This window comes from Collinsella sp. AF23-2, from assembly GCF_003459245.1.
Lineage (GTDB): Bacteria > Actinomycetota > Coriobacteriia > Coriobacteriales > Coriobacteriaceae > Collinsella.
This window is the reverse complement of the sequence record NZ_QRVG01000013.1, coordinates 1-44,612: the sequence shown is the minus strand read 5'-3', so window position 1 is coordinate 44,612 and position 44,612 is coordinate 1. Positions and strand designations below refer to the sequence as shown.

Below are 44,612 nucleotides of genomic sequence, written 5' to 3'. Positions count from 1 at the left end.
GGCCCGCTAGTTCGCGAACCGCACAACAGACAAGGGCGCCCCGCCGGCCACATGGTCCGGCGGGGCGCCCTTTTGCCTGTACGCGGCTGGCACGCAGCCCAAGGCTCACAGCCTCTTACTCGGCCACCTCGCGCAGGGCCGACATCGTAGCCGCATATTGCTGCTGCAACGCATGCATTCCCGCGCGAGCGCCGTCAACGGCATCGGCGCCGCGCAGCGCCTCGGTCACCACGACCGCCGGCTCGTACAGATTATCGAATCCCAGGTTCTGGCTCACGCCCTTGAGCGTGTGAGCTGCCATAAACGCTTCCTTGGCGTCTCCTGCCGCCATGGCGGCCTCCAGCTTGTCCATGCTCTCGTCATCCAAAAACTTGAGGGCAAAGCGGGCAAGCATCTCCTCGCCCATCAGCCGAGCGCACGCGTCATCATAATTGGCGCCAATCTTCTCATACGCCTCACGCATGGAAATCATGGGTTAAAACTCCTTTGGTCAAACTAAATCGTAGGAAGCGCAACGACCTCAGCAGGGCGCGCCAATGTTTCGGCAATACGGTCTTGCACCTCGAGCAGGCAGTCGAGCAGCAGCGGGTTAAAGGTACCGCACTTACCGTCCAAGATCATCTGGATCGCTTCCTCGTGCGGGATAGCATCCTTGTACACGCGCACGCTCGTCAGCGCATCGTACACGTCGGCCACCGAAACCACCTGCGCGGCGATGGGGATATCGTCGCCCTTAAGGCCGTCGGGATAACCCTTGCCGTCCCAACGCTCGTGGTGCCAGCGCGCAATCTGGTACGCATATTCCATAAGCGCATTGCCGGCGTGATGGCGGCCCAGTTCGAGCAGCATGTCGGCACCGATCGTGGTATGCGTCTTCATAATCTCGAATTCCTCGGACGTGAGGCGCCCGGGCTTGTTGAGAATCGCATCGTCAATCGACATCTTGCCGATATCGTGCAGCGCCGAAGCCAGGGCAATCGTGGAGCGCTCCTCGTTGTCGAGGGAGATGTTGTCGCTACGGTGGACCAGGCAGCCAAGCAGCAGCTCGGTCAGCTTCTCGATGTTCGTAACGTGCCTGCCGCTCTCGCCGTTGCGAAGCTCCATGACGCCGGCCATGATGTCGATGAGCATGCGACTGTTCTTGACGCGCTCGTTGTACTGCTGGGACAGCAGGCTCGTCAGGCGGCGCTGTTTGGCGTACAGGCGGATGGTGTTGCTTACGCGGCGGCGCACGATACGGGAGTCAAACGGGCGGTTGATATAGTCCGAGGCGCCCAGCTCGTACGCGCGCAGAACCATATCATCGGAATCTTCGCTCGAAATCATGATGACAGGCAGATTGTCGATACCCGTTCGGCGCGACAGATCGGCCAGCACCTCAAAGCCGCTTATGCCCGGCATGACAATGTCCAGCATCACGAGCGACAACTCATCGCCATAGCGGTCGACCATGTCGAGCACCGCGCGACCGTTATCGGCCTCGAGGATGCAATACTCGTCCTTGAGCATCTCGTTGAGAATGGCTCGGTTCATCTCGGAGTCATCGACAATAAGCACCGTAGGCTTTTCGCTTTGGAAGGCCTCGATGGATTCGGCATCGGTCACGACTGTACCGGCTTTTGCCTTAGCGCGGCTCAATAATTGGACAGCCTGGCTAACACCCTCATCGACCGTTTCGCCATTAATGCGAACGCCACCAACGCATGCCGTCAAGCTAACGCGCTCATGCCCCGGAATAATCGTGGAATGAATGGCATCGGATACTTGACGCAGGCGACGGGCAAAGTCATCAGAGGGAATATTGGGCATGACGGCCACAAACTTATCGCAGCCAAAACGCACAAGCTCGTCAGTCGAACGAACACCGCTGCGTATGGCCGTCGCCACGGCACCAAGCGCAAGGTCGCCGGCATGGCGGCCATACGTATCGTTGAAGGCCCTAAAATCATCAAGGTCGATCACGGCCACGCCGGCCTGCATACGGGCGCTACGAAGCTTTTCCTCGTAATATCGGCGATTGCGCACGCTCGTCAGCACGTCGGTGTAGACAAGGTCCTCTTCTGCGGCCTCTTGTTCATCAATCGGACGCACCATCAGCAGAACGTGAGGCTCGCCCTCAACCATCAAAGAGCGCAGGCGAGCGCGGTACTCAACGCCATCGTTGAGCAGCCGTTCCGACACCTCATCGGAACCCGCCGCCAAGGCTTCAAGACTTGACTGGCGCAGACAGGGACACCGTTCGCCGGCGAGCAGGCAGTTAGGATCGCCCTTAATCTGATCGACAGACAGCAAACGCACCACGGGGTAGGTCTTCGCGACACGGGCGACCTCGGCGGCAGCCTCCTCGTCGGTTAGATTGGCCTCGTGATTATTGAGCATAGGGGGCCCTTTCAGTAGTTTTGCTTGGTAGCAGTGGGTGCCAAATGTTACAAGGGTAGCACCTTGTCGATGCAGGTACGCACGTGAATACCGTTTCTTTTTCATGAGTTGGCAGACGGTAGGGCTGAAGCCGCAGCCGTAAGGTTCTGGGCGCATCTGTTAACACGGTCGAAATGTTTACGGGAAAAGCCCGTTTTGATTATTGCGGCTGCTAGAACCCTAGGACGCCACGGACGGCCTGGGCAGCCGCTACCGGTCGATCGCGCAGCCCGTTGTGCGCGCCGGGGACCGTTACGAGCGGACAGCCCAAAAGCTCAGCCGACGCTCTCGTGCCCGCTTCGCGGGGCGTGCCAATCGAGAGCTCGCCCAAAAACACGGCGGCCACTGTTTTCGATGCGCGGACGCGATCCCAATCGGGAACGCAGGTCATAATGATCCCGTATTCGTTTGCCATAAAGCTGCGGCCGTTGCGCAGGGCATGCTTGGCTTCCGCCTCGGTTGTCTTGGGAGCTTGAGGATCCGAATCACTGATGGCACTCAGGAAGGCTCTTAATGCCCTCGAGACCTTTCCCGCAGCAATCATCTCGAGCAAAACCGGGGCCGTGCCCAGGCCAGCGCCCTCGTTTTTCACGGCGGGTTCGTGCAGCATCGCGCGCGAGACAATGGCCGGGTTTGTACGGAGAAGCTCCAGGGTCACCAGCGTACCGGCGCTGTGCGCGAGGACATTTGCCGGGGCGCCGACATGCTCGATAACGGCCTGCAGGTCGGCGGCCTGGGCGGCGAGGTCGTAGCGCCCGTCCGCGGCATCGCCGCTCTCGCCGCAACCGCGGCGGTCGTAGGCAATTACGCGATAGCCGCAGGCGAGCTCGCGGGCGATCCCGTCAAAAAATGTGCCGTCGACGCAAGCGCCGTGCACGCACACCAAGGCAGGCGCATCCGACGGCACGCCCGGCTCGGCAAACTCGCGACAGGCAATCGTGGTGCCCGCATTCTCGACCGTAAAATCCATGTTGTGCCCCATCGCCTTGCACCTTGTTAACGCATTAACTGTACCCAACCGGGAACCTCTCATAGCGCGGACATCGAGGGCAGCGTGAAAAAACGAAATCTGAAAAGCACAAGCCCGAATCAGACTTTGGCACCGATGCTATGCTTAGGCACAACTGTCCCAAGGAGCATATGCCTATGTCTACGTTTTTAAATGCCAGCCCCATCTTTGGACCGGTGCGCAGTCGCCGCCTGGGCCTTTCGCTCGGTGTCAACATGATGCCGGCGTCGGGCAAGATCTGCACGTTCGACTGCATCTACTGCGAGAACGGCCTTAACGCCGAGCGCCCCTGCCATGAGCCGTATAACACGGCCGCCGGGGTGCTCGACGCACTCGAGGCCAAGCTGCGCGAGATGGCAGCCGAGGGCGAGCTGCCCGATGTAATCACCTTCGCCGGCAATGGCGAGCCCACCGCCGCACCGGAGTTTCCGCAGGCTATCGCCGGCGCCATCGCACTTCGCGACCAGCTGGCCCCGAACACCAAGATCGCCGTGCTCTCCAATGGCACGCGCGCTGACCAGCCCGCTGTGCACGATGCGCTCATGATGGTCGACGACAACATCCTCAAGCTCGATACGGTCGACCCGGCTTTTATCCAGCTGCTCGACCAGCCCGTTGGCCCCTACGACGTCGAGCACCAGATCGAGACGTTCGCGAGCTTTAACGGCCACGTTATTATCCAGACGATCTTTTTGAACGGCGAGTACCAGGGCAAGTCCCTCGATAACACTGGTGAAGCGTACGTCGGCCCTTGGCTCGCGGCGCTCGAGCGCATTCGCCCGCAGGAGGCGACCATCTACACGGTGGCGCGCGAGACACCGGTCGCCGGCCTTGCCAAAGCAGCGCCCGTGGTGCTCGACACAATCGCCGCACGCGTGCGCGCGCTCGGCATCCCCTGCCAGGCGAGCTACTAGCAGAACCGCACAGACTACCCGGTACTTGGCTGATGGGGTGGGCTATACTAGCTGCGAATGAAAGGAAGTTAGCCATGTTTGACAATGGACTCGTGCCCGGCCGCAACGACGCTTGCTGGTGCGGCAGCGGCAAAAAATATAAGAAATGCCACAGTGCCTTCGACGAGCGCCTCGAGCGCCTGTGGGAAGAGGGCTGGGAGGTTCTGCCCCGCACGCTCTACAAGACGCCCGCCGATATCGAGGGCATCAAGCGTTCGGCCGCCATCAACGTAGGCGTGCTCGACTACGTGGGCGAGCACATCGCCGCGGGCATGACCACCAACCAGATCGACCAGATGATCTACGACTACACCGTCGAGCATGGCGGCACGCCGGCCGATCTCAACTACGAAGGCTACCCCAAGAGCGTGTGCACCTCGATAAACGACGTGGTCTGCCACGGCATCCCCTGCGATACGGACGTGCTGCACGAGGGCGACATCATCAACGTGGACTGCTCTACGATCTTGGACGGATACTTTAGCGACTCGAGCCGCATGTTCTGTATCGGCGAGGTCTCGGCCGAGCGCCAGCGCCTGGTCGACGTCACCCGTGCCAGCGTGGAGGCGGGTCTGGCCGCCGTCAAGCCGTGGCTGCCGCTCTCCGTTATGGCCGAGGCCGTGCAAAAGACGGTCGAGGACGCTGGCTTTAGCGTGGTGCGCGAGTACGGCGGACACGGCATTGGCAAGGAGTTCCACGAGGACCCGTTTGTGGGCTTTACCACCGAGGCGCCCGATGTGGACACCATCATGGCCCCGGGCATGGTCTTTACCATCGAGCCCATGGTCAACGCCGGAGCGCCCGACATCAAGATTAGCAAGGGCGATGGTTGGTGCGTGCGCACCAAGGACGGCAGCGATTCGGCCCAGTGCGAGGTACAGCTCGTGGTGACCGAGGACGGCTACGAGCTGCTCAGCTGGTAGCCGCGGATGCGCCGGATGCTGACGGGCACGCTCGTCTTGCATCCGGCGTTTTTGTTTGAACGTTTTGTCTGATAAAACCTGCCAAAATAAACCTGTCCCTTTTTGGCAGGTTAAGCGGAGAGGAATTCTCTTGAACATCTTGGTTTTGCTGCCCGCCAACGATCGTCACCGCGCAATCCTCGAGTCGAGCGCTCCGGGCGAGGACTTTATCTACACGAGCGCCGACGCCGTCACGCGCGAGCAGGTTGCCGACGCCGACGTGATCCTGGGCAATATCGACCCTGCCCTGCTTACCGCATGCGAGCACCTCCAGCTGCTGCAACTGCAGACCGCGGGCTATGACGATTACTTGGCCGCCGGCACCGTGCCAGCCGACGCTAGGCTTTCCTGCTCGGTGGGCGCCTACGGCCAGGCCGTGAGCGAGCACATGTTTGCCATGGTCCTTTCCATGATGAAGCGCCTGCCCGGCTATCACGACTTGCAGCGCGAGCATCGCTGGGAGGATTTGGGGCCGGTCACCTCGCTCAAAAATGCCAACGTGCTGGTGCTGGGCGCGGGCGACATTGGCGGCCACTTTGCCACGCTCTGCCGCAGCATGGGCGCGCACGTCCGCGGCATCAAGCGTCATCCGCTCGTCTATCCCATTGTGTTTGAGGACATGGACGGTATGGACGCCCTGCCCGAGCGCCTTGCCGAGGCTGATATCGTCGCATCCTTTATGCCCAGCACACCCGAAACCCAAGGCCTGGCGAACGCCGAGTTCTTCGCCGCGATGAAGCCGGGCGCCTTCTTTGCCAACGGCGGCCGCGGCGATCTTGTGGTCGCCGACGACTTAGTTGCCGCCCTGGAGTCAGGACATCTCGCCGGCGCCGCGGTCGACGTCACCAACCCTGAGCCGCTGCCTGCGACAAGCCCCCTGTGGGATGCGCCCAACATGCTCATCACGCCGCACGTCTCCGGCTGGTTCCACCTGGCAGCCACGCTCAACAACGTCATAGACATCGCCGCGGAGAACCTGCGTCACCTGCAGGCCGGCGAAACCCTGCGCTGCTGGATCGAACACTAAGAATTACGCCGTTTTACAAACGGCGTAATGAGCCGACGCTGCGAGCCCGTCTGGACGGCAATCTGCCTTTCAACTTCGGCGGCATGACCAGAAGGTCAATGCCGCCTTGTTTCAAGGCACCTTGCTCGCCCAGACGGGCTCTCGCTGACTTTTGTTCAACCTGTAGGGACTGGCTGGCGCGGCCCTGCCTGGGGGCATTCGCTGACTATTATTCGGCCAGTGAGGTTTAGAGCTATTTGAGCGTTGTTAGATAGTTTCTTGCGTTTTCGACGTTCATTGCTGCGACGGGTGCGTGTGAACAGAGTTTGGCATCGTTGGTGACCAGGAGATCTGCCTTTGCGCGCATTGTCGCAGCGATGATTAAATCGTCTTCGTAATCGCTATGGAGATTGCGCTGCTTGTTCGCCATCCATATGTCACTCAGGTCGCAGGGTACCGGCGTGGCAAGTTGCGACAACACGTCGAGGCAATCCCATGCAAGTGATGTCGCCGCCACGGCGGCATCTTGGGATAGTGAGCCATGCTCGCGCCGATACCACGCCTTATGTTCGCTCGAAATCAAATAGAACATGTCTTTGGACGATGTCGCCGCATACAGCAAATCAACCTGAGCCGCGCATGCATCACGTAGAAACTCAATCGCCGCCGAACGACCGCGTCGCTGGGGAATGAAGTAATCGAGCCACACGTTGGTGTCAACCAAGATGCGCTTTGGATTCTCACTCACAGAGCCAGCTCATCTCCTCGTCGTAGCGATCTGCATAGGCGTTCCGTTTGAGTTCTTCATCGCCCGAGGGCTGAGCCTTGACCATATCGATTCCCGACTCACGACAAGCGGTAGCGAACAGCTTCGACCCCTGATCTATGAGCTCGAGCTTACGTTTGGCGGCCTTTTCGTGCTCGCGCTGTTCCGCCCGGGCACGACTGGGCAGCAGGATATCCTCGAGCGCACCGGGGCGATCGGCCAGCGACGCTGCAAGCTGCCAGAGCGCTCGCACCGCTTGGCTCGGCGTCATACCGGCCCTGGAGAGAGCGGCGTCCCCGCTCCTTTTAAGATCGGCATCGAGACGTACGTTGATCTGAGCGGCTGTTGTGGTCATGGCCCCTCCTTAATACTTCAAGACTATCATAAAACTCTATGGTAGATACGTAAAGCATGTATAGCATTTATAAGCAATAGCCGTACTCTGTACACAAAAAGCCGCCGAGGCACATTGCACCTCGGCGGCTACGCATCACCGATCTAGTTCGGTTTCACCCTTTGTTTTCACCCAGATAAAACCTGCCAAAATTAACATCCCTTTTTGGCAGGTTTTAGAGCTCCACACTTTCGGCGCCGTTGATGGTTAGGTTGCGCTCGTAGAAGGCGGTGAGGGCGTGGATGGCGTACATCACGTCGCGCACGCCGCCGGTCTCGTAGCTCGAGTGCATGGCCAGCTGCGGCAGGCCCACGTCCACGGCATGCATGCTCGCCTGCATGTTCGACAGGTTGCCCAGGGTAGAACCGCCGGCCATATCGCTCTTGTTGGCAAAGGCCTGCGTGGGCACGTCGGCATCATCGCAGATAGCCTGGAACACCGCGCGGCTAAAGGCGTCGGTGCAGTAGTGCTGGTTGGCGGCCTCCTTGATGACGATGCCGCCGTTGAGCACAACCTGGTTGCAAGCGTCGCACTTCTCGGCGTGGTTGGGGTGCACGGCATGCGCGTTGTCGCAGCTCACGAGCATCGAAGCGGCAAGCGCACGGTGGTACGACTCGTCGTCAAAGCCCAGCGATCCGTTGATGCGGCGCAGCGCGTCGGCCAAGAACGTCGACATGGCGCCCTGCTTGGTCTCGGAGCCAACCTCCTCGTTATCAAAGCAGCAAAAGACCGAAACGTCATGCACGTTCTCGGCACCCAAAAATGCCTGCAGCGAGGTGTAGGCGCAAGCCAGGTCGTCAAGTTTGGGCGTCGAGATAAACTCGTCGGCCCAGCCCCAAATGCGCGCATCCTGGCGGTTAACCAGGAACAGATCGCGGCCCAGGATCTGCTCAGGCTCAACATCCAGCTCTTCGGCGATCAGGGCGTCAAAGTCGCCCTGCTTAAGGCCACCAGCGCTGATGAGCGGGCACAGGTCAACGGCTCGGTTGGGAGCAAAGCTCTCGTTGACGCCACGGTTCATGTGGATGGCAAGGCTCGGAATAATGGCAACCTCGCGCTCGGTGGCAAGCAGGCGGCTCTCAATACGGTCGCCCTCGCGCACCAGTACGCGACCCGCAAGCGCCAGCGGGCGATCGAACCAGGTGTAGTCGATCATGCCGCCGTAGGCCTCGGTGTTCAGGCGCAGCGTCTCGCCCGCGCCGTCGAGCTCAGGCACGGCCTTGACCTTAAACGTCGGCGAGTCGCTGTGCGACGCCGTCAGCTGAAAATGGTAGTCGCCGGCAACGCCGTCCTCGCCCCACGTCGCAGCCAAGTCCTCGCCCACCTTAAAGGCGATAACACTCGAAGTATTGCGCTGCGTGTAGTAACGACCGCCCGGTTCGATATCCCATGCCGCGTTCTCGGGCAGATAGGTAAAGCCCGCCTCGTCGAGCTCGGCCATAATGGTCGCCGCCGTATGGAACATGCTGGGGCATGCCTCGATAAAGTCGATAAGGTCGTTGGCTGCCTCGATATCGTCGGCCGTCACGTGCACGCGCTCGGGCGCTTCCTGATCCGTCATGTTCTCCCCTTTCGCTGGGCTGATGATCCCCTCCAGCATACCCCGCCACGCCAGCGCCGCACTCTTCATTCCGTGCTTAATTCCGCGCCGCTCACCAAGTTGAGCCATCATGCCCGCGCTCCTTTTGCGACAATTGCGCTAACAGGACGAGAGGAGCCGTCATGAAGCCACGTAACATTGCTATCGCCTGCGGTGTCGCGGGAGTCGCCGTCGGCCTTGCCGCTGCCGCCGGCATCGTTTACCGCAAGCAAATCAAGTCCGTTGCGTCGCTCAAACGCTTGACCGACTATGCGGATGGCTATGACCTGTACGCAATCGACATCGCTTACGACTACGACCTTGACCGCATCATCGCAACCGATGTGCGCGATGACCAGGCCTACATTGATGCTGTGGTGGCGCAGGTGTTGCCCGGTGTGCCGGCACATGTCCAGGCGCCCCAGTTTGCCTGCAGCGCTTTTGTCGCCGTAGATGCCGAAGGCCGCGTGCGCACCGGTCGCAATTACGACTTTAAGGACGACACCTCGGCGCTGCTGGTGCGCAATCACCCACGCGGCGGCTATGCCTCCATCGGGTTTGCCGCCCTTAACAACCTGGGCGATAACACTCCGCTTGACTCCGTCGGCGGACGCGCTGCGGCGTTGATGGGCCCGTTTGCCCAGCTCGACGGTGTTAACGAATGCGGCGTGTCCATTGCCGTGCTCACCCTGGATTCCAAGCCCTGTGACCAGGACACAAAGCGCCCCGTCATCAATACCTCGCTCGCCATCCGTCTGGTGCTCGACCGCGCGGCTACCACGCAAGAGGCCGTCGACCTGCTTTCCGCCTACGACATGCACGCCATGGCCGGACGCGATTACCACTTCTTTATCAACGACGCCGCCGGTGACGCGCGCGTAGTAGAGTGGGATCCGCGCGATCCGGACCGTGCTTTCAAAGCGACTCCTGTACGCCAGGTTACGAACTTCTACGCCTGCTATGGCAACGAAGTGTTGCCCAACCAAAAGAATGGCGAGCTGGGCCATGGCAAGGAACGCGTCATCGCAATCGCCGATGTCCTCGACGCCCATGTCGGTGCCCAAGACGAGGCAGTCGCTTGGAAGGCCCTGCGCGCTGCGGCGCAAGAGCCCAATCCGGAAGACATCACCAGCAACACGCAGTGGTCGGTCGTCTTCGACAACACCGAGCCCGCTGCCGCCATCACGCTGCGCCGCCACTGGGGCAACGTCGATGCCTTCGCACTGTAAGGAGCCAGGCCCGTCGGCCTTACGTTCCCTGACGTTGCTTACATTTCTATACGCTTGAGCTAACACGTTTTACCCCCGTATCAACAGTGTGCGGGGTAAACTTATGCGCATGTTATAACTTGCCCGGAAGGATTCATCATGCTCAGGATCGGTCTTCTTACCAGTGGCGGCGACTGCCAGGCGCTCAACGCCACCATGCGCGGCATTGTCAAAACGCTCATGACCAATAGCGAAGAGCCTATCGAGATCTATGGTTTTGAGGACGGCTACCAGGGCCTTATCTACAGCAGGTTCCGCGTCATGTCGCCCGCCGATTTTAGCGGCATCCTCACCCGCGGCGGCACCATCCTGGGCACGAGCCGTACGCCGTTCAAGCGCCTGGATGTTCCCGAGGCCGATGGCGTCGAGAAGGTGCCCGCTATGGTCCACACCTATCATAAGCTGCAGCTCGACTGCCTGTTTATGCTGGGCGGCAACGGCTCCACCAAGACCGCTAACCGCCTGCGCGAAGAGGGCCTCAACGTTATCGCCCTGCCCAAGACCATCGATAACGACACCTGGGGCACCGAGCTGACGTTTGGCTTTACGAGCGCCATCGACGTCGCTACCAAGTGCATCGACGACATCCACACCACCGCCTCGAGTCACGGCCGCGTGTTCGTTATCGAGATCATGGGCCACAAGGTTGGCTGGATCCCGCTGTACGCCGGCGTCGCGGGCGGCGCGGACGTCATCCTGATTCCCGAGATCCCCTACGACATGGACAACGTCATCAAGACCATCGAGCATCGCATGGAGACCGGCAGCCGCTTTACCATCGTGGCCGTCGCCGAGGGCGCTATCTCCAAGGAGGACGCGGCGCTGTCCAAGAAGGAATACAAGAAGAAGCTTGCCGAGCGCACGAGCCCGTCGATCGTCTACGACATCGCCAAGGAGATTGAGGCCAAGACCGGTCGCGAGACCCGCGTCGCCATCCCCGGCCACACGCAGCGCGGCGGCCAGCCCGATGCCCAGGATCGCATCTTTGCGACCCAGTGCGGCGTCGAGGCCGCGCTCGGCTGCCTGCGCGGCGAGTTTGGCTACATGATCGCCCTGCGTGACGGCAAGATGTGCCACATACCGCTCGAGGAGGTCGCCGGCAAGCTCAAGTATGTCGACCCCCAGAGCGACCTGGTGCGCGAGGCCAAGGCGTTGGGCATCAGCTTCGGCGACGAATAGCCTCGGCTGGAATCCACCCCATCGGGCCCTCCGACCCCGCCCGACGTATTTCGATTTGGCTCCTCCCTTGACTCCGTCAAAGGTCGCCAATCGAAATCGTCGGGCGGGGTCGGAGGGCCCTGCGTTTACATACTCGCCGAGGCTATTCGTCTTCTTGCTGCGGGTGCCTGGTCTGAAATTCAGTTGCGGTGAAATAGTTCCTGCTTAGTCCGCAAATGGCTGAATCCAAAAACTATTCCACCGCAACTTACTGAGTGGGGGCTCTTGGCTGCTACTTGCACTGACATTTGTCCTGAAATGGCTGGTCGTTAGGGATTGCTACCGGTAGTTGCGGTAGGGTTGGGGCAGATTCTAACTAGAAATGGTGGTCGCTACCGGTTGTTCTCGGCATACTCGGCTCATTCGATTCGACCATCAAACGAAAGGAACCACCATGGATCTTGCGATGGCACAGCGCCTCGTCGATCGCCGCAAGGCTGCCGGGCTTTCTCAGGAGGCGCTTGCCGCCCAGCTGGGTGTGAGTCGTCAGGCTGTCAGTAAATGGGAGCGCAGCGAGTCCTCACCCGATACCGATAACCTCATTGCGCTCGCCGCGCTGTATGACGTGTCGTTGGACGAGCTGTTATATGGGGAGGCGGCCAACGATGCCGACGACCTGGAGGACGGTAGCGCCGACACCGGGACGGCGGATGTGGCTGACGAGGCCGAGGATTCTGCCGAGCACGCCGATTGCGGCGACAAACCACTTGTCGATATTTCCCTCGCGCGCGGTATCCACGTCATTGATCCCAATAAAGGCGAGGAAGTCCATATTGGTTGGAGCGGCATCCATGTGACCAACGAGCGCAAGGGCGAAGAGGTGCATGTGGGGCCGGACGGCGTGCATATCGATACGCTTGAGGACGATGGACATAGCGTACGCACCAATGACGACGGCACCGTCACCATCGACGGCGAGACGTTTTCCAGCTGGAAGGAAGCACACGACAAGCTCGACCATCATGGCAAGCATTTCCACACCAAGGTCGGACGTGCATGGAACAAATTCCCCTTCCCCGCACTTGTCACTCTCGCCTATCTGGTGCTCGGCATTGTCTACGGCACATGGGGCATGGGGCTTTTCCTCGTCTTTCTGGTTCCCGTCTACTACGCGATTGGTGACTTCATCGATCGGCGCCACCTGTCTAAGCTGATCGAGGCCATCTACCCGGCAGCCGCCATCGCTTGGTTCCTCTACATGTGGCTCTGTTTGGGACAGCCCCATCCTGCATGGATCATCCTCATCACGATTCCCGTCATAAAGGCGCTCATGCGCTGGTGCCGCAAACAATGGAAGCACCGCAAACAGGCCTAACACGCTCCGACCCACCAGCACCCAACCACCCCCGCCCTTCTCCTAAGTTGCGGTGAGATAGGGACTGTTTTGAAGCTCCAAAGCGCCAAACAGTCCGTATATCACCGCAACTTACAAACAACTGGGTCAGTTCCGGCACGGAGATTAGCATTGAGCTGACCGCGCGCCAAGAAAAGGGCCTATTTACTACGTTTAACTCGAGAGGGCCGACCATACCCGCCTTTTCCGAAAACTGGCAAGCCATCTACCTGCGGTTTTAATTTCATAATCTTTGTCACGGTCGAGGGTGTGGTAGCAAACGTAGTAGATAGGCCCATTTTGTGGCATACGACCCATACAAGCCCAATCTCGAAGGCCAAAGAGAGCCTCTCATCCACGCCTGCGAGCGAAAACCAAATAGAATGAAAGGCAAATGGAAAGCCCGTTTGACGGGGCAAACGCCGGGCCACCTAATGGTTGTCCGGCGTTTGCCCCGATAAAACCTGCCAAAATAAACCTGTCCCTTTTTGGCAGGCTACTCGGCGCTCTTGAGGGCGCCGACCATGTCGATCTTATTGAGGGTGCGATTGGTAGCGAGGTTGACGATGATCGTAAAGCCGAAGGAAAGCACCACGGCAAGCACGTAGCTCAGCGGCTCGACTTCGACGTCAAAGTACAATGACGGCATCTGCAAGATGTACGTAAAGCTCTCGGCCAGCGCACCACCCAGCGGTACGCCCAGCGCGGCACCAATCGCCGTGAGGATCAACGTCTCCTTGTTGACGTAGTGGTGCACCTCGCCACGGCGGAAGCCCAGCACCTTAATGGTCGCCAGCTCGCGCTCGCGCTCGGAGATATTCGTGTTGGACAGCGTAAACACCACCACAAACGACAGGCACGCCGCCATAAAGGTCACGAGCACCACGACCGAATTGATAATCGTAAAGTTCGCCTCATAGTTTTCCCAATGCTCGGCCGTACTCGAAATCGTAAGCCAACCGTCACTCTTAAGATTCTTACTAAACGCAATCTGGTCGGCCGACGAACCCTTAAGCAGCACAAAGACGCCGTTAAGGCGTGCACTTCGACCGAACGCGCGCTCATAGGTGCCCTGCGTCATGTAAAGCGTGTTCCCCAGATAGTTGAGCGAGATGTCGCTGACTTTGACCTTGGCAACATTGAGCGACGAATCCTGGACGTGTGCCGTATCGCCCGGCTTGATCCCCAGCACCAGCTGAGAGCTCTTGCTCAAATACACATCCCCGTCACGCAGGGCGAGCGGTTCTTTGGACTCGTCCTCTAGGCGCACGTAGTCATCCAGGTCGTTCGTGCGGTCATCGGGCACCACGATCAGCTGCACGGTCTCGCTCTTTCCGCCGAATGTAAAGGTAACGTTGTCGGTCATAATCGGCAGCGTCGAAGTCACGGTCACGTCGGAATCCTTGGCTGCACTGCGCTCATCCAACGCCGCGCACGTCTGCGAAAAATCATCGGGATTGGCGACCGCCAGCAAATCGTAGCGTGTGATGTGCCCGTACTGCTTGGGCGACAGCGCGACCGACGTATCACGGATGCCCATACCGCAAATCACAAGCGCCGTGCAGCCCGCAATGCCAAAGATGGTCATAAAGGCGCGCTTTTTGTAGCGGAACAGGTTGCGTGCAGCGACCTTGTTCAAAAAGCCCATGCGGTGCCAGATAAAGCCAATGCGCTCGAGCAGAATGCGCGAGCCGGCGCGCGGGGCCTTGGGGCGCATGAGCGAGGCTGGGGTCTCAGCCATCTCGTGGCGGCAGGCGATAATCGTGGCGCCCACCACGCCCACGGCAAACAGCGCTACCGACACGAGTGATGACACGATGTCGTACGAAAGCAACATCTGGGGCAGCGAGTACATGTCGTCGAACACCGTAAACAAGAACAGCGGCAGACCCACAAATCCGATGATATTGCCGAGCACGCCACCGATCAGACACGCCCACAGCGAGTAGTCCACATATTTGGACAGGATACGCCCGCGCGAATAGCCGAGCGCCTTGTACAGGCCAATGAGCGTGCGCTCCTCCTCGACCATGCGCGTGGCGGTGGTGAGGCTGATGAGCACGGCGACGATAAAGAAGATGAACGGGAACACCGTGGCAATGGCCTCAATTGACGAGCTATCGCTCTCCACGCTCGAGTAGCTTGCGATGTTATCGCGGTCCTGGATGTACCAGGTGCATTCGCCCAGGTCAGAGAGCTCGGCGCGGGCATCGGCAAACTGCTGGTCGGCGGCGGCACGGCGCTGGTCCAGGTCGGCTTGCGCCTGCGCACGCTCGTCGCTGCCCTCGGCCATGCGATTGATGTTGTCCTGCTCAATCCCAAAGAGCATATTCGCCTGGCGCTCGGCCGCATCCAAGCTTGCCGGCGTGTCGACCGTCAGTTCCTGAGCGCGCGCTTTCTCACGCTCCTCGCGGATCTTCTCGATATTGCCCTTGACCTCATTGATCTTTGCCGCGTAGGAATCCGAATAGGAGTTGAGGCTCTTGGCTCCCTCGACGATCACGTGGACCGCGGAGTAGGAAGAAGATGTCGCGGCGTCCTCGCTCACATAGAACTTATAGTCCGCCGCCGAAGCAGCGCGAAAGGCGTTGACTGTCGAGTCAGAACTTACATCAGTGGGGTCGAGGACCTCAGCCGTAATGGTGTAATCGCCCGCGGCAAACTGGTCCTTGGCGCTTTGATTGGACGAGCTCGCGTCATTGGCGGCAAAACTCACCGTATCGCCGATTTTCTTGCCCGATGCCTTCAGGAACTTCGAAGTCACCGCGACTTCATCGGCGCTCTCGGGCAAATCGCCGTTCACGAGCACCGGCTGATCGATGTTCTCCTTGGAGAGACTCTGCACGACCACGCGCTCTCGCGTTGTACCCACGGCGGTGTAGGCGGTCTCGGTGTAGATGCCCTCGGCCGTCTCGACACCATCGACCTCTTGGATGGCGGCGAGATCATCGTCGGTCAGGCCATAGGTCGACTGGACGTTGATATCGTAGACATTCTGCTGGTCAAAGTAGGCGTCGACCGAATCGCACAGATCCTCGCAGCCCGCCTTAAGGCCGCACATCACACTCACGCCGAGCGCGGTGATGACCACAATGGACAGGAAGCGCTTAAGGCTGCCTCGGATTGTGCGGTAGATGCCACGGCGAAAAACCGTCGGCACCATATCGTTTGAGCTTTGAGCGGTACGGTAGGTCGTAAACTCCCGGTCGCGCTCCGTGTGCTTAGCATCGCCGGTTTGGCTGTTTTGGCGGTCTTGGTCCATGGGCGCTACCACTCGATCGTCTCGATAGGCACGGGATTTTGCTGAACCGTCTCGCTCTCCACGCGGCCGCTCTTAAAGCGGATCAGGCGATCGGCCATGGGCGCCAGCGCGGAGTTGTGGGTGATGATAATGACCGTAATGCCCTGTTTGCGACAGGTGTCCTGCAACAGTTGCAAGATCTGCTTGCCGGTTTTGTAGTCGAGTGCACCCGTGGGCTCGTCGCACAAAAGTAGCTTGGGGTTCTTGGCCAGCGCGCGGGCGATGGACACGCGCTGTTGCTCGCCGCCCGAAAGCTGCGCCGGGAAGTTGGCGAGGCGCTCACCCAAGCCAACCTGGCAAAGCGTTTGCTCGGCATCGAGCGAATCGGGGCAGATTTGCGCCGCAAGCTCAACATTTTCGAGCGCCGTCAGGTTGGGGACCAGATTGTAGAACTGAAAGACAAAACCCACGTCGGCGCGGCGGTATTCCACGAGCTGTGCCTCGTTGGCGGAGCTCACGTCGCGCCCGTCCACCGTCACGGTGCCGGAGGTTACCGTATCCATACCGCCCAGGATGTTGAGCGCCGTGGTCTTACCGGCACCCGAAGCACCCAGAATGATGGCGAGCTCACCGCGCTCGACCGTAAAACTCGCGCCGTCGAGCGCATGAATGCGGGCGTCGCCCTCGCCGTATGCTTTGATGACGTCTTTGAATTCGATATAGGCCATCGATCGGTTCCCATCTGGTCGGATAACTCTTTAGTATTACCCATTTCGCACCGACCAAAAAGGGACAGGTTTATTTTGGCAGGTTTTATATGGGGAAACGGCAGCTATAGATGAGGCGCCGGGGAGGCAGAGAAATCATCGACGGGGTCAGGCCGACCGCCAAACACAACGTACGCATCTCTATCTGTCAGACAAATCATTCGAACAGCTGTTCGTTTCTATGATATGATTCCGTTATCTAAGCAGGCCAATACGCAGAAAGGCGGCCAACATGGCGTTCGACTTTAAGAAGGAATGCAAGGAGCTCTACAAACCTGCAAGCAAGCCGAGTATCGTAACTGTCCCGCCCATGAGCTACGTTGCCGTTCGCGGCAAGGGCGACCCAAATACCGAAGGTGGCGAGTATCAAAACGCCCTGCCGCTGCTTTACGGAATCGCCTATACCGTCAAGATGTCGAAGAAAGGCTCAAGGAGTATCGAGGGCTATTTCGACTTTGTGGTACCGCCGCTCGAGGGTTTCTGGTGGCAAGACTCCCCGAGCGGCGACATCGATTATGTACGCAAGGACGATTTCAACTTTATCTCGTGTATCCGCCTGCCCGATTTCGTCACCCGAGATGACTTTGACTGGGCAGTCGCGGAAGCCACGGCCAAAAAGAAACTGGACTTTTCCGCCGTCGAGCTGCTTAAAGTTGACGAGGGTCTCTGCGTTCAATGCATGCACACCGGGCCCTACGACAACGAACCGGCGACCGTAGACGCTATGCATGAATACGCGACCGAGCTGGGCTATGTCCCCGACCTCTCAGACACCCGTTTACATCACGAAATCTATCTCTCCGATCCACGCAAATGTGCACCGGAGAAACTTAAGACTGTGGTTCGTCATCCTATCAAGCGCGCTGAATAGCGTGGAGCGTCATTTCACGCGCTAGGTTTTAAGCCAGCCAACCAGCCGCCTCCTGGGCCGTCCGGTAATTATCTTGACGCGGCCCGTCGCATCTTATAAGTTTGTTTTGCTAAAGCTGGAAAGCCTCTCAACGATGCGCAACTCCAGCTCTTTTTCTATCAAGAGGCTTAATGAAATACCAGAAGTCGCGGATATCCATCAACGAACAAATAGCACTATTGACAGAAAACAAGGGTCTTAAGTGCTCTGATCAAAGCGAACTCGAGCGAGCTTTGGTCGAAGCCAACCACTACAGACTGTCGGCCTACTGGTTTCCCTACAAAACCAAATGCAAGTCCGGGATTACCATCTTTCGCGAAGGCACAACATTCGAAACCATCATCTACACGTATGAATTTGACCGAGCCCTCCGGCAGTTAATGTTTGATGCGGTCGGCAGTGCGGTCGGCAGAATTGAGATCTACCTCAGAAGCAGAATTGCCTATCTTGCCTCTGAGGAACGCGGGCCTTTCTGTTACCCAGATGTCGCCATAACGAGGCTCAACTCGGCATGCCCGTCGAGCTCTGCGCCGCACTGGGCTACGCAGCCGTCTTTGGCAGCGCCACCAATACGCTGCTCGCACCCATCCTTATTGGCTGCGAAGTCTTCGGCTTTGGTAACTTGCCGATGTTCATTATTGTCTGCGTTGTGGCTTACCTGTTCAACATGGATAAGTCCATCTACGCCCTGCAGGAGCGGGCGTAGATCGATGTCCAGGCAGGTGGTCTCAGCCGGAAACGGTGTCCCACTCTGAGGCTGTATTCCGGGACACGGTTTCCGCTTGGAACGCCATTCGGAAAGCGCATCCCGCTTTAAAACGGAATTCCGGGACGTAGTTTCCGTCTGAGCCTCCATTCGGAAAGCATGTCCCGTTCTTTCACGGCATCTTGGCTATGCAAAGCGCTCGAGTGTTACTCCTCGTACGCGCCCTCAAGCCGAAGCAGCCACTCCTTGCGATCAAGCCCGCCGGCATATCCGTTAAGCGAGCCGTCGGCCGCCACCACGCGATGGCATGGCACAATAATCGAAACAGGGTTGCGAGCGACCGCGGCCCCCACGGCACGGGGAGACACAACGGGATCCTCGTTCCCCGGCACCCGATGGCGGGCGGCAACACGCTGGGCGATCTCACCATACGTGGCGACCTCGCCACGCGGAATAGAAAGCAGTTCGTACCAGACTTCACGCTGAAACGCCGTACCAATCATATGCAACGGCGGCGTAAACCGAGGTTCCTGCCCTGCAAAATAAGCATTCAGCCAAGCCCAGGAACGCTCAAGCACCGAAGAGGCCGCGCCATTTGTCGGACTCACCGACGACATGCCACCAATACCTGAAACCGCATCGGCACCTTCGATATGCTCGACATCTTCTTTGAGAAGCGTGGAGCCAAAATGCTCCTGCCCCTCAAACCAAAGCCCTGTCAAACCGCGGCCATCAGCGGCAAGCAAGATTTCGCCCAAAGGCGAAGGAAACGTCGTCGTGACCACCAGCGGCTCCTTTCAAAACTCCGCAACATAATACCGCGAATTGTGCAGACAACCCCAATCGACCCCAGAGTCACCCAAGGCAGCAGGCGCGCAGCGCCGCAGCTGCCGCACGACCCCAAAGTCCCCGCAGGCAGCAGGCGCAACGCGCCGCAGCTGCCGGCCGCGCCCCACAGTCCCCCAAGGCGGCAGGCGCAAAGCGCCGAGGCCGCCGCCGGGACCAGAGCTCGCAACAGCCACGCGCCCCCACATCAGCCCAGCGGCCCCAACCAACAACGGCCCCATCGCTGGCCGCTCGCAGCCGAGTCACCGCAGGCGGGGGCCGGGCTTAGTTTTCAGAACACTCCGCAGACCAGTGTGGCGCCTTGTCCGCGGCTCCGAAGGAGCAGGACAAGGCGCCACACATGGTCGAGGACGTTCTGAAAACTAAGCCCGGCCCCCGCCGGACAGGTCGCACTACTCGCAGAGCAGCTTAGCGATTTGGACGGCGTTGGTTGCCGCGCCCTTACGGATTTGGTCGCCGCAGCACCAGAAGGTAATACCGCGCGTGGCCTCGGGGTTCGAGATGTCGCGACGCACGCGACCGACCCAGATCAGGTCCTGGTCGGACGTATCCATCGGCATGGGGAAGCGATCGTGCGCATCCTCGGCGCTCATGTCGTCAACCAGCTTCACGCCCGGAGCGGCAGCCAGCGCAACACGGGCCTCGTCAACCGTAATGTCACGCTCGAACTCGAGCGTAATGCTCTCGGAGTGCGAGCGCAGCACAGGCACGCGCACGCAGGTGCAGTTCACGCGCAGCTCGGGCAGGTGCATGATCTTACGGCCCTCGTTTTGTAGCTTCATCTCCTCAGAGGTAAAGCCCTCCTCCTTGACGCCGCCAATCTGCGGAATCAGGTTGCTCGCCAGCTGGGCGGCAAATGCGCGCGGCTCGGGAATCTCCTCGCCACGGCCCAGGGCAGCAAGCTGCGCTTCGAGCTCGGCCATACCGGGAGCGCCAGCGCCCGAAGCCGCCTGGTACGTCGAGACGATCATGCGCTTCACGCCGGCGAGCTGATGCAGCGGCCACGTGGGAACCAGGCCGATGATGGTCGCGCAGTTGGGGTTGGCGATAAGGCCGTGATGCCACTTGATGTCGTCGGCATTGATCTCGGGCACGACCAGCGGCACCTCGGGATCCATGCGGAAGGCATGGCTGTTGTCGACCACGACGGCGCCGCGCTTTACGGCCTCGGGCAGCAATTCCTTGGCGATATCGTCGCCGGCAGCGCCAAGCACAATGTCACAGCCCTCAAAGGCCTCGGGGCAAGCCTCTTCGATCACGATTTGCTCGCCGCGGAACTCGACGGTCTTGCCCGCGGAGCGTGCGCTTGCCAACAGCTTGAGCTTGCCGACCGGGAACTCCTGCTCGTTGAGGCACTCGAGCATCTGGGTGCCCACGGCTCCCGTCGCGCCCAAAATAGCAACCGTGTACTGTTTCATGCTTCCCCCTTTAAAGGTTGTGGCTTTTGCCCGCACGCCGAGCAGGCCGATTATTGTTGCCAGTTTATACAAGAACAGGGCGGGCATGAAACCCGCCCCGTCGAAACGAAACCGAAACGAAACGCCCCGCCGTAGATTTTTGAGACATGACCCAAAAATCTACCGAGCAGTCGCTACTTTTTGAGCGCGGCCAGGGTGGGATCGGCCGGCGCGGGAGCCTCCAGATCGGAGACCTTCACAATGCCGTTCTCATCGGAGAAGGCACGGTAAATGGTCCGAATCGCAAGGTCGAAGTCCTTCTCCTCGACACCGATAATGATATTGATCTCGTCGCAGCTCTGCGAAATCATGCGCACGCTCACGCCGGCCTGGCCAAGCATGCCAAACAGGTGGCCCGAGATGCCTGCACGACCGCGCAGGTTACGGCCGACGGTCGCGATGAGCGCCAGACCCTCGACAACCTCGATCTCGAGCGGCTCGACCTCCTGCTGAATGTCACCAACGAGCGAGTACAGCGAATCGTGCACGTCCTGCTCCTGCACCACGGCGCCAAAACGGTCGACACCGGTGGGCATGTGCTCGACGGAAACGTCATAGCGTTCGAACACCGAAAGCGCACGGCGCATAAAGCCAACGCGGGGCTTGGTGCGGTCGCGGGCAACGTTGATGGCGACAAAGCCGCGCTTGCCGGTCACGCCGGTAATGATGGGCTCCGCCTCGCCCTCATCAGCCGTCTCGCTAATGATGGTACCGGGGTCCTGCGGCGCATTGGTGTTCTTGATGACCAGCGGAATACCCGCCTCGCGCACGGGGAACACGGCCTCCTCGTGCAGGACGCTTGCGCCCATGTACGAAAGCTCGCGCAGCTCCTCGTAGGTAACGCGCGCAATGGGCTGAGCCTCGGGAACAATACGCGGATCGGCAGAATAGAAGCCCGAGACGTCGGTCCAGTTCTCGTACAGGTCGGCGCCCAGGCACTTGGCCAAGATCGAGCCCGAGATATCGCCACCGCCTCGATCGAGCAGCTTGATCTGGCCCTCGCGCGTCGCGCCGTAGAAGCCAGGCATAACGAAGCCGCCCTGCTGGCCATACTCCTGCACCAGCTCGGAGGTGCGATTCATGCTGAGCGTACCGTCGTGATGGAACGCCACAACCGTCGCGGCGTCCAGGAACGGTAGGCCCAGGTACTCAGCCATCAGGCGAGCGGTAAAGTACTCGCCACGGCTCACAAGCTCCTCGGTGGAGTAGCCGCCCGAGCGGGCGCGCTCGGCAAAGGCCGCGAACTCCTCACGGATGGGATAGGTGAGCTCCAACTCATCAGCGATATCAAAATAGCGCTGGCCGATGTCCTCGAGCAGCTCCTCACACGACACGTGGTACTTAACGTGCGCATTGACCAGATAGAGCAGGTCGGTCACCTTGGTGTCGCCCTTAAAGCGGCGGCCGCAGGCGGAAACCACCACAAAACGGCGGGCAGGGTCGGCGTCGACGATGGCCTTGATCTTTTTGAAGTGTTCGGCGTCGGCGACCGACGAGCCGCCAAACTTGGCAATCTTAATCATGGGCTGGAGGTTACCTTTCTAAAAAGCCTCTGCGAACCTATTTTGCGCGCTCTGATACCATGGTTTCACCGATTGGGACCAAGGCATCCGAGGAGCAGTGTTATATGGGAACTTATCATAGTACACGAGGACGCACTTTATCGTGCTCAAGTAAGGTGGCAATCCGTACCGGCATCGCTCCCGACGGGGGTTTGTTTGTCTCGGACGAGCTCGGCACCCAGCAGGTCGATATCAGCTCGCTTGCAGATAAATCGTACTTTGAAATCGCTCAAGATGTGTTGGGAATGTTACTGAATGATTACACGGCCGAAGAAATTTCGGCGTGTGTCGACGAGGCATACCGCGGCACGTTCGCGAGTGAAGAGGTTACGCCGCTCGTCAAACTCGACGCTGCGCCGGGCGCTGACGCCCCTCAGACCTATGTGATGGAGCTCTTTGGCGGTCCCACGAGCGCCTTCAAGGACGTCGCCCTGCAGATGCTCCCCCGCTTGATGGCCCGCACTTCCGCCAAGGACGGCGGCGCCGAGCGCATCATGATCGTCACCGCCACGTCGGGCGACACAGGCAAGGCAGCACTCGCCGGCTTTGCCGACGCCCCGGGCACGGGCATCACCGTCTTTTATCCCGAGGGCAAGGTCAGCCGCGTGCAGAATCTGCAGATGTCCACGCAGGAGGGCGGCAACGTCGCCGTCTGCGGCATCCGCGGCAACTTCGACGACGCCCAGAGTGCCGTCAAGCGCATCTTTGCCGATAAGGAGCTGGCCGAGCGCCTGGAGGCCGCCGGCACCGTGCTTTCGAGCGCCAACTCCATCAACGTCGGCCGCCTGGTGCCGCAGGTCGTCTACTACTTTGCCGCCTATGCGCAGCTGCTGCGCGCCGGCGCCATCGAGGCCGGCGATGCCGTGGAGTTCTGCGTACCGACCGGCAACTTTGGCGATATCCTGGCCGGCTACTACGCCAAGCGCATGGGTCTGCCCGTCGCCAAACTCGTCGTGGCCAGCGACAAGAACAACGTGCTCGCTGACTTCCTGACCACCGGCGTCTACGACCGCAACCGTCCGTTCTTCACGACCATTTCGCCGTCGATGGACATCCTTATTAGCTCTAATCTGGAGCGCATGCTCTACTTCCTGTCCGACGGCGACTGCGAGCTCGTTGCCGGCCTTATGGAGCAGCTTGCCCAGACCGGTCGCTACGAGGTGCCTGCCGAGCTGCTGGCCAAGATCCAGAGCGTATTTGGCTGCGGTTGGGCCAGCGAGGACGAGGTTCGCGCCGCCATCAAGAGCTGCTGGGATGCCAACGGCTACGTGATCGACCCGCACACCGCTTGCGGCTATCACGTCTTTGAGCAGGTCGCCCCCACCGAGGGCGCCAAGGCCCGCGTGCTGCTTTCGACCGCCAGCCCCTACAAGTTCCCGCGCGCCTGCTGCGATGCCCTGGGCCTCGACGTTCCCGAGGACGACTTTGAGGCCATGCGCGTGCTCGAGCAGGCAACCAACACGGTCGCCCCAGCCCAGCTCGCCGAACTCGAGTCCAAGCCCGTCCGCTTCGAAGACGTCTGCGACGTCGATGAGATGGCCAGCTACGTAGAGCAGGCTGCAAAAAAGATAGCAACCAACTAAACCCCTTATAAGGCGCCGGCGAAAGCCGGCGCACCTTCTTTTATCAGATACCCACCGGGATGATGACGAACTGACATGCGGGTCTGCCTGTTTAGTTCGTCGCGAGTTCCGCACGAGCCGGAAAGCACTTAATGTGCTTTCCGAGCGAGCCAGGACTGCCCGAGCAGCGAACTAAACAGGCAGACCGCCCAGGAGATTCCCATGATCAAAATCACCGTCCCCGCCACCAGCGCAAACTTAGGCATTGGCTACGATACCCTCGGCATGGCCGTCAGCCTCTACTCGCACTTCACCTTCGAGCGCGCCGATAAGCTCACCATCACGGGCTGCCCCGAAGAGTTCCAAAACGAGGACAACCTGGTCTACGTCAGCTTTGTCGATGCACTGGCCGCATGGGGCGAGACGGCTTTTCCCGTTGCCATCGACATTCAGACTGACGTTCCCGTCGCCCGCGGCCTGGGCTCCAGCTCCACCTGCGTCGTCGCCGGCATTATGGCCGCCGCCGCACTGACAGGCCACACCGTCGACCGCGCCGAGCTGGTTCGCATTGCCACCGAAGTCGAGGGCCATCCCGATAACGTCGCCCCCGCCATCCTGGGCGGCGCCGTCTGCTCCTTTACGCCGACCGATTCGCTCCCCCAGTGCCTGCGCTACGAGGTGAGCGATCGCCTGCGTTTTATTACCGTGATTCCGCCCTACGAGGTACACACGAGCGAGGCGCGCAAGGTCGTGCCGCAGGAGATTCCGCTCTCCACCGCCGTGTGGCAGATGGGCCGCATCGCCGGTATGACGCGCGGCTTGGAGACTGGTGACCTCGACCTGATTGCCGCCGCCAATGACGACCGCATCCAGGAACCCTATCGTCGCCGTCTGATTCCCGACTACAACGCCGTGCGCGACACCTGCCTTAACGGCGGCGCCAAGACCATCTGGATCAGCGGTTCGGGCTCGACCCTCATGGCCGTGACTGACGACACCATCGTGGCAAAGTTCCTGCAGGTCAAGCTGCGCGAGCAGTTCCCTAAGTGTGATACGCATATCCTCACGTGCGACACCGAGGGCGCTCAAATCGAGTACCTGTAGACATCCTCCTCATATACCTGTCCGGGACGGTCGGGATGTTCCCTCAAAATCGTCCTCGCGCATGAAGGCCCCTTGTCCTGCTCCTACGGAGCGACGGACAAGGGGCCTTCGCGCTGCGGAATGATTTTGAGGGAACATCCCGACCGTCCCTGCGCCTACCTTGCTGAGGATGTCTACAGGGACCCACGCTTTGAAGGGGCGCTGGGCCGATAGTTTGGCTTTTTATTGATAGGGGCTCTTGCTAGGCTGGAGCACTTCCTAGAGGCGGGCATCGGCTGCGTGCTTGGTTTACGCTGCGCTGGTTTCTTTGTATTCGAAGACTGGTTCTAGGAGGTCTTCGATATTGCAGTGGAGGGCTTTTGCTATAGCTCTTACGGTTGTTACCGAGGCTTCGTTGATGTTTCGTTGGCGCTGTTCGTACATTTGGATTGAGCGGAGTGATACGCCCGATTCGTATGCCAAGTCTTGTTGGGTTTTCTTAAGCCTCTTTCTTGCTAGTGCTAGCTTGGTTTGACGAGGTGTTTTCTTCGCCATATCGCAAACAAGACTCGCCACACGTTCCTCTGAGGCTTCATGCCAGGGGTAGTACAGGTTGCGCAGCGCGTCAAACGGAACGACATGCAGCAGATCTTCGAAAGACTCTCCTAGGCGCCACTGCAGGTATGCCAGCATCCAGCCCGCCCAATATTCCGGCGTCTTCTCAAATCGATAGGTGCAGTCCGGTATAGGCCCGTTTTGATAGCCCGACCTTTCGGCGATAAGCGCGAACAGCTCAACACCCGATTTTCCCGACACTACCCATGCATTGCCGCGCTCAAACTCTCGAGCAACCCCGCTCAGGCAAAAGAGTTCAGCAACTTCCGATCCTTCTGCTCCGTAATCGTTAACGGCATAGTCGAAGCAATCCCCGAGGTTGTTCATTGCGTCCTCAAGGTAATAGACGGGGTATGTCCTACTCGGCCCACAATCCGTTAACTCTTGGATCATTTAAATCAACCCTCCCTGCCATCAAATCCCTAATGTCGACACCATCAGAGTCAAATCCGTTTACCGTATCCAGGTACTTTCGTCGAGCGTTCTGTTCTCGCTCAAATCGTTTGGGATAAAACTCGGCTCCTGAGGCCTGCTTCCAATCGCGGAACCTGATCGCCGAGAACGCGCGCTCACTCATAAGCGCATATTGAATGCCCAAATCCCCCAAAAACATAATGCGCTGCAGTTGCCTGAGCGAAATCATGCCGTTAACGAACTGTCTTGCAAACGAAAAGTAGGAATCGTCAGCGCGATAGCCTCGAATGACGTCATAAGGAGAAATATCAATCAGGCAGTTGTCCAGCAAATACCGAAGTCCTTCGCGTGCCAGCGGCGTCGAGACATTAAACTCCCGGTTGTCGGCCAAAATCGCAAGCCAATTGAGGATTGAAAACTCCCCAGACTCTAAATCCAAGACCGAAAGGCCATCTAAATCAAGCTCATATCGATTGGCAATGCCATCAGACTCGGTTCGACATGCCCACTCCATTGCCATTTCCTCATGCGGTGTGCAATAAAACCCGCGCCCATAGTCATTGAATTGTCTGCATTTATCCAACGATGGATGATCAACAACAACGTCCGACCCATGCCAAAGCTCCATATCGACCTCCAAAAATATCACTTCAGTGATAGTTTACCAATAACTATCACTGAGGTGATATTGATAAGAGCTTTTGAGGGGCCGCGGCCTGACTAAAGGCAGGCCTCGGCGATGCGGCGCTTGAGTTCGTCGATGCCCACGCCGGTCTGGGAGCTTGTGATGATTACGTTCTCAGCCGGGACGTTGAGCTGCTTTTTGATGGCTGCTGCCTGGCGGGCCTGTTGGGTGCGGCTGAGCTTGTCGGCTTTGGTGAGGCAGACGATAAAGTTGAACTCGTTGCCCTGCAGGTAGTCGATCATGTCATGGTCGAGTTTACTGGGGTCGTGGCGAATGTCCACCAGCGACACAACCAGGTTAAAGCTGCGCTCTGAGTCGAAGAAGTCGCCGATAAGCTCAGCCCAGCGGTCGCGCTCGGCCTTGGAACGACGGGCGAAACCGTAGCCCGGCAGGTCCACAAAATGCACGTCGTCGGCCTCAAAAAAGTTGATGTTGCTCGTCTTGCCCGGCGTGCTCGAAACCTTGACCAGGTTCTTGCGGCCAAAGAGTTTGTTCATGATGGAGGACTTGCCCACGTTGGAGCGGCCGACGAAGCTCACCTCGGGACAGGTTGACTCGGGAATCTGCGAAACCTTGCCGTAGCTGGCGACGAACTTGGCAAGCTGGTAGTTAATTGAATCGGCCATGGACACTCCTTGGTCGTAGGTTCTTACAAAACGGGCGTGCTATTGCGCGGCGGCGATACGACGAACGATGTCAAGCGTGATGCCGCTCGCGGTGCGAGCGTACTCGTCCAGATCGAACTCGCGCTCGCAAAACGCGTCATATGCCTCGTCACAATTATCGCTGATAGCGCGCAGTACCAGGCAATCGACACCATTCTTGGCCGCGATGTGCGCAATTGCCGCGCCCTCCATCTCGACGCAATCGGCATGCGTGGCCTCAATCGCAGCGTTACGCATGGCGTCACCCGTAACAAAGCGATCACCCGTGGCGATAGTGCCACACAGGAACTGCTTGGGGTCCTTCTCCGCAGAAGTCTCATCCGCCGAGGCATCCACAAATCCATGCTCGGCAAGCACGGCGGCGGCAACATCAGCCAACGCCGGTGTCGAGACAAACTCCTCGAGCCCCGGCGCGGACTCGGCGATGAGTGCCGTATCGGTATCCAGATAGCGCAGGCACTTGCCTATAACCACGTCGTTAATATGGAGTTTAGGGTTTAGGCCGCCCGCAATGCCCGAAAACACAACGGCCTGCGGGGCGTATTTGCTGATGAGATGCTGCGTTGCGGCAGCGGCGTTCACGGTCCCCATGCCTGCCGTCGTGGCGACTACTGTCAGACCCGAAAGCCCACCGTTCACAACGGTCAAGCCCGCCTCCTGCGACTCATGCGTGCCACTCAGCTCTTCCTTAATCTGCGCAACCTCTTTTTCGAGTGCGCCTATGATCGCGATGGTTGCCATGCCATCCCCCAAATCCGTGCAAATTGCTTATCCACGGTATGGTACCAGCATTTTGGCTCAACCGTGTCAGCACCAAGCCGTTAGGCCAGTACAGCTCGGGTATCATAAAGGGGCAAAAATGGCTTGTTAGCCGATGGCCGACCTGAGCTCCGCACGGCGCTTTTTCATACCGGCCATAACGGCATTGCGCAGCTCGGGCATGCGCGCGGTATCCATCTGAGGTACGCCCTCAAGCTTATAGGGAATGCCCAGTTGCTCGTACTTGACGACACCCATCGTGTGATACGGCAGCATTTCCAGGCCCACCACGTTGTGCCATGGAGCGATGAGGCGACCGAGCTTCTCGCACTCCTCCACCGTGTCGGTAATGCCCGGCACCACCACGTGGCGGATAACGACCTTGATCTTGCGACGTGCAAGTTCATCGCCGAACGCCAAGATGCGTGCGGGATCGCAACCGGTCAGCTTTTTATGCTCGACCGGGTCGGCATGCTTAATATCGAGCAGTACCATGTCGGTCTCGTTGAGCACGGCATCGAACTTCTCGGGGTGGTTGGGGTCAAATGCATAGCCACAGCTATCTAGGCAGGTATGTACACGGCCATCGGGGTTGTTATGCATAGCACGAAACAGATCGGCCAAAAACTCGGGCTGCAGGAGCGGCTCGCCGCCGGACACCGTAATGCCACCGCTGCGATAGAACTCGTGGTTACTCTGGAACTCATCCATCAGGTGTTCGACGGTCACCATGGTGCCGCCGTTGACCGACCAGGTATCGGGATTGTGGCAATACGCGCAGCGCATGGGACAGCCCTGAACAAACACCACAAAGCGGATGCCGGGTCCGTCGACCGTTCCCATCGTCTCGATCGAATGCACGCGGCCAAGGGCAAACGCAGAGTCCTCGGGACGAGCGTCCACACCCTCAAGCGTCATTTCTGCCATTCGCGCTACCTTGCCTCTCCTTGGATGCAACCAATTAAAATGCCAGAGTCATTCTAGCCCATGCGTTTGCGTTTAAACGTCTCGGACTAGAACGGCACGTTTTAATCTATCCCCCATCACCATGGCTGGGGGCTACGTCGAGATGTCAGGCTGAAGAACGCTCGCCTGCGGCCTTTACGCCTTAAGCGTGAGCACCGCACCTAAGGCGGTCGGGCCGCAATGGCTCGAGATGACGCCGCCGACCTGAGTCCAGGTAACGTCCTTAAAGCCCAGATCATGCGCATAGACCTCCATGTCATCGCGCAGCTCCTGGGAAAGGCCCACCGAATACGCCAGGCCAATGTGCGAGTAGTCAATCTCGCCCTTCGCAACCATGTGGTCAATAAAGGCGCGGGCGCACTTGAGCATAGAGCCGCGGAACTTCTTGGTCGCCACGAACTTGCCGCCCGTCACCTCAATGCAGGGCTTAATCTTGAGCAGATGGGCGCCAAGGAATGCGACGTTGGACAAGCGACCGCCCGCCTTAAGAAAGGCAAGATCGGTAGGAACAAAGCCCAGCAGCACGCGGTCCATGACGGAATTCGTAAATGCAAAGATCTCGTCGACGGTGGCATCGGGGTGAGCCTCGATGTATTTGGCGGTCTCGACGACAACGAGCGACTGGCCTACCGAGACAAAGCGCGTGTCCATAGAGAACACGTAGTCGCGACCCTTGGCGGCGATCTTCGATGATTGATGCGAGCAGGTCGTGGCCTCGGAATACGCGAGATGCAGAATAGTCGCATCGGGCTGCTCAGCGTGAATGCGGTCGTACACGTGAGCAAAATCCGCAGGCGCGCAGCCGCTGGTCTTGGGCATCACGCCAAACTCGTTGCAGCGCGAATAAATCTCGAGCGGATCGATCGAGCCGTCCTCGACGGTCTCGTCACCAATCGTGACATGCATGGGCACGCGCACGATGCCGTAGCGCTCGCAGAGCTCCGGCGTCACATCCGACCCAGACTCAACCACGATTACGTACTTGCCCATTATTATCACGACCCATCTCGACATTGGCTTTTCAATACATGGCACGCGCCGCCGCACTGTTGCACAACGGCGTCCAAGCGCCAAAGAGACGCCGCCCCTTGCACACAACAAAGGACAGCGTCTCCCTGGAAAACTCCGTGCTTATCTAGGATTCCACACGGTTTATTAAGGAGGGTTACTTATTCCGCAAACGGTCGCTATATGCGGTAAGCGGTAGTTGGCCGCGACAACTGCGACACATTCCGTCCAGCAAATCCAATCGTGCTCCACGCACGGTTAATGCACGAGGCGGTAGAAATTCATCGATGCCGCACCCTCGGCGTGCAGCTCCATCGCCGGAACCGCCGGCGAATAGGTACGGCTCGTAAGTGCCGCCTCGCCGCCATTTGCAAAAATCTCGACCATCGTAGTGTCCGAAAGCACGCGCAGGTCGCGAAGCTCGCTGAGCTCGATCGACCTCTGGTCGCGCCCATAGCCTTCGTCACCCATGTCGAGGGTAAGCATCCCGTCTGCATAGCGCACAAAGACACCCTTGCGGATTTCGAGCTCGATCACCTGGGCGCCCTCACAGGAAACCACAAGATCAAACAGGCGGCCCGGCTCCTCAACGGTTTCACCGCCTGTCGCGCAAACGCAGTCGCCGCGCATCCTCTCAATCTCGTGCACCGGCTGCTGACAGAGCTTACCATCGCGCATGCTCAGTTTTCTCGGCACCGTCAACGCGCACTGCCACCCGCGTGCCACCGTCGGGCTTTTTGCCGTCGCATCGGGGCAACCCGACCACCCGATCATCAAACGCCGACCCGCAGCATCCTCAAAAGACTGCGGTGCGTAGAAATCAAAGCCGGCATCGACCATCGGGGGCATGCCCTGCCCGGCGATCTTAAAACTCGGCGCCTCCCAATCGGCCTCGATGGGAAACCACACGCACTGGTGCGGATTGCGGTAACGCCATCCATCGGCGGACACACCCTGCGGACAGCAAACGAGAATAAGCTCACCATCGAGCTCAAACAGATCGGGGCACTCCCACATAAAGCCAAACTTCTCGCCCAACTCAATGCGCGTCGCATAGCTCCAGTCCTCTAGATTGCTCGAGGTATAGACAAGCACGCAGCCGCGGTCGTCTTTCGTACGAGCGCCCAGAACCATGTAGTAGATACCATCGTGTTCAAGGATTTTGGGATCACGCACGTGCGTACCGATATCGTCGGGGTAATCGACCGGCCCAACAGCTATGCGCTTCTCGCCCAATTCGTCGGGGTTCTCGGCAACCACATGAATCTGGTTTTGCTCACGGCCCGTCAACACGTAGTCGTAATCATCGCGGTCAAAATGCTTGACGTTGCCGGTATAGAAGTAGTGAATCTTGCCGTCGTGTACAAAGGCAGAACCAGAATACGCTCCGCTCGAATCCAAATCGGAATCGGGGAACAGCACAGGGCCGCGATTCTCGTACGTCACAAAATCCTTTGTTGTCAGATGATTCCAAAGCACTGGACCGCCATGCGCAGCATCGAATGGATCGTATTGGTGATAGATGTGATACGTATCACCGATCTGCACCAAACCGTTGGGGTCGTTGAGCCAGCCAAGCTCAGGCTCCACATGGAACAGGAGCCTATCGGGGTCGGACGCGATGCGACCCGCCGTCTCATCCTGTCCGGCACGCCACTGCTCATAGTCCGCGCGTGTCACCTTATTTTTTTGATTAAACATCGCCGTTGACTTTCTCGTCTATGGGGAAGGACGCTCGACTCACACGAGTCGAACGCCCTTCCCCAAATGGACTTATCCTCAGATTACGCTGAACGGCTCAACTAGAAGCTGACATCAAAGCCAGCACCAGCGCCCTCTTCATCAGTGGTCGGCACGCCCTTTGCCTTGTTGTAGGCAAAGATCAAGACGATCGGCACGATAAAGGCGATGAGATTGCCAGCCACATACCACACGAGCGTCTCGGGCGTGACGATGAGCAGGCCAAGCACGCCGGTCAGACCCTGACCGATGGCGCGCACCTCAAAGAGCTTCACGAAGGCACCGCCGCAGCCTGCACCGATGCATGCGCAGATGAACGGAATAATCGAGTAGCGCATGTTTGCAGCAAAGATTGCGGGCTCGGAGATACCGACCAGCGTCGGGATAAAGGACGACATGCAAATGTTGCGCTCTTTGGAATGCTTCTTGTGAATGAGGTACATGCCGATGGCGCCGCCGCCCTGGGCGATGATGGAAACCGACCAGATGGCCTGGATGTAGTTGAAGCCGGTCGTGGCAACGAGGTTGGCCTCGATACCCTGGATGAACTGATGCGTACCGGTAACGACGAGCGGCTGCAGGAACGCGGCGAAGACAAAGGCACCAAAGACGCCCATCCTGTTGTACAGGATATCGATTACGCCGGCGAGGACGTCACCGATCAGGTTGCCGAGCGGGCCGAACACGGTGAACAGGGCAACGTTAGCAAGAATCAGGGTAACGGTCGGGACAAAGACGAACGAAACGACCTCGGGGATGTACTTCTGGGCAATCTTCTCGACCTTGGCCATAAACCAGGCAGTCAGGATTGCGGGGAACACACCGCCCTGGAAAGCAACCATGGGAATGGATAGCGGACCGAAGTTCCAGTACTCAGCACCCGTCGGGTCCATAACGAACGTGTTGCGGTTCATAAGGCTCGGGTGAACCATGACGATACCGACGAGGATGCCCAGGATCGGGTTACCGCCAAAACGCTTGACCGCGCTGTACATAACCAGGACAGGCAGGTAGTCGAACGTGGTGGCGATAATGGCAAAGAAGCTTGCGAGGTTCTTGAGGAACTCGCTGTGATCGGCGAGGCTGCCTTCCATGCCAAAGAGGCCGTTGGCAACGATCAGCGACTTAAGGCCGATGATGATTGCAGCGCCGACGAAGGCGGGAATGATGGGGATAAAGATGTCCGAGAATACCTTGAGGACCGAGAAGAACTTGCCCTTCTTGTCCGCCTCGGCGCCCTTGACCTCGGAAGCACTGATCTCCTTAACGCCCGTCAGAGCCATAAACTCATCGTAAACCTTGTTGACGGTACCGGTACCGAAGATGATCATGAGCTGGCCGCTGTTGTACAGCACGCCCTTGACGCCATCGATGTTCTCGAGCTCGGCCTTGTTGTATTTGCTCGTATCCTTGAGCACCAGACGCAGACGGGTCACGCAATGCGTGGCGCCCTCGATGTTCTCCAGTCCGCCGACGTTGTCGACGACTTGCTGGGACACTGCCTTGTAGTCCATGTTCTTCTCCATTCCTTTTCTAAATCATAAAACGGTTCGTTGCCGCTACAGAGACGCGATCGTTGCGTTTGCGCACTTGAGCGCACCGTCGGTGACGGTAAGCGCCACACCCTGGCCCTGCTTGTTGCAGAAGCGAGCGTTGAGCGCAACATCATCGACAAAGATGGTCGCGATGTCGTCGTCGACGACCAGACGCACATGGTGAGTGCCCTCGCCCTTAAAGAACAACGGACGCTCGAGGCCCATGTTGTTGACCTGGAACCACGGGTACTGGGGAGCCGGCGTGAACTCGAGCTTGCCCTCGCGCAGGTTGGCGCGGAACTCATAGGCAAGACCAGTCTCGGCGTCCTCGGCGAACTTGACCGAGAAGCCGGCAGCGTTACCGCCGAGCTCAATGTCGGCATCGAGCAAGTAGGTGGAGCCGGCATCCGCGGCGAGCACCTGCTCGACCTTGCCCGACTCGCAGGAAAGCTCAAAGGTCTCGACTGCCTTAGCCTCGCCAAAGGCGCCAAGCATGCTGTCGGGGAGCTTGGTGCCGAGCGTTCCGTCGGCACGCTGAACGATCTCGAGGGGCATAAAGGTGCCACCCCATAGGTAAGAGCTGGGGTCGCCGCCCTCGTCACGCGTAGGAACCCAACCAAAGAGAACGCGACGCTCGCCATCGAATGCGGTGCGAGCAGCGTAGTACGCGCGGCCGTCGAAGGAGTCGTCAGCGGGGGTAATCCAAGGACCGTTGATGGACTTGGACATGCGGTAACGGGTCTTGTTGCCGTCGCTGTACTCGGAAAAGACGAGGTACCACCAGTCGCCCATCTTAAAGAGATCAGGCATCTCAAACATGGTGTACAGGCCCGGGTTCCACCAGTCGCCCTGGAACTCCCAGTTGGTCAGATCCTTGGAGGTGAACTTGACCAGGCGGCCGGTCATCAGACGCTTGTCCTCGCCCACACGCGTGCCGAGGATGAGCATGTACTCTTCGTTCTCCTCATCCCAAAGCACAAAGGGATCGCGCCAGTTGCGGTCATCGTAACCCTCCTGGGGCGGAAGCAGCGTCTCGGCGATGTTCTTCTCCCACTTGACGGCGTCGTCGCTCGTTGCGTGAAGAAGAACCTGCTTCATCAAACGTGCGCGGACCTTATCGCGATTGCAACCAGTGTAGAGCGCATGGTACTTGTCGCCCACCTTAAACACCGTGCCGGCATAAATGTACTGGTCGACTTCCTCGTCGCCGCCACGCTCAAGGCTCTCGCCAAAGTCCTTGTAGTTGACGAAATCCTTGGTCGTAGCGAGTGCCCAGCCAAACGGCTCTCCGAAAGGTTCGGGGTTACGCGTGTCACGCTGATGATAGAGATAGAACGTGCCGTCCTCGCCGTACGGCATGATGTCGCCTACCCAAATTCCCTCAGGATGGTAATACACCTTGTGCATCCGAGACTTCCTTTCCACGACATACTAACTCGGTACAATGGCAAGATATGTCAATCGTTTTCATATGTCAAACGTTTTCACACCAATACGTCTTTTCGCAGTTCCAGTCGTCGGCAAACGGTTGACATATGCCGGTGAACGGTCATCAGAGGCGTTTGAGGAATTCTTTTGGCACGGGATGAACTACGCGGTTTTGCCCTCAATGAGTTCAACGGGGAGCTCGATATTCGATTCGGGATTATCGCCGTTAATAAGAGCGATGATGGATTGCGCCGCGAGCTCTCCGATGCGATCGATATCTTGACGTACGGTTGTTAAGTCAGGCATAAACGTCATAGTGCGGCGGGCGCCATCCGCGCCCACGACCTTAATATCATCCGGAGCGCTCAAGCCGCGCTGCTTCATAACGTTGAGGCAGATGGCCGCCATCGTGTCGTCTCCCGCAAAGATGCCGTCAATATCGGGGTTCTCATCGAGGATCTTCGCAACGACCGCACTCTTTTCGTCGTCGGACTTAATGAACTCGACCTCGCGGACAAGCGCGGGCAAACCGGCCTGCTCCACAACATCGTAGTAGGCATCGGTACGCTTATTGGCAGGCATACGCATGCGGCTATTGCTGCGCAGGCACAGGATACGCCTGCAGCCGTCATCAATCAGACGGCGCGTGGCGAGCTCGCCAATGCCGTAGCTGTCACTTGCAATCTGGACAGAGCCCTCGCCAAGATCGCAGTCGATGCCAACCAGGCTCAAGCCCATCTCGGCATATGCCTCGGCACCGATATTGAGGGAGTTGACGATGACGCCGTCGACCATATTGCGGCGGAGCATGTCAATATAGGAACGCTCAAGATCGGGTCGATTGGCGCTGTTGCACAGCAACATCTTAAAGCCGTTTTCCGCTAACGTGCGCTCGACCGCCTGCACAACCTGAGCATGGAACGGGCTGCTCACAAAGGGAACGATCATACCGATAAGATTCAGGCGACCGTTGAGCATGGCACGGGCGATATCGTTGGGCGTATAGTTGATGCGCTCCATCGCGGCATGGACCTTATCGCGGGTCTCTTGGCTAATATAGCCGCGATTATTAAGCACGCGAGATACCGTAGTAGGCGAAACCCCCGCCACCGCTGCAACTTCCTTGATGCCAGGCTTAGCAGAATCCTTAGAACGAGCGCCCTCGCGAGCCATAGCACCCTCCCCCATCAACATGTCAAACGTTTACATACGAACAAAGCATACCCCAACAACAGCGGGAAGACGGTAACAGCACAAGTAAGTAAACGACTCATCCAAATAATTAGGAGAGTTCCGCCTAAAGGGTGACTACACAGGACCCCCGCCGGGCCGCTTTGGGTTACTTTCCAAAACATTTCCGCAGGACGCAAAGGGCTCCGCCGCGCGAAGCGCGCAGCGGAGCCCTTTGCATGTCCGAGGACGTTTTGGAAAGTAACCCAAAGCGGCCCGGCGATCCTGCGGGAGTTAAACCCCTTTAGAACTTGTCGTGGAAGGTACGCGAAATGACCTCGTCCTGCTGCTCCTTGGTGAGCGTGTGGAAGTTCACGGCATAGCCGGAAACGCGGATGGTCAGCTGCGGGTACTTCTCGGGGTGAGCCTGAGCGTCAAGCAGCGTCTCACGGTTGAAGACGTTGATGTTCAGGTGGTGGCCACCCTTCTCGGCGTAAGCGTCGAGCATGTGGACCAGGTTATCGGCCTGAGTCTCGGAAACTTCAGAAACCTTCATAATGTGTCTCCTTCGATCGATAGGCGCCGGCCGAAACCGGCGCGCTAATCAGTAATCGTTATTGTTAGTATAGCACTAACAATAGTTACTCGCCCAGCTGATCAAGGTCGATATCGCCAAAGAACACCTGGTCCTCCTTGCCGAGCGCACCCGGGATGATGGAGAAGGTGTTGGAGATGCCGTCCTGAGCATCGCGGAACGGGAGCTTGGAAACCGAAGACAGCGAAGCGATGGCGCCGTGGCTATCGCGCTTGTGCATGGGGTTAGCACCCGGGGCGAACGGCTGGCCAGCCTTGCGGCCGTCGGGCGTGGAGCCGGTCTTCTTACCGTACACGACGTTGGAGGTAATGGTCAGAACCGAGGTCGTGGGCACGGAATTGCGGTAGGTGTCGTTCATGCGGATGTACTCCATGAACTGGTGCACAACGTCGTGAGCGATCTGGTCGACGCGGTCGTCGTCGTTACCGTACTTGGGGAACTCGCCCTCGGTCTCGAAGTCGACGATGATGCCGTTCTCGTCACGGACGGGGTGGACCTTGGCGTACTTGATGGCGGACAGGGAGTCAGCCACGACGGAAAGGCCAGCGATGCCCGTAGCGAACCAGCGGTGCACGTGCTTGTCGTGCAGAGCCATCTGGATGCGCTCGTAGCAATACTTGTCGTGCATGTAGTGAATGATGTTCAGCGAGTTGACGTACACGCCAGCGAGCCACTTCATCATGTCGTTGTACTTGGCCACAACGTCGTCGTAATCGAGCGTATCGCCCTCGACGGCGCGATACTTGGGGCCGACCTGCTTCTTGGAGACCTCGTCAACACCGCCGTTGAGTGCGTACAGCAGGCACTTGGCCAGGTTGGCGCGGGCGCCGAAGAACTGCATCTCCTTGCCGATGCGCATGGAGGACACGCAGCAGGCGATGCCGTAGTCGTCGCCGTGGTAAACGCGCATGAGGTCGTCGTTCTCGTACTGGATCGAGGAGCTGGCGACAGAAGTCTTGGCGCAGAACTTCTTGAAGTTCTCGGGCAGACGGGTCGACCACAGAACGGTCATGTTGGGCTCGGGGCTGGTGCCCATGTTCTCGAGCGTGTGCAGGTAGCGGTAGCTCATCTTGGTAACGAGCGTACGGCCGTCAACACCCATGCCGCCGATGGACTCGGTGACCCACTGCGGGTCGCCGGTGAACAGGGCCTGGTACTCGGGGGTACGGGCAAACTTGACCATGCGGAGCTTCATGATGAAGTGATCCACGAACTCCTGGATCTGCTCCTCGGTGAAGGTACCGTTGGCAAGGTCGCGCTCAGCGTAGATGTCGATGAACGTAGAGGTACGGCCGATGGACATAGCGGCGCCGTTCTGCTCCTTAACGGCAGCGAGGTAGGCGAAGTACATCCACTGGATGGCCTCCTGCGTGTTGGTAGCAGGGTTGGAAATGTCGAAACCATAGGTCTCGGCCATCATCTTGAGCTCGCCGAGGGCGCGGATCTGCTCCTGCAGCTCCTCGCGATCGCGGATGTTGTCGGCGGTCATGACCGTCGGGGTGGAAGCCTTCTGGGCCTCCTTGTCCTTGATCAGGTAGTCGACACCATACAGGGCGACACGACGATAGTCGCCGATGATGCGGCCGCGGCCATAGCCATCGGGCAGACCGGTGATGATGTGGGCCGAACGGCAGGCGCGCATCTCGGGGGTGTAGACATCGAAGACGCCGGCGTTGTGGGTCTTGCGCTCGAAGGTGTAGCGCTCGACAACGTTCTCGTCGACCTTGTAGCCGTGCTGGCTGGCGGCCTGGCAAGCGATGCGGATACCACCGTTGACGTGCAGAGCGCGCTTGAGCGGCTTGTCGGTCTGGAGGCCGACGATGGTCTCCTTCTCGCGGTGGGCGTTATCGATGTAGCCAGCGGGGTGGCTCACGATACCCGTGACGGTCTTGGTGTCCATATCGAGGACACCGCCCTGCTCGCGCTCCTTAAGCAGCAGGTCGAGAACCTCGCCCCACAGCTCCTTGGTACGCTCGGTCGGGCCGGCGAGGAACGACTCGTCGCCCTCGTAGGGGGTGTAGTTCTTCTGGATGAAGTCTCGGACGTCAACCTCTCCCGTCCAGATGCCTTCCTTGAAGCCTTCCCATGCCTCCTGCATTGTGTAACCACGCTCCTAGTTACGTGTAATGCGGCGCTCTCTCACACCGCTGCTTATTGAATTCTTGAATTATCGGCTTGCACTACCGGCTTCTTCCGTTCTTCACCACACGTTGGTACAGGGAAAAACGTTTGTCCACCTTGGAACTGCAACCCAAAACCCAAGATTTCACCCGTTTGAGAAGGATAACATAGCTACCCCCTTCATCAGGGCTGTTATATGTTTCTTTTTTTATACCATTAGGGCGTTTTTAACAAATCCGCAGGAAATGCGAGCGCGAACAACTACCGTTCACCGATTTGTTTGGTATTTTTCCTTGCCTTTGTACGACGTTCACTCTAGCTGTTATGCCAGCTTTAGCAGGGTAAAGCGCCTCTGAGTAGGCTTTAGGACATGCCTAACGATCTGCCCCAAACTTTACTGGCACCGACGGTGTACGGAGGTCGCCTAAAGGTAGTTTTCTAGGCATGTCTCAAAATCTACCGTATAGGGCGCGCGTGCAGGGGTATCATCTTTCACCGAAAATAGTTTCTAGTGTTAGGGGTTTTCGGTGGAAGATACCGATTTCCATGAGCTTGGGAGTCAGCTCCTTACCGAGTTTGGCGGCATTCACCAGCGCGTTTCGCGCTTTGTGGACAAAGCTCTCAGCGGCGAGATGGCTGTCATGCGCGCCCTTATGCTCGCTGGCGGTTCGCTCACGCCGAGCGAACTCGCTGATCGCGCCTGGGTCTCGAACGCCCGCATTGCCAATATCCTACGCGCTCTCGAAGCCAAGGGCTGGGTTGAGCGTGAGCACTCAAAGACCGACCGTCGTCGCGTACACGTCATAGTGACCGACAAGGGATTCCAGGATCTCGAAATCAAACGCCGGGAATTCGAGGACCGCACCGCGGCTTTCCTCGAACAGCTCGGCGAAACAGATACCCAAGAGATGGTGCGTCTTCTAAGGCGTGCCAACGAAATTATCGACCACAATCAAGAAAGGAGAGATGCCGAGTGAGGATTCTCAAGCTCTTTAAAAAGCATGTCCTGGCACTGCTCGCAGCTATCGTACTTATCGTAATCAGCTGCAACGCCGATCTGGCGCTGCCTACCTATATGAGCGACATCGTCGACGTGGGCGTGCAGCAAGGCGGCATCGCCTCGCCCGTGCCCGACACCATTCGCGCCGAATCGCTCGACGACCTCGAACTCTTTATGAGCGCCAAGGACGCCAAAGCTGTGGAGGCCGTGTTTAGTAAGGCGGACAATAACGGCATTCGAACGTACAAGGGCACCGAGGAGGAGCGCGGCGATGGCGACAAGATTGCCGACATCATGAGCCTGCCTGAGACCGTCGTGCTCGCCTTCAACCAGGGCATTGACGCCGACTCCATGGGCGACATGACCGGCGCATCCACCGAGGCAAGCGATGGCGGCGCCGCTCAGGCCATGCTCACCCCCGAGCAGATGGCAGCGATGACGCCCGAGCAGCTCGCCGAGATGCAGCAGAAGGCCGCAGCCGCGCAGAGCATGCAAAAGCAGATCGACGCCGACGGCGGTAAGATCACCATGAAGAGCCTGCGCCTAGGCGTTGAAGGCGGTCTTATCGATCAGGGCAAGCTCGTCGAGGGCGCCAACGATATGGCTGACAAAATGGGCTCCATGTCGGGCTCCATCGTCACCCAGCGCGCCGTGAGCTACGTGCAGGACGAGTACAAGGCACAGGGCATCGACCCCGCTGACGTGCAGAACGCCTACCTGGGCCGCATGGCGACCACGATGTTTGGTCTGTGTCTGGTGTCGCTGGTCGCCACCATCCTGACCGGCGCCGTGGCTTCGCGCACCGCCTGCTCCATCGCCCGCGACCTGCGCCGCGAGACCTTCAACAAGGTTATGCACTTCTCGCCGGCCGAGGTGGGCAAGTTTAGCCAGGCCTCGCTCATCACCCGCTGCACCAACGACATTCAGCAGATTCAGATGGCCGCAACCCTGTTTATCCGCATGTGCCTGATGGCTCCCGTCATGGGCATCGTCGCCGTCATGCGCGTCCTGGCCAACCATACCGGCCTGGAGTGGACCATCGCTGTGGCCATCATCGCGGTTTCGGCTGTCGTCGGCGTGCTCATGGGCCTCACCATGCCCAAGTTCAAAAAGATGCAGAGCTTTGTGGACCGCGTGAACCTTACCGCCCGCGAGCTGCTCGATGGCCTGATGCCCATCCGCTCGTTCAACCGCGAGGAGCATGAGCTCGAACGTTTTGACAAGGCTTCGCTCGACCTGATGACCACGCAGCTCTACACCAACCGAGCCATGAGCTTTATGATGCCGCTCATGATGCTCGTCATGAACTGCATCACCGTACTTATCGTCTGGTTTGGCGCGCAGGGCGTGTCCGACGGCGTGATGCAGGTCGGCAACATGATGGCGTTTATCTCCTACACCATGCAGATCGTCATGGCGTTTATGATCCTCACCATGGTTTCGGTTATCCTGCCCCGCGCCGAGGTCGCAGCCGAGCGCGTGGAAGAGGTCATCACTTGCCCCACCAGCATCAACGACCCTGTCTCGCCCAAACTGCCCGCGGCCAGCGCGCCGCGCGGTGAGCTCACCTTCCGCGACGTGAGCTTCCAGTATCCCGATGCCCGCGCCGACGTCATCAGCGGCGTAAACTTCACCACGCACGCCGGTCAGATGCTCGGCATCATTGGTTCCACGGGCTCGGGCAAGTCCACACTTGTGCAGCTGATTCCGCGCCTGTACGACGTCACGGGCGGCAGCATTTCGCTCGACGGCATCGACGTGCGCGACATGACCCTTTCCGAGCTGCGCCGCCGTATTGGTTACATCCCGCAGCAGGGGCGCCTGTTCTCGGGCACCGTCGAGAGTAACCTCAAGTTTGCCGGCGACATGGTGAGCGACGAGGACATGCACCGGGCGGCACGCATCGCCCAGGCCGAGGACTTTATCGCCGAGCGCGAGGGCGGCTACGACTCCCCCATCAGCCAGGGCGGCTCCAATGTTTCGGGTGGTCAGCGCCAGCGTCTGGCCATCGCCCGCGCGTTGGCTAAAAAGCCCGAGGTCGTGGTGTTCGATGACTCGTTTAGTGCCCTCGACTACAAGACCGACGCGCGCCTACGCGAGGAGCTGGCCAAAAACGTTACCGACGCCGCGCTCGTGGTCGTGGCCCAGCGCATCGCGACCATCATGCACGCCGACCAGATCATCGTGCTCGACGACGGCCACGTAGTGGGCACCGGCACGCACGAGGAGCTGCTGCGCAGCTGCCCGGCGTACCTGGAGATCGCACAGTCGCAGCTTTCCGCCGAGGAGCTGGGGCTTACCCAAGAAGAAATTGCAGCCGTCATGGAAGGAGGCGAGCGCTAATGGCAGACGAGACCAAGACTCAGATTCCCAAGCCCACCCGCCAGCGTGGTCCCATGGGCCGCATGGGCGGCATGCGTCGCGGCGAAAAGGCCAAGGACTTTAAGGGCACCATGAGGCAGCTGCTCGGCTATATTGGTCAGCACAAGATTGCCGTGTTTACCGCCGTCGCCTTTGCCGTGTGCTCGGTCATCTTTAACATTGTGGGGCCCAAGGTGCTCGGTCAGGTTACCACCAAACTGTTCGAGGGCTTAGTTGCCAAGGTCAACGGCACCGGCGATGTCGACTTTGCCTGGATTGCCAAGACGCTCGGCTTTTTGCTCTGCCTGTATCTGGCGAGCTCTGTTTGCAGCCTCATCCAGGGTTGGCTCATGACCGGCGTCACGCAAAAGATTTGTTATCGCATGCGCAAGGAGATCGCCGCCAAGATCGCCGTCGTGCCGATGAGCTACTTCAACGGTCACAGCAAGGGCGATGTGCTCAGCCGCATCACCAACGACGTCGATACGCTCGGCCAGTCGCTCAACCAGAGCGTGACGCAGCTTATTACGTCCGTCACGCAGATTATCGGCGTGCTCGTCATGATGCTTTCGATCAGCCTGCCGCTCACCGGCGTCACCGTGCTCACGCTGCCGGCCGCCGCGATTATCTTGATGGTGATGATTCACTTCTCGCAGCCGTACTTCCGCGAGCAGCAGCAGGTCCTGGGCACCGTCAACGGCATTATCGAGGAGGATTTTGCCGGCCAGAACGTCATTCAGGTGTTCGACCGCGCCGAGGCTTCGATCGAGGAGTTCGACCGCCAAAACGACCGCCTCTTTATTAGCGGCTGGCGCTCGCAGTTCCTGTCGGGCCTGATGATGCCGCTTATGAGCTTGGTGGGTAACATGGGCTACGTGGGCGTCGTCGTGGTGGGTGCGCAGCTCGCGCTGACCGGCAATGCCACGCCCGGCGACATCCAGAGCTTTATCCAGTACGTTCGCAACTTTACGCAGCCCGTGCAGCAGCTGGGCAACGTGAGCAACACGATGCAGTCGATGGCAGCTGCCACCGAGCGCGTGTTTGAGTTCCTGGCCGCGCCCGAGGAAGAGCAGAAGGCCGACGCGCAGATTCCCGAGAAGCGCCCCGGTCACGTGGAGTTCGACCACGTCAAGTTTGGCTACGCGCCCGACAAGACCATCATCCACGACTTTAGCTGCGAGGCGCAGCCCGGCCAGACCATCGCCATCGTCGGTCCCACCGGTGCCGGCAAGACCACGCTCATCAAGCTGCTGCAGCGCTTTTACGACGTGGACGGCGGTTCGCTGCGCGTCGAGGGCGTCGACGTGCGCGACTGGGACCGCGCGGCGCTGCGCGGCGAGTTTGCCATGGTGCTGCAGGATACCTGGCTGTTTAACGGCACCATCCGCGAAAACATCCGCTACGGACGCCCCGATGCGAGCGATGCCGAAGTCGAGGCCGCCGCACGCGCCGCACGCTGCGACCACTTTATCCATACGCTCGCCGGCGGTTACGACTTTATGATCAACGAGGAGGGCACCAACCTGTCGCAGGGTCAGCGCCAGCTCGTGACCATCGCCCGTGCCATTTTGGCCGACCGTCCGGCGCTGATTTTGGACGAGGCGACTTCCAACGTCGATACCCGTACCGAGGAACTCATTCAGCGCGCCATGGATGCGCTGATGCAGGGCCGCACGAGCTTTGTCATCGCGCACCGCCTGTCCACGATCCGCAACGCCGACGTGATCTTGGTAATTCGCGACGGCGACATCGTCGAGAAGGGCACGCACGACGAGCTGCTCGCCCAGGGCGGCTTCTACGCCGATCTGTATAACTCGCAGTTCGACGAGGCGGCGTAAAAACCGGCGGCAAACAACCGCAATGCCCAAAGAATGGGGGCGCAGGACAACCAGCGCCCCCATTTTTCGTTCTGCGGCCCTTGGACCGCATCCCCTGGAGCCGAATTGACGGTCCTTTCCAGCCCCTGTGGGCAAAAAATGGCAAATATGAGTACTGTTACCTTTTTAGTAACAGCCAAAACGACCCAAAACACCGCTCTTGTAGCTTGTATGCACCTCCACATTGCTCAATCAGCTCTGTATCAGGCTTATATGTACTAGCGTTAATGAACATATTTACTTTATGTCCATTATTTTGTGGGAACAATATGGCACTACAGCAGCAACAGTACTCATATTTGGCATTTTTTGCCCACAGGGCTTGGAGAACGCCCAACAATCTGGCAATACCAGCAAGCAAACCGCGTCCGCTGGCGCAAGGAGTTTCCCCAAGTGCCAGCACATAAGGAACGTCCCCAACTGCCAGGTTTGAAAGGTAGTAATGGACGTTCTTAAACGACTAGTCAAACAACAAGAACGTCCCCAACAACTACTTATAAACGGCAGACTATCCACTCTCATTCTGCGAGCACTCATTTAAGTCTGTCCCCAATGAGTGCCCCGGAGCAGGACAACTCCGCAGGTAGAGGACGGACAGACACTATGACCCAATCCGAGGGCACTAAAAAGATA

Annotated in this window: 36 protein-coding genes and 1 pseudogene; 14 read left to right on the top strand and 23 right to left on the bottom strand. The window is 58.9% G+C overall.

The features are described from left to right. Nucleotides 1-115 precede the first annotated feature (115 nt). The 3 genes from DWY03_RS06540 to DWY03_RS06530 all read right to left on the bottom strand — a co-directional run bounded on the left by DWY03_RS06540 (nucleotide 116) and on the right by DWY03_RS06530 (nucleotide 3,388). Nucleotides 116-472, bottom strand: a complete 357-nt coding sequence (locus DWY03_RS06540) for an Hpt domain-containing protein (RefSeq protein ID WP_117840239.1) — start codon at nucleotides 470-472, stop codon at nucleotides 116-118. Between the two features lie 23 nt (nucleotides 473-495). Further along, nucleotides 496-2,379 (bottom strand): HD domain-containing phosphohydrolase, encoded by a 1,884-nt coding sequence (locus DWY03_RS06535; protein ID WP_117840238.1) that lies wholly within the window; start codon nucleotides 2,377-2,379, stop codon nucleotides 496-498. Between the two features lie 211 nt (nucleotides 2,380-2,590). Beyond that, nucleotides 2,591-3,388 (bottom strand): alpha/beta fold hydrolase, encoded by a 798-nt coding sequence (locus DWY03_RS06530; RefSeq protein WP_158558631.1) that lies wholly within the window; start codon nucleotides 3,386-3,388, stop codon nucleotides 2,591-2,593. A gap of 176 nt (nucleotides 3,389-3,564) precedes the next feature. Between DWY03_RS06530 and DWY03_RS06525 the strand changes: the two genes are divergently transcribed. The 3 genes from DWY03_RS06525 (at nucleotide 3,565) to DWY03_RS06515 (ending at nucleotide 6,369) form a co-directional block, all read left to right on the top strand. After that, the gene (locus DWY03_RS06525; RefSeq protein WP_117840236.1) at nucleotides 3,565-4,341 is read left to right on the top strand and encodes a radical SAM protein; all 777 of its coding nucleotides are present in this window, start codon (nucleotides 3,565-3,567) and stop codon (nucleotides 4,339-4,341) included. Nucleotides 4,342-4,415: 74 nt separating this feature from the next. Further along, nucleotides 4,416-5,303: a type I methionyl aminopeptidase gene (gene map / locus DWY03_RS06520; protein WP_117840235.1), complete on the top strand. Its 888-nt coding sequence runs from the start codon at nucleotides 4,416-4,418 to the stop codon at nucleotides 5,301-5,303. A gap of 130 nt (nucleotides 5,304-5,433) precedes the next feature. Next, nucleotides 5,434-6,369, top strand: a complete 936-nt coding sequence (locus DWY03_RS06515; RefSeq protein WP_117840234.1) for a D-2-hydroxyacid dehydrogenase — start codon at nucleotides 5,434-5,436, stop codon at nucleotides 6,367-6,369. A 232-nt stretch (nucleotides 6,370-6,601) separates the two neighbouring features. Here the strand turns inward: DWY03_RS06515 and DWY03_RS06510 are convergent, their stop codons facing one another. The 3 genes from DWY03_RS06510 to DWY03_RS06500 all read right to left on the bottom strand — a co-directional run bounded on the left by DWY03_RS06510 (nucleotide 6,602) and on the right by DWY03_RS06500 (nucleotide 9,069). Then, on the bottom strand, nucleotides 6,602-7,096 hold the full coding sequence (locus DWY03_RS06510; RefSeq protein WP_117840233.1) for a PIN domain-containing protein: 495 nt from the start codon (nucleotides 7,094-7,096) through the stop codon (nucleotides 6,602-6,604). Continuing rightward, complete coding sequence (locus DWY03_RS06505) at nucleotides 7,089-7,469, bottom strand: translation repressor RelB (protein WP_117840232.1); 381 nt, start codon at nucleotides 7,467-7,469, stop codon at nucleotides 7,089-7,091. Before DWY03_RS06505 ends, DWY03_RS06510 begins: the two co-directional genes overlap by 8 nt. A gap of 214 nt (nucleotides 7,470-7,683) precedes the next feature. Further along, nucleotides 7,684-9,069 (bottom strand): M18 family aminopeptidase, encoded by a 1,386-nt coding sequence (locus DWY03_RS06500; protein ID WP_231500799.1) that lies wholly within the window; start codon nucleotides 9,067-9,069, stop codon nucleotides 7,684-7,686. A 161-nt stretch (nucleotides 9,070-9,230) separates the two neighbouring features. Between DWY03_RS06500 and DWY03_RS06495 the strand changes: the two genes are divergently transcribed. The 3 genes from DWY03_RS06495 to DWY03_RS06485 all read left to right on the top strand — a co-directional run bounded on the left by DWY03_RS06495 (nucleotide 9,231) and on the right by DWY03_RS06485 (nucleotide 12,888). After that, nucleotides 9,231-10,316 carry a carcinine hydrolase/isopenicillin-N N-acyltransferase family protein gene (locus tag DWY03_RS06495; RefSeq protein WP_117840231.1) on the top strand — a complete coding sequence of 362 codons (1,086 nt, stop codon included), beginning with the start codon at nucleotides 9,231-9,233 and terminating at the stop codon, nucleotides 10,314-10,316. Nucleotides 10,317-10,454: 138 nt separating this feature from the next. Next, nucleotides 10,455-11,534: a 6-phosphofructokinase gene (locus DWY03_RS06490; protein WP_117840230.1), complete on the top strand. Its 1,080-nt coding sequence runs from the start codon at nucleotides 10,455-10,457 to the stop codon at nucleotides 11,532-11,534. Nucleotides 11,535-11,967: 433 nt separating this feature from the next. Beyond that, entirely contained in the window at nucleotides 11,968-12,888 is a 921-nt protein-coding gene (locus DWY03_RS06485) for a helix-turn-helix domain-containing protein (protein WP_117840229.1), read from the top strand. Between the two features lie 514 nt (nucleotides 12,889-13,402). Here the strand turns inward: DWY03_RS06485 and DWY03_RS06480 are convergent. Both DWY03_RS06480 and DWY03_RS06475 read right to left on the bottom strand, forming a co-directional pair. Next, nucleotides 13,403-16,168, bottom strand: a complete 2,766-nt coding sequence (locus DWY03_RS06480) for an FtsX-like permease family protein (protein ID WP_231500800.1) — start codon at nucleotides 16,166-16,168, stop codon at nucleotides 13,403-13,405. Between the two features lie 5 nt (nucleotides 16,169-16,173). Further along, nucleotides 16,174-16,875 carry an ABC transporter ATP-binding protein gene (locus DWY03_RS06475; RefSeq protein ID WP_055286850.1) on the bottom strand — a complete coding sequence of 234 codons (702 nt, stop codon included), beginning with the start codon at nucleotides 16,873-16,875 and terminating at the stop codon, nucleotides 16,174-16,176. 271 nt (nucleotides 16,876-17,146) lie between these two features. Here DWY03_RS06475 and DWY03_RS06470 point away from each other — a divergent pair, with 271 nt between their 5' ends. The 3 genes and pseudogenes from DWY03_RS06470 to DWY03_RS06460 all read left to right on the top strand — a co-directional run bounded on the left by DWY03_RS06470 (nucleotide 17,147) and on the right by DWY03_RS06460 (nucleotide 18,530). Further along, nucleotides 17,147-17,785 carry a GyrI-like domain-containing protein gene (locus DWY03_RS06470; RefSeq protein ID WP_117840228.1) on the top strand — a complete coding sequence of 213 codons (639 nt, stop codon included), beginning with the start codon at nucleotides 17,147-17,149 and terminating at the stop codon, nucleotides 17,783-17,785. A gap of 170 nt (nucleotides 17,786-17,955) precedes the next feature. After that, nucleotides 17,956-18,303: pseudogene (locus tag DWY03_RS10340) on the top strand (Abi family protein); the annotation flags it as partial. 32 nt (nucleotides 18,304-18,335) lie between these two features. Next, nucleotides 18,336-18,530: a chloride channel protein gene (locus DWY03_RS06460; protein ID WP_117635684.1), complete on the top strand. Its 195-nt coding sequence runs from the start codon at nucleotides 18,336-18,338 to the stop codon at nucleotides 18,528-18,530. 206 nt (nucleotides 18,531-18,736) lie between these two features. Here DWY03_RS06460 and DWY03_RS06455 read toward each other — a convergent pair whose 3' ends face one another. From DWY03_RS06455 to DWY03_RS06445, 3 genes are all read right to left on the bottom strand, one after another. Further along, entirely contained in the window at nucleotides 18,737-19,315 is a 579-nt protein-coding gene (locus tag DWY03_RS06455) for a methylated-DNA--[protein]-cysteine S-methyltransferase (protein WP_231500801.1), read from the bottom strand. A 453-nt stretch (nucleotides 19,316-19,768) separates the two neighbouring features. Beyond that, nucleotides 19,769-20,794: an aspartate-semialdehyde dehydrogenase gene (locus DWY03_RS06450; RefSeq protein ID WP_117840226.1), complete on the bottom strand. Its 1,026-nt coding sequence runs from the start codon at nucleotides 20,792-20,794 to the stop codon at nucleotides 19,769-19,771. A 173-nt stretch (nucleotides 20,795-20,967) separates the two neighbouring features. Further along, complete coding sequence (locus DWY03_RS06445; protein WP_117840225.1) at nucleotides 20,968-22,356, bottom strand: aspartate kinase; 1,389 nt, start codon at nucleotides 22,354-22,356, stop codon at nucleotides 20,968-20,970. 104 nt (nucleotides 22,357-22,460) lie between these two features. Here DWY03_RS06445 and thrC point away from each other — a divergent pair, with 104 nt between their 5' ends. Both thrC and thrB read left to right on the top strand, forming a co-directional pair. Continuing rightward, nucleotides 22,461-23,978: a threonine synthase gene (thrC, locus tag DWY03_RS06440; RefSeq protein ID WP_117840224.1), complete on the top strand. Its 1,518-nt coding sequence runs from the start codon at nucleotides 22,461-22,463 to the stop codon at nucleotides 23,976-23,978. 201 nt (nucleotides 23,979-24,179) lie between these two features. Beyond that, nucleotides 24,180-25,061 (top strand): homoserine kinase, encoded by an 882-nt coding sequence (gene thrB / locus DWY03_RS06435; RefSeq protein WP_117840223.1) that lies wholly within the window; start codon nucleotides 24,180-24,182, stop codon nucleotides 25,059-25,061. Between the two features lie 288 nt (nucleotides 25,062-25,349). Here the strand turns inward: thrB and DWY03_RS06430 are convergent, their stop codons facing one another. From DWY03_RS06430 to pflB, 12 genes are all read right to left on the bottom strand, one after another. Beyond that, nucleotides 25,350-25,982 carry a helix-turn-helix transcriptional regulator gene (locus DWY03_RS06430; RefSeq protein WP_117840222.1) on the bottom strand — a complete coding sequence of 211 codons (633 nt, stop codon included), beginning with the start codon at nucleotides 25,980-25,982 and terminating at the stop codon, nucleotides 25,350-25,352. 31 nt (nucleotides 25,983-26,013) lie between these two features. Continuing rightward, the gene (locus DWY03_RS06425; RefSeq protein WP_117840221.1) at nucleotides 26,014-26,697 is read right to left on the bottom strand and encodes a DUF3990 domain-containing protein; all 684 of its coding nucleotides are present in this window, start codon (nucleotides 26,695-26,697) and stop codon (nucleotides 26,014-26,016) included. A gap of 92 nt (nucleotides 26,698-26,789) precedes the next feature. Then, complete coding sequence (gene yihA, locus DWY03_RS06420; protein WP_089572350.1) at nucleotides 26,790-27,380, bottom strand: ribosome biogenesis GTP-binding protein YihA/YsxC; 591 nt, start codon at nucleotides 27,378-27,380, stop codon at nucleotides 26,790-26,792. 39 nt (nucleotides 27,381-27,419) lie between these two features. Further along, nucleotides 27,420-28,160, bottom strand: coding sequence for a 5'-methylthioadenosine/S-adenosylhomocysteine nucleosidase (mtnN, locus tag DWY03_RS06415; RefSeq protein ID WP_117766538.1), 741 nt, complete (start codon nucleotides 28,158-28,160; stop codon nucleotides 27,420-27,422). A 126-nt stretch (nucleotides 28,161-28,286) separates the two neighbouring features. Then, nucleotides 28,287-29,105 (bottom strand): pyruvate formate-lyase-activating protein, encoded by an 819-nt coding sequence (pflA, locus tag DWY03_RS06410; protein WP_117766536.1) that lies wholly within the window; start codon nucleotides 29,103-29,105, stop codon nucleotides 28,287-28,289. 174 nt (nucleotides 29,106-29,279) lie between these two features. Beyond that, nucleotides 29,280-30,134, bottom strand: a complete 855-nt coding sequence (locus DWY03_RS06405) for a DegV family protein (RefSeq protein ID WP_231500802.1) — start codon at nucleotides 30,132-30,134, stop codon at nucleotides 29,280-29,282. A 276-nt stretch (nucleotides 30,135-30,410) separates the two neighbouring features. Continuing rightward, the gene (locus DWY03_RS06400; protein WP_117840219.1) at nucleotides 30,411-31,853 is read right to left on the bottom strand and encodes a glycoside hydrolase family 32 protein; all 1,443 of its coding nucleotides are present in this window, start codon (nucleotides 31,851-31,853) and stop codon (nucleotides 30,411-30,413) included. Nucleotides 31,854-31,954: 101 nt separating this feature from the next. Beyond that, entirely contained in the window at nucleotides 31,955-33,406 is a 1,452-nt protein-coding gene (locus DWY03_RS06395; protein WP_052044095.1) for a PTS transporter subunit EIIC, read from the bottom strand. A gap of 45 nt (nucleotides 33,407-33,451) precedes the next feature. Continuing rightward, nucleotides 33,452-34,834 (bottom strand): family 43 glycosylhydrolase, encoded by a 1,383-nt coding sequence (locus tag DWY03_RS06390; protein ID WP_117840218.1) that lies wholly within the window; start codon nucleotides 34,832-34,834, stop codon nucleotides 33,452-33,454. Between the two features lie 183 nt (nucleotides 34,835-35,017). Continuing rightward, complete coding sequence (locus DWY03_RS06385; RefSeq protein ID WP_231500803.1) at nucleotides 35,018-36,028, bottom strand: LacI family DNA-binding transcriptional regulator; 1,011 nt, start codon at nucleotides 36,026-36,028, stop codon at nucleotides 35,018-35,020. A gap of 301 nt (nucleotides 36,029-36,329) precedes the next feature. Beyond that, nucleotides 36,330-36,581, bottom strand: coding sequence for an autonomous glycyl radical cofactor GrcA3 (grcA3, locus tag DWY03_RS06380; protein WP_117583521.1), 252 nt, complete (start codon nucleotides 36,579-36,581; stop codon nucleotides 36,330-36,332). 85 nt (nucleotides 36,582-36,666) lie between these two features. Continuing rightward, the gene (gene pflB / locus DWY03_RS06375; protein WP_117629918.1) at nucleotides 36,667-38,718 is read right to left on the bottom strand and encodes a formate C-acetyltransferase; all 2,052 of its coding nucleotides are present in this window, start codon (nucleotides 38,716-38,718) and stop codon (nucleotides 36,667-36,669) included. Nucleotides 38,719-39,268: 550 nt separating this feature from the next. Between pflB and DWY03_RS06370 the strand changes: the two genes are divergently transcribed. From DWY03_RS06370 to DWY03_RS06360, 3 genes are read left to right on the top strand one after another with little or no spacing between them, the layout of a single operon-like run. Continuing rightward, a complete protein-coding gene (locus DWY03_RS06370; RefSeq protein WP_117840216.1) occupies nucleotides 39,269-39,718 on the top strand; it encodes a MarR family winged helix-turn-helix transcriptional regulator in 450 nt (149 codons plus the stop codon). Further along, complete coding sequence (locus tag DWY03_RS06365) at nucleotides 39,715-42,084, top strand: ABC transporter ATP-binding protein (RefSeq protein ID WP_117840215.1); 2,370 nt, start codon at nucleotides 39,715-39,717, stop codon at nucleotides 42,082-42,084. Before DWY03_RS06370 ends, DWY03_RS06365 begins: the two co-directional genes overlap by 4 nt. Further along, nucleotides 42,084-43,940 carry an ABC transporter ATP-binding protein gene (locus tag DWY03_RS06360; protein ID WP_117840214.1) on the top strand — a complete coding sequence of 619 codons (1,857 nt, stop codon included), beginning with the start codon at nucleotides 42,084-42,086 and terminating at the stop codon, nucleotides 43,938-43,940. The genes DWY03_RS06365 and DWY03_RS06360 overlap by 1 nt, the downstream gene beginning before the upstream one ends. Nucleotides 43,941-44,612 lie beyond the last annotated feature (672 nt).

Excerpts from the sequence above, each read along its gene's own strand:
- mtnN (WP_117766538.1), bottom strand. The coding sequence starts at position 28,160 with ATGGCAACCATCGCGATCATAGGCGCACTCGAAAAAGAGGTTGCGCAG.
- DWY03_RS06460 (WP_117635684.1), top strand. The coding sequence starts at position 18,336 with ATGCCCGTCGAGCTCTGCGCCGCACTGGGCTACGCAGCCGTCTTTGGC.
- DWY03_RS06470 (WP_117840228.1), top strand. The coding sequence starts at position 17,147 with ATGGCGTTCGACTTTAAGAAGGAATGCAAGGAGCTCTACAAACCTGCA.
- DWY03_RS06505 (WP_117840232.1), bottom strand. The coding sequence starts at position 7,469 with ATGACCACAACAGCCGCTCAGATCAACGTACGTCTCGATGCCGATCTT.
- DWY03_RS06480 (WP_231500800.1), bottom strand. The coding sequence starts at position 16,168 with ATGGACCAAGACCGCCAAAACAGCCAAACCGGCGATGCTAAGCACACG.
- DWY03_RS06400 (WP_117840219.1), bottom strand. The coding sequence starts at position 31,853 with ATGTTTAATCAAAAAAATAAGGTGACACGCGCGGACTATGAGCAGTGG.
- grcA3 (WP_117583521.1), bottom strand. The coding sequence starts at position 36,581 with ATGAAGGTTTCTGAAGTTTCCGAGACTCAGGCCGATAACCTGGTCCAC.
- DWY03_RS06445 (WP_117840225.1), bottom strand. The coding sequence starts at position 22,356 with ATGATTAAGATTGCCAAGTTTGGCGGCTCGTCGGTCGCCGACGCCGAA.
- DWY03_RS06360 (WP_117840214.1), top strand. The coding sequence starts at position 42,084 with ATGGCAGACGAGACCAAGACTCAGATTCCCAAGCCCACCCGCCAGCGT.
- DWY03_RS06430 (WP_117840222.1), bottom strand. The coding sequence starts at position 25,982 with ATGAACAACCTCGGGGATTGCTTCGACTATGCCGTTAACGATTACGGA.
- DWY03_RS06495 (WP_117840231.1), top strand. The coding sequence starts at position 9,231 with ATGAAGCCACGTAACATTGCTATCGCCTGCGGTGTCGCGGGAGTCGCC.
- DWY03_RS06500 (WP_231500799.1), bottom strand. The coding sequence starts at position 9,069 with ATGACGGATCAGGAAGCGCCCGAGCGCGTGCACGTGACGGCCGACGAT.
- DWY03_RS06425 (WP_117840221.1), bottom strand. The coding sequence starts at position 26,697 with ATGGAGCTTTGGCATGGGTCGGACGTTGTTGTTGATCATCCATCGTTG.
- thrB (WP_117840223.1), top strand. The coding sequence starts at position 24,180 with ATGATCAAAATCACCGTCCCCGCCACCAGCGCAAACTTAGGCATTGGC.
- DWY03_RS06475 (WP_055286850.1), bottom strand. The coding sequence starts at position 16,875 with ATGGCCTATATCGAATTCAAAGACGTCATCAAAGCATACGGCGAGGGC.
- pflA (WP_117766536.1), bottom strand. The coding sequence starts at position 29,105 with ATGGCAGAAATGACGCTTGAGGGTGTGGACGCTCGTCCCGAGGACTCT.
- DWY03_RS06450 (WP_117840226.1), bottom strand. The coding sequence starts at position 20,794 with ATGAAACAGTACACGGTTGCTATTTTGGGCGCGACGGGAGCCGTGGGC.
- DWY03_RS06385 (WP_231500803.1), bottom strand. The coding sequence starts at position 36,028 with ATGGCTCGCGAGGGCGCTCGTTCTAAGGATTCTGCTAAGCCTGGCATC.
- thrC (WP_117840224.1), top strand. The coding sequence starts at position 22,461 with ATGGGAACTTATCATAGTACACGAGGACGCACTTTATCGTGCTCAAGT.
- DWY03_RS06390 (WP_117840218.1), bottom strand. The coding sequence starts at position 34,834 with ATGCACAAGGTGTATTACCATCCTGAGGGAATTTGGGTAGGCGACATC.
- DWY03_RS06535 (WP_117840238.1), bottom strand. The coding sequence starts at position 2,379 with ATGCTCAATAATCACGAGGCCAATCTAACCGACGAGGAGGCTGCCGCC.
- pflB (WP_117629918.1), bottom strand. The coding sequence starts at position 38,718 with ATGCAGGAGGCATGGGAAGGCTTCAAGGAAGGCATCTGGACGGGAGAG.
- DWY03_RS06490 (WP_117840230.1), top strand. The coding sequence starts at position 10,455 with ATGCTCAGGATCGGTCTTCTTACCAGTGGCGGCGACTGCCAGGCGCTC.
- yihA (WP_089572350.1), bottom strand. The coding sequence starts at position 27,380 with ATGGCCGATTCAATTAACTACCAGCTTGCCAAGTTCGTCGCCAGCTAC.
- DWY03_RS06525 (WP_117840236.1), top strand. The coding sequence starts at position 3,565 with ATGTCTACGTTTTTAAATGCCAGCCCCATCTTTGGACCGGTGCGCAGT.
- DWY03_RS06540 (WP_117840239.1), bottom strand. The coding sequence starts at position 472 with ATGATTTCCATGCGTGAGGCGTATGAGAAGATTGGCGCCAATTATGAT.
- DWY03_RS06395 (WP_052044095.1), bottom strand. The coding sequence starts at position 33,406 with ATGGACTACAAGGCAGTGTCCCAGCAAGTCGTCGACAACGTCGGCGGA.
- DWY03_RS06405 (WP_231500802.1), bottom strand. The coding sequence starts at position 30,134 with ATGGGCAAGTACGTAATCGTGGTTGAGTCTGGGTCGGATGTGACGCCG.
- DWY03_RS06485 (WP_117840229.1), top strand. The coding sequence starts at position 11,968 with ATGGATCTTGCGATGGCACAGCGCCTCGTCGATCGCCGCAAGGCTGCC.
- DWY03_RS06530 (WP_158558631.1), bottom strand. The coding sequence starts at position 3,388 with ATGGATTTTACGGTCGAGAATGCGGGCACCACGATTGCCTGTCGCGAG.
- map (WP_117840235.1), top strand. The coding sequence starts at position 4,416 with ATGTTTGACAATGGACTCGTGCCCGGCCGCAACGACGCTTGCTGGTGC.